The following is a 57,671-nucleotide window of genomic DNA, read 5'->3' on the forward strand; positions in this document are numbered from 1 at the left end:
CTCAAACAACGCATCCACACCCGCACCGGCCCACCCACCCCCGACGACCTCGACGAACTTCTCTGCCGGCGGAGGAAGTCCCATTTCTTCCTCGCCCATCCGGAGACCATCGCCGCGTTCGGCCGCGAATGTAACCGCCGCGGCGTCTACCCGGAGAACGCCGAGCTCGACGGCCGGCCCGTCGCCTCCTGGCGGGGAGTGCCCCTGCTGCCTTGCAACAAGATCCCGATCACCGAGACGCGCACCAGCTCGATCCTGGTCATGCGCACCGGAGAGGACGACGAGGGCGTCATCGGCCTGCACCAGACCGGCATCCCCGACGAGCACGAACCCGGGCTGTCGGTCCGCTTCATGGGCATCAACGACCAGGCCGTCATCAGCTACCTCGTCAGCGCCTACTACTCCGCGGCCATCCTGGTCCCCGACGCCCTCGGCGTCCTCGAACACGTCGAGATCGGCCACTGAACGGAGTCATGGAACATCATGGAGACACGGTGGAGCCCTTCGTCCGGTTCCGCAGTGATGAGACCAGCTTTCTCGCGGCATGACAGCGATTGACGGTGGCAAGTGTGGTGAAGTCGATGCAGAACTTCCCCGGCGTTCTCCGGGCTTTCGCGTACGTCGAGATCAGGCACGGAGGGAAGGGTCCGCGCGTATGGCCAAGGTGATGACCACGGGCCGGCCGGCACACGAGGTGCTGGCCTGGAGCCGCGACCTGGTGGGCCCCGCCCTTCGTTCCGCGGTGGAGACGTTACCGCTCTCGATGCGCCACATCGCGGGATACCACTTCGGCTGGCTCGACGAGCACGGCCGGCCTGACACGGGCGGAGGGGGCAAGGCCATCCGCCCTGCCCTGGTCCTGCTGGCGGCCGAGGCCGTCGGGGGTTCCGCCCGCGCGGCGATGCCGGCGGCGGTCGCGGTCGAGTTGGTGCACAACTTCTCCCTCCTGCACGACGACGTGATGGACGGTGACGCCACCCGCCGCCATCGCCCCACGGCATGGAGCGTCTTCGGCGTCAGCGGAGCCATCCTGGCCGGGGACGCTCTGCTGACCCTCGCGTTCGAGGTGCTGCGGGCCGACGGCGGCCCGGTCGCCGGCGAGGCGACGCGGGTGCTCGGCGCGGCGGTGCTCGACCTGGTCGAGGGCCAGAGCGCCGACACCTCGTTCGAAACCCGCGACGAGGTGAGCGTCCCCGAGTGCGTCAGCATGGCCGAGGGCAAGACGGGGGCCCTGCTCGCCGCCGCGTGCGCCCTCGGAGGCCTATCCGGGGGCGGCGGTCCCGAGGTCATCGAGTCCCTGCGCGCGTTCGGCTCCCGTCTCGGCCTGGCCTTCCAGATGGTCGACGACCTGCTCGGCATCTGGGGAGACCCATCGGTAACAGGCAAACCGGTCTTCTCCGACCTGCGCAACCGCAAGAAGTCTCTTCCCGTGGTCGCCGCCCTCACCTCGGGCACCGCGTCCGGCGCCGAACTGTCCACCTTCTACCACCACGGACGACCGCGCACGTCGACCGGTCAGCCACCCGCCTCATCCGCCCTCACCCCATCGGTTCCACCACCCGCCTCATCCGCCCTCACCCCGGCCGAGCAGGTGCCTACAGCGGCCGAGCTGACGCGCATGGCCTCGCTCATCGAGGCCGCGGGCGGCCGCGCATGGACCCAGTCCCGGGCTGACGAGCTACTGGCCGAGGCGCTCGCCCACCTCGCCTCCGCCGACCCCACCCCCCGCCCCGCCGCCGAACTCCACGCCCTGGCCCACCTCCTCGCCCACCGCGACCACTGACCCGTCCGGGAACGACTGAGGCCGCCGAAAGGACTCAAGAGCGAGGGCCATGTGCCCCCGCTCAGCCGCGAGCCGGGCAGCCAGGATGCCAATATCGTACGAATGTGTTGATCTCAGACGAGGAATTGGCTGTAACGGCGGCGCGAGCGGGAGCGGCCGTCGTGCGCGCCATGTACGGCGCGTCGATGGCGCGCTTCGGAAAGTCCGCGGGTGACTTCGCCACGGCCGCGGACATCGAAGCGGAGAAGGCCGTCATCGACGTCATTCGCACCGCTCGACCGGACGACGCCGTGACAGGCGAGGAGAGCGGACGTACGGGTTCGGACGGCGCGGACCGCATGTGGCTGGTCGATCCCCTGTGCGGCACGCTGAACTATGCCGCGCGGAACATGCTGGTGGCGGTGAACGTCGCCCTGCGCGTGGGCTCCGGCATCACCGCGGCGGCCTCGGCCGACCCGTTCTCCGGCGAGGTCTTCTGGACGGACGGCGTCCACGCGTACGCGCGCCGCGACGGCGACGACAGCGACGACGAGCGACTCGTGCCCTCGCCCGATTCACGACTGGTGGACGTCAACCTGGATCCGCCGTTCCCCAACGCGCCGGGCTTCCTGGCCGCCCGGCTGCTCGCCGACCCCGGATTCGTCGAACGCTTCCGCCCGCGCGTCGTCTCCACCACCCTGGCCGTGGCGTGGGTCGCCGCCGGTCGACGGGCCGCGTACGTCACCGACGGCCATCTCCAAGACAGCGTGCACTTCGCCAGCGGGATCGCGTTGTGCCAGGCCGCCGGGTGCGTGGTGACCGGCATCCGAGGGCAACCACTGCACACCGGCGCGGGCGGGCTCGTGGTGGCGGCCGACCACGAGACGCACGCCGCGTTGCTGGCCCTCATCGGCAATATGGCGCGGCTACATTGAGCGCGGCTGGACCGAGGGCCGTCTGTCAGCGGGTGAGGGTGGCGATTATGCGGTCGAGGGTGGCGAGGTCGGTGGCGTCGAGGTCGAGGAGGGGCGGGGGTGGCTCGCCGAGGATGGCCTCCGCGAGGGCGGCGGCGTTCGCCCCCTCGGCGGTGACGGTCACGATCTTCTGGCGCCGGTCCTCGGGGTGAACGTCGCGCACCACCATGCCCCGCCGTACGAGGTCGTCCACGACGATCGTGGTGTAGGGGGCGTCGGTGGACAGCTCGGCGGCAAGCTGCCGCATCGTCATCGGCGCCGAGGCCAGGCGGCGCAGCGCCTTGGCCCTGATGAAGCTCATGTCGAGCGCCTCGCACACCTCCTTGCGCCGGTCGTACCGGTCGAGGACGAGGGTGCGCATACCGCGCCAGACGCGGGTGGATATGTCGGGGTCGTGGCCGCCGTCCGCGTCTCGACCGGTGTCCGGAGCGTGGTGGTCGTTGGGGCGGGGGTCCGCTAGGTCGTTGCTCATGATGTGACGGGGATCCTCGTGTCGTCGACGGTGAGTCGCGTCGCGGTCCGTTCCGCGGTGCCCCTCGCCCATCTGCCCGTGGTGATGGTACCGAGCACGAGCACGACCGCGCCGCATCCGACGATGATCCACCACCCCGCCCGGCTCGCCTCGGTGAAGCCCCCGCGCAGGGATCCGGCGATGCCGGACGCGAGCACCGACCCGGCGACGGCCACGCCGAGGGACTGCCCGACCTGGCGGCTGGTCGAGGCGACCGCCGCCGCCACCCCTGCCTGGGCCAGAGGCATGCCGGAGACGGCGGTGTTGGTGACGGGTGCGTTGACCACGGCGAATCCGAGCCCGAAGACGGCGTAGCTCGCGAGCAACCAGACAAGGGACGTGGTCGTGGTCAGCCGCGTCAGCATGAGCCCGCTCGCGATGATCGCGATCCCCGACAGCATCAGCGACGGACGCGGGCCGCGCTCGCCCACCAGCCGACCCGACAGCGGCGCGAACACCAGGGTCATCGCCGCGATCGGCAGCGTGCACAGGCCCGCCTCGAACGGGGACAGTCCACGCACGTCCTGGAGGTACAGCGTGTTGAGGAACAGGAATCCGCCGAACGCCGCGAAGGCACTCACCGCGATGACCGACGCCCCCGAGAACGGCGCGCTGCGGAAGAACCGCACGTCGATCAGAGGGTCCCGCCGGCGAAGCTCGTACACGATCAGGGCGGCCAGCGCGGCCACCGTGGTGACCGCGAGGGCGATGATCAACGGCGACCGCCAGCCCATGCTCGGCACCTCGATGATCCCGTAGGTGAGCGAGGCCAGCGTCACGATGACCAGCACCTGTCCCACAGGGTCGATCCGGCGAGGACGCGGGGCCCGGGACTCGGGGACGAACAGGGCGGTGAGCACCAGGGCGGCCACGGCGACCGGCACGTTGATCCAGAAGATGGCCCGCCATCCCACCGAGTGCACCAGCGTGCCGCCGACGACAGGGCCGAGGGCCATGCTGATCCCGACCACCCCACCCCACACCCCGATCGCGCGGGCGCGTTCCCGCGGGCCGGTGAAGGTGTTCGTGATGATCGACATGGCGACCGGGTTGAGCATCGAGCCGCCGATGGCCTGGACGACGCGAAAGGCCACCAGCCAGCCCAGGCTCGGTGCCAGCCCGCACAGCAGCGACCCGGCCGCGAACACCACCAGGCCGATCTGGAAGGTGCGGCGGCGGCCGACGCGGTCGGCCGTCGAGCCGGACAGGAGCAACAGGCTCGCGAGGACAAGGGTGTACGCGGCGATGGTCCACTGCATCCCCGAGACCGGCGCGTGGAGGTCGCGTTCGATCGACGGAAGGGCGACGTTCACGATCGTGTTGTCGAGCCCGACGATGAGCAGGCTCATGCAGCAGATGAACAGGATGAGCATTCGCCTCCGGCGGCTGAGCCCGGTCACGTCCCTCCCCATAGGTTGTAGAAACACAACGATTATGACTGTACAACCAATGCCTCCTATAGCCCGATTTATGCCGATGAAGAGCGGATACATGGTCGATGTCCAGGGAAGAACGACTGTCGTGGGGGCGTGCGATGGCCGGTTACCCGCGACGGGACCCGATTCCGGGCCGTTCGAGGGTGCCGCGCAGCGCGTTCGGGCCGGGCTCCGCCGTCGCCGCACTCAGGGGGACAGCGGCCGGTCACGCCTCGCCGCGGCCGTGCTCGTCCGGCTGCCGTCACGCGTGGCCCCTGCGGCTGTCCCCCACTGCGTCCCCGCAGTTCTCCCCCGCTAAGGAGAAAGATCATGCCCGGTAACAAGGCAGTCGCCTATCAGGGCCCCGGCAAGGTCACCGTCGAGGACACCGACTACCCCGAGTTCGAGCTCAAGGAAGGGCCGGGGGTGAACCCCGCGAACGTCGGCCGTAAGGTTCCCCACGGCGCCATCGTCAAGGCCATCGCGACCAACATCTGCGGCAGCGACCAGCACATGGTGCGTGGCCGCACCACCGCTCCCCAAGGCCTCATCCTGGGCCACGAGATCACCGGCGAGGTGGTGGAACTCGGCCGCGACGTCGAGTTCATCAAGGTCGGCGACATGGTGTCCGTCCCGTTCAACATCTCCTGCGGCCGGTGCCGCAACTGCAAGGAGGGCAAGACCGGCATCTGCGAGAACGTCAACCCCGACCGGCCGGGATCGGCGTACGGCTACGTCGACATGGGCGGCTGGCCCGGCGGCCAGGCGGAGTACGTACTGGTGCCGTACGCGGACTGGAACCTGCTGAAGTTCCCCGACAGGGAGCAGGCGATGGAGAAGATCCTCGACCTCGCCATGCTGTCCGACATCTTCCCCACCGGATACCACGGCTGTGTCACCGCCGGCGTGGGAACGGGATCGACGGTCTACATCGCGGGTGCGGGACCGGTCGGGCTGGCCGCGGGCGTGTCGGCGTTCCTGCTCGGCGCCGCCGTGGTGATCATCGGCGACCTGAACAAGGAGCGCCTGGCGCAGGCGCGCAGCTTCGGCTGCGAGACCGTCGACGTGTCGAAGGGCGATCCGAAGGACCAGATCGAGCAGATCCTGGGCGTGCCCGAGGTGGACTGCTCCGTCGACGCGGTGGGCTTCGAGGCACGCGGTCACGGACGGGACGCGGCGACCGAGCAGCCGGCGACCGTGCTCAACACCCTCATGGAGGTCACGCGGGCCGGTGGCGCGATCGGCATCCCTGGCCTGTACGTCACCGGTGACCCGGGCGCCTCGACCGAGGCCGCCAAGGTGGGGTCGCTGTCGCTCAGGTTGGGCCTCGGATGGGCCAAGTCGCACGCCTTCTTCACGGGCCAGTGCCCGGTGATGCGCTACAACCGGCAGCTCATGATGGCGATCCTCCACGACCGGGTGCAGATCGCCAAGGCGGTCAACGCCAGCCCCATCCCGCTCGACCAGGCGCCGCAGGGCTACGCGGACTTCGACAAGGGCGCGGCACGCAAGTACGTCCTGGACCCGCACGGGCTGCTCGGGTCACGTGCCTGAAACGCCGATCGTGGTCCTGTTCCGGAGGACCCCGATCCGGAACAGGACCACGAAGGTGAGCTGGTGACGGGCCCCGCCACGGCCGTGCTCAGCCGTGCCGGGGCCCGCTGTTCAGAGGGTTAGGAGATGGGCGGGTAGGCGTTCTGGAGCAGCTGACGGAACTGCGCCGAGAACCAGGCACCGGAGATCGGAGCGTTGGCCAGGGCACCGGAGGGGTTGTTACCGTTACGCGCGTTTCCGCCGTAGGTCGGGTCGCACATCCGGTCGAAGCCCTTGCCCTGGTCGTTCGGGATCTCCTCGCTGGAACCGTCGGACTCACCCGGCGGCTTGATCCAGACGTAGGCGTCGAGACCGGTGGCGGGGTTCGCCCTCGGCCGCTCACCGAGACCGGCACCGCTCTGGTTGCACCAGTTGCCGGCGTGGATCCGCCGGTCGACGCGGGACTGGTCCACGAAGGTGTTGAGGTCGGTCGACGTGCTCGGTCCCGCCGGCCTGGCCGAACCGCCCCAGCCGTTGCGGGAGGTGTCGATCAGCATGCCGATGTTGGAGGCGAAGCCTTCCGAGATGAGCCGCTGACGGAACGCCTGGGCGAAGGTCAGCTCGTCGATGTAGAAGTTCCAGTCGATCCAGCGGGACTGGCGCACCTGCTGGCCGTTGACCGTGGTGTTGACGGTGAAGTGCGGCTCGGTCAGCGCGGAGTAGTTGGCGGTGTTGGTGATGAAGCCGTCGACGCTGGCCATGCCCGCGGTGGTGCCGCGGACGGTGCTGGCGAAGAGCTGCGCGGCGGGGCCGAAGTTGGAGTCCCAGCCAAGCCAGCCGTGGTGCGCGGCGTCGACGTAGGTGTACACGTTGGTGATCGCGTGCAGCTTGTTCAGGGCGTACTGCACGCCCTGCACGTAGGCGCCGGACGACTGCGCCTCGGCGCACGCCGCGATGGCGGTGTTGGTGACCAGGTTCGGCAGCGAGTCGATCTCGACGATCGTGACGATGCGGAGCGCGGAGTACTTGGACTCGCCCATGATCGCGGCGATCGGGTCGATGTACTCGGTCTTGTAGCGGTTGAGGCCGTTCTCAGAGATCTTGAGCTCGCCGTTCGATGCAAGCGCCGAGCAGTCACGGTTCGGCAGGTTGTAGATGACGAACTGGATGGTCAGCGGGCTGCTGCCGTTGGCGGCGTCCTGCTGCAGCGCCGCGTCCAGGTGCGCCCGCACGCCCTTGGCACTCGAGGTGCCCGCGATGGCGGCGATGCGGTCGATCCACACGGCGGTCGAGATGTTCGCCACGGCGGAGCCACCCGGCTCGGCGGCGGCCCTTGTGGACCAGTCGGAGTTCACGTAGCCGGTGGCGCCGGCGTACGGGTTGTCGACATGCGGGCCCGGTGTGCCGCCGCCGTCGTCGTCCGACTCGGTGGCGGTCACGACCACGGAGGTCAGGCCCGAGGACGCCACGTTGATCGCCCTGGTGCCGTTGGTGTTGTCGGTGTCCTGCGCGGCCGACAGGGTCACGTTCTGGGCGGTGTTCCAGTTGGACGTGGTGAAGGTCAGGCTGGCCCCGCCGGTGACGGTGATGTTGGAGTCACCGGTGCCGGCCGTCGAGGTCACCGTCACGCTGGCCGTGGGCTGCCTCGACAGGCGCACGGAGTAGGTGGCCGTCGAGCCTTCGGGCACGCTGACGCTGGCCGGTGAGACGACGAGCGACTGGGTTCCGGTGCCGGAGTCGTCATCCGCCTCGGTCGCGGTCACGGCCACGGAGGTAAGGCCGGAGGACGCCACGTTGATCGCCCGGGTGCCGTTGGTGGTGTCGCTGTCCTGAGCGCCCGACACGGTCACGTTCTGCGCGGTGTTCCAGTTGGCGCTGGTGAAGGTCAGGCTGCCGCCGCCCGTCACGGTGAGGTCGGCGTCACCGGTGCCGGCGGTCGAGGTCACGGTCACGTTGCCGGTCGGCTGCGCCGCCAGGCGTACGCCGTAGGTCGCGGTCCCGCCCTCGGGAACGCTCACCGAGGTGGGGCTGACGACCAGGGACTGGGTCTGGCCGCCACCCTGGCCGGTGCAGGTCGTCCCGTTGATCGCGAAGCTCGTCGGGTTGCTGTTGGTGCCGCTGAAGGTGCCGTTGAACCCGATGGTCCACGAGGCACCGGTACCCTGGCTCCCGTTGTACGAGAGGTTCCTCGCGGTCACGTTGGCGCCTGACTGCGACCATTCAGCGGTCCAGCCCTGGGTCACCCGCTGGGTGCCGGGGAAGGTGAAGGTCAAGCTCCAGCTGGTCAGGGGGTCGCCGAGGTTCTTGATGGTGATGTTTCCGCCGAACCCGGTGCCGCCTTCCCAGGCCTTCGCGTACGTGACCTCGCAGGCCACGGCGGCGTTGGCCGAAGTCGGGCCGGCGATGAGCCCGATGGCGGCGAGCACTAGTGCTGTCACCGCCGTCAGGACTCTGCGCCAGGAACTCTTGTGGGGTCCCATTGTCTGTTTGTCTCCCTCATGAAACTGACGGGTGCGCCGTCTTCTTGAGACGGCCAAGCAGCGCCCAGCTCGACATGCGGCGGTGGGAGCGCTCCCATCGTGTGGTTGTTTCGGGAGGATGTACAGCACGTTGCGAACGACCACGGCCGCACGGCGGCCCACCGTCCGCCGCACGAACCACAACCCCTCGTTGGCCTGTGTAAACACCGCCGGCGGCTCAATGGATCTCCGGGGAGCCCGATGAAACATTCATATGGAGATCAGAACCGGCCGCCGCACACGGTGGCCGGTGATCTCTGTCGCGCCGGACCACAGCTGACCGGACGCCGGGGACCACACCTGACCGGACACCGGACTGACCGGACACCGGACACCGGAGACCTGGGCCCGACCGGACGCCGGGGACCGCTCAGATGCGGCCTCCGGCGAGGTCCATGAGGCGGGCGAGGACGCGGTCGCCCGAGGCGCGGACGCCGTCGTGTTCCCACTCGTTGGTGATCCAGTAACGCAGGTTGCCCACCGCCCGGGCCGTCCGCAGCGACAGGTCGGCGTCGACGTACATGTCGTCGTGGTAGACGATCGCGGCCACCGGGACCTCGTTACCCGCGAGGCGCGCCGGGTCGTACAGCCGCGGCCAGTCGTCGACCTTCGCCAGCGCCTCCGCGGCCCGTTGGAACGGGCGCAGTGCCGCGATCTCCTCGAACATCCAGGGGTAGAACATCTCGCCGGTGAACAGCAGAGGCTCTGCGCCGGGCGCGAACTCCGGGAAGTCCTGGCGGGCACGCTCGGCCGCCCAGGCCGTCGCGGTGCCCCCCTGGGCGTAGATCACCTCCTGGAGCACGCCGTAGAGCGGGTTTCCCGCGTAGGACGTCATTCCCATCACCTGGCTCAGGAAGGTGTCGGAGAGCGCGGCCTCATCCCACGCCTCGTCGAACACCCAGTGCAGCCGCTCGGCCCCGTCCCCCATGCCGAGGAGCATGCCGAGGGTCTGCAGCCGGCGCACGGTCAGCCGGTCGCCGTCGGGGAGGCGCACGTCGTTCTCGGCGAGGTGCTCGGCGACGGCGCTCACCGTCGCGACGTCCTCGGGGTACCGGGCGTAGTAGCGCGTGACCTTGTCCCTGACCCGCGGGTAGGTGCGCGCGTACACGTCGTCGGCGGTCGCGGTGAGTCCGGCCAGACCGCCCGTCACGTAGCAGGCCTTCAGCCCTTCGGGCGCCTGCGAGAGATAGGTGAGGGTGAGGAACCCTCCGTAGCTCTGGCCGAGCGTCTCCCACTGCCGGCCACCGCACAGCTCGCGGCGGATCAGCTCGGCGTCGGCGACGATCGAGTCGGCGCGGAAGTGCCGCAGGTACGGAGCCAGCCCCTCGCCCAGGCGTCCGGCCGTCGCGGCCGTCACCGGTGTGCTGCGGCCGGTGCCTCGCTGGTCGAGCAGCAGCACGCGGTGCGTGCGCAGCGCGTGTCCCAGCCAGCCGTCGGCCCGCATCGGCCGGGGGGACTTACCGCCAGGACCGCCCTGGAGGTACAGCAGCCAGGGCAGATCATCTCCGGCCCGGGCCGGAGCGACGATCTCGCGGGCGAACACCGTGATCTGCTCCCCACCGGGGGCGCCGTGATCGAGCGGGACGCTGAAGTTGTGATCGGTGACCGCCATCCCCGGCAGATGGATCATGTGTTTCCTTCCGTCCGCTGGCCGGAACGCCGTCGGCGAGCCTACCCGTGGTGGTACGTCCACGACATGCCGGCCGCGATCGCCGTTCTCCGGTGAAGTGCCGTCCTTTGAGCTGGCATTGAGGTACCTCGGGTACACCTTGGAACCATGGATCGGCCCCCCAAGGTGCTCGTCGTCGACGACGAGCCGAACATCCTCGCGCTCCTCTCGCAGACACTGCGCCTGGTGTCCTTCGAGGTGAGAACGGCCGAGAGCGGATCGCAGGCGCTGACCGCGGCCAGGGAGTTCGAGCCCGACATCGTGGTGCTCGACGTGATGCTGCCCGACCTCGACGGGTTCGAGGTGGCCCGGCGACTGGGCGAGGTCCCCGTGCTGTTCCTGACCGCGCGGGACACGGTCGAGGACCGGGTCCAGGGGCTCAGCCTCGGCGCCGACGACTACGTGGCCAAGCCGTTCAGCCTGGAGGAGGTCGTGCTGCGGATCCGGGCCATCCTGCGCCGCAGCCGGGCGGTGGAGCCGTACAAGGACTGCCTGCTCAGGTACGCCGACGTGGAACTGGACCCCGACGCCCACGAGGTACGGCGCGGCGGGACCCGGGTCGACCTGTCGCCCACCGAGTTCAACCTGCTGGCGTACCTGCTGACCAACGCCGGCCGGGTGGTGAGCAAGGCGCAGATCCTCGACAGCGTCTGGCGGTACGACTTCGACGGCGACTCCAGCATCGTCGAGTCCTACGTGTACTACCTCCGCAAGAAGATCGACAAGTGGGATCCCCCCCTGATCCACACCATACGAGGGGTCGGCTACACGCTCAGGCTACCGCGGGACGGAGAGGCGTGAGGGGGCCGGACCGCTGGACCCTGCGCACCCGGCTGGTGGTGGCGGCGGTCGCGCTGACCGGCGTCGCGCTCGCTCTGGCCAACGCGGTGGGCCTTACCCTGTTCAACGACTACCTCACCGACCGGGTGGACGAGCAGCTCACCGGCGTCCCCAAGATAGCCCAGACCAGAGTCATGGACATGGCCATCCGCACGGCCCCGCCGGCCGACGACCAGACCCGGTGGCTGGTGCGGTTCGAGAAGCCGATCGTCGAGCGGATCAGCAGGGAGACCAGGCTCTACCTGTTCAGCCACGAAGGAAAGCTGACCAACCAGTTCCCTGCCGCCGATCCCGGCACCGGACCGGAGCTCGGGGCGATCGAGGATCTCCCGCGCGGGACGGCGTACACCGTCCCGGGCAGGGACGGCTCCTCCTGGCGGGTGATGGCGGCCGACACCATGGACGGCAACACCGTCGTGATGACGGCCTCACTGGCCGGCATCACGGAGACCAGGAACAGGTTGCTGATGATCGACATCGGCGTCATGGCCGTGGTCCTTCTCCTGCTCGGCCTGCTCGGCGCCGCCGTCGTACGGCTCGGGATGCGGCCCCTGACCAGGATGGAGGAGACGGCCACGCTGATCGCCGGTGGTGACTTCAGCCGCCGGGTGCCCGGCCCCGACCCGCACACCGAGCCGGGCCGCCTCGCCACCGCGATGAACGTCATGCTCGACCGGCTGGAGGCGGAGATCGCCGCGCGGGCCGACTCGGAGACGCGGATGCGCCGCTTCCTGGCCGATGCATCCCATGAGCTGCGCACCCCGCTGACCTCCGTACGGGGCTTCGCCGAGCTCTACCGCAGGGGCGGAACCCCGCCGGGCCGGCCCATGGACGAGGCCATGCGCAGGATCGAGGACGAGGCCACCCGCATGGGGCTGCTGGTCAACGACCTGCTCGCGCTGGCCCACCTGGACGAGGAGCGTCCCCTCGACAACCGTCCCGTGGACCTGCTGGAGATCGCCGCCGACACCATCCGCGACGCCCTGGCCCGAATGCCGGACCGTCAGGTGCGCCTGACAGGACTCGACGGCTCGCTCAGCCCGGTCATCGTTCTGGGCGACGAGGCGCGGCTGCGGCAGGTGGCGGCCAACCTCGTGACCAACGCACTCGTCCACACGCCGCCCGATGTGAAGGTCACGGTCCGGGTCGGCGCCGGCGCCGCCGCGAAGGCACCGGCGGCAGCGGTCGGCGCCATGATCCCGGGCTCGCGGGTCATGGGGGTGCTGGAGGTGACCGACACCGGTCCCGGCATCCCCCGCGACCACGTCCCGCGTGTCTTCGAACGGCTCTACCGGGTCAGCGAGAGCCGCTCACGCGCCGACGGCGGGGCGGGGCTCGGGCTCGCGATCGTCGCCGCGATCGTCAGGGCGCACCGAGGCCGGGTGGAGCTCTCCACGGCTCGTGGTACGGGCGCGGCGTTCCGCGTGCTGCTTCCGTTGCGGGATTCCGAGGCTGCTCCGAGGTAGCTCCGGGGTCGCTTGGATCCGCGCTCCGCAGCATGAGATCCATGAGAAGAACCTATGTGGCGGTGGCGCTCCTGGCGCTCGCCGCCGGATGCGGACAGTCCGCGGCCTCCTCGGACGGGGTCGCCTCGGTGAAGCGCACCCAGAGCACGCCACAGGCGAGCGCCACTCCGACGGCCTCGGTGGACCCCGAGGAGCAGGGCAGGAAGTTCGCGCAGTGCATGCGCGACAACGGCGTCGACATGCCCGACCCCGAGCCCGACGGAAACGGCCGCGTCAGAATGCGCATCGGTGAGAAGAACGCCGATGACACCAAGCTGGACAAGGCCATGAAGGCCTGCCGCGCCCTCTCCCCCTTCGGCCAGAAGGGACGCGAGATCACTCCCGAGCAGCAGGAGAAGGCGCGTGCCTTCTCGCAATGCATGCGCGACAACGGCATCGACATGCCCGACCCCGATTTCAGCGGCGGCGGTGTCGGCATCAAGATCGGTGGCCCCGACGGCAAGATCAAGCCGGACGACCCCAAGTTCAAGAAGGCCATGGAGGCCTGCAGGGACAAGCTCGGCGGACCCGTCGGAGCGCCCAAGTGACCGACCTGCGAACGGAGGAGGCCGTGAGCGCGTCAGACGAACCGCGAGTGCCCCCACGGCGCAGGCGCGGGCGCGGCAGGGCCGCCGTGGTCGCGGGCGGCGCGGCGCTGCTCGCCGCCGCGGTGGCCGCCGCCGCGATCGGCGTCGGAGGCGAGACGGGCACCCCGGCGGCCCAGCGGACCCCCCCGGCGACCGCCAAGGTCGCCCGCACCACGCTGACCGAGACCAAGACCGTCGACGGCACCCTCGGTTACGGCGAGACCACCACGGTGACCGGCCGGAGCCAGGGGACGATCACATGGCTGCCCTCCCCCGGCTCCACGATCAAGCGGGGCAGGGCCGTCTACAGCGTGGACGCCGACCGGGTGCCGCTCCTCTACGGCACCACCCCGCTCTACCGCACCCTCCAGGACGGGATGGAGGGGCAGGACGTCAAGCTGCTGGAGCGCAACCTGTCCAAGCTTGGCTATGACGGCTTCACCGTGGACGACGAGTTCACCTGGGCCACGCGCGAGGCCGTGGAGGACTGGCAGGACGACCTCGGCCTGGAGGTGACCGGCCGCGTCGCACCAGGAGACGTGGTCGTCCACGACGGCGCGCTGCGGGTGGGCGAGCTCAAGACCGCGCTCGGCAACCCGGCGAACGGCCAGGTGCTCACCTACACCGGCACCACGCGCGAGGTCACGGTCGATCTGGACGTCGCCGACCGGCACCTGGTGAAGAAGGGGCTCAAGGCGACGGTCGAGCTGCCGGACGGCGCCACCGTGCGCGGGACCGTCACCAGCGTCGGCAAGGTGGCGACCCAGAACACCGGGCAGGAGGAGACCACCACCACGATCGAGGTGGTCGTCGCGGTCCGCGCCGACAAGAAGATCAGGACCTACGACACCGCGCCGGTGGAGGTCACCATCATCGCGGAGCAGCGGAAGAACGCGCTGGTCGTACCGGTCAACGCGCTCGTCGCGCTGGCCGAGGGCGGGTACGGCGTCCAGGTCGTGGAGGGCCCGGCCACCCGCTACGCAGCGGTCGAGGCCGGCATGTTCGCCGACGGCAAGGTCGAGATCACCGGAGTCGCCGAAGGCACGACCGTGGTGGTACCGAAATGACGCCCGGCTTCGAGACCATCCCTCGCACGGCCGCCGCCGCCGACGAGGCCGGCCACGGCGTAACCGCCCGGCACGGCGACGACGGCGGGGCACTCGTCGAGCTGACCGATGTCAGCAAGGTCTACGGAGAGGTCGCCGCGTTGCGTGGGGCCACGGTGACCATCCAGAGCGGGGAGCTTGTCGGCATCGTCGGGCCCTCCGGCTCCGGCAAGTCCACGATGCTGAACATGATCGGCACCCTCGACCGGCCCTCCGGTGGCACGGTGCGGATCGCCGGGCACGATGTCGCCACGCTCTCCGACCGGGAGCTGTCGGCCCTTCGCGCCGGCGCGATCGGCTTCGTCTTCCAGCAGTTCCACCTGGCCACCGGGGTACCCGTGCTGGACAACGTGGCGGACGGGCTGCTGTATTCGGGGGTCCCGCTCAAGGAGCGCCGCAGACGGGCCATGGAGGCGTTGCGGCGGGTCGGCCTCGGGCACCGGCTCGACCATCGCCCGCACGAGCTGTCCGGCGGCGAGCAGCAGCGCGTCGCGATCGCCAGGGCGGTGGCCGGTGAGCCGGAACTGCTGCTCGCCGACGAGCCCACGGGCAACCTCGACTCCAGATCCGGGACGGGGGTGATGGCCCTGCTCCGCGAGCTCCACGAGGCCGGCACCACCATCCTGATCATCACCCACGACCGGGACATCGCGGCGAGCCTGCCCCGGCAGGTGGAGATGCTGGACGGCCGGGTCGTGGGCGACTCACGAGCGACCCGGGAGCCGGCATGCTGACCACGCCCGAGGATCGGCGCGGCACCCGGCGCGGCGCCCCGGGTGCCGCGCCGGGCAGGCGGCGCGGGACCCGGCTGTCCCCTGTTCGGCTCAGCCCGCGTGACGTGATCCGGGTCGGCGGGGCGGGGCTGCGCTCGCGGCCGCTGCGGGTGTTCCTGTCCGCCCTCGGCATCGCGATCGGCATCGCCGCGATGCTCGGCGTGGTCGGCATCTCGGCCTCCAGCCAGGAGGTCCTCAATCGGACCCTGTCCGCCCTCGGCACCAACCTTCTCAAGGTCTCGCCCGGGCAGACGATGTTCGGCGAGGGATCGCACCTTCCCGCGGAGGCGGAGGGGATGATCGGCCAGATCAATCCGGTCACGTCGGTGAGCGCCACCGGGGCGGTGGATGCGAAGGTCTACCGCAACGACCACATCCCGGAGGGCCAGACCGGCAGCATCTCGGTCCTGGCCGCACGGCTCGACCTGATCAAGGATGTCGGCGTGTCCCTCGCCGGCGGCGCCTGGCTCAACGAGGCCACGCACCGCTACCCGGCCGTGGTGCTCGGGTCCAAGGCGGCCGACCGGCTCGGCGTCGTCGAAGCCGGAGCCGAGCAGCGCGTCTGGCTGGGCGGCCAGTGGTTCACCGTCGTGGGCGTGCTCGCCCCCGCACCGCTCGCGCCGGAGCTCGACACCGCCGCCCTGGTCGGCTGGCCGGTCGCCGAGGAGAGGCTCGGCTTCGACGGCTATCCCACCACCGTCTACACCAGGGCCAAGGAGGAGCACGTCGTCGCGGTGAGGGACACGCTGGCGGCCACGGCCAATCCGGAGAACCCCAACGAGGTCGAGGTGTCGCGCCCCTCCGAGGTGCTCGCCGCGAAGCAGGCCACCGATGCCACGCTCAACGCGTTGCTGCTGGGCCTCGGAGGCGTGGCCCTGCTGGTCGGTGGGGTCGGCGTGGCCAACACCATGGTGATCTCCGTGCTCGAACGGCGTGCGGAGATCGGGCTGCGCCGCTCCCTCGGCGCCACCCGCGGGCAGATCCGGCTGCAGTTCCTCGCCGAGTCCCTGCTGCTGTCGGCGATCGGCGGGGTCGGCGGGGTGATGCTCGGCATCGGCGTGACCGCGGCCTACGCCACCTCGCAGGGATGGCCGGCGATCGTCCCGATCTGGGCGATGGCGGGCGGCGTGGTCGCGACGCTGGTCATCGGCGGGATCGCCGGGTTCTACCCCGCCGTCCGCGCGGCCCGCATGTCGCCGACGGAGGCCCTGGCCACCTCCTAGACACCACCGCCCCGTGACCCCCGGCCCGTCGAGAGCCGGGGTCACGGGGCGCCGGCACCCACATGGGCCTGGAAATGACTGTGGGCACTCCCCGCCAAGCGGAGAATGCCCAGGTCATCGGGGTCAACCGTGGTGCGCCGCCAGGGACTCGAACCCCGGACCCGCTGATTAAGAGTCAGCTGCTCTAACCAACTGAGCTAGCGGCGCAGTGAAGCAGAACAAGATTAGCGCACCCTGTGGGCGACTTCGTACCGATCGGGCACGCTAGGCTAGAACAACGTTCGGTCACTGACGGGAGCGCCGATGACGTCGTGGTTCACCTCGCCCGCCCACGCCGGGGAACGGCTCGCCGCCGTCGACTACCTGGCCGATGACGGCATCGCGACGTCGGTCTTCCTGGCCGCCGCGCTGGGCAAGCCATTGCTGGCGGAAGGACCGGCGGGCGTGGGGAAGACCCAGCTCGCCAAGGCCGTCGCCGAGGCGACCGGCGCCGAGCTGATCAGGCTCCAGTGTTACGAAGGGCTCGACGAGGCCCGCGCTCTCTACGAGTGGAACTACAAGAAGCAGCTCCTGCGGATCCAGGCGTCGGGCGACCAGGGGTGGGAGGAGACGCACGACGACATCTTCAGCGAGGAGTTCCTGCTGGAACGTCCGCTGCTGAAGGCGATCCGGCGGACGGCGCCGACGGTGCTGCTCATCGACGAGATCGACAAGGCCGACGTCGAGGTCGAGGGCCTGCTACTGGAGATCCTTTCGGACTACCAGGTGACGATCCCCGAGCTGGGCACCATCGCGGCGACGCGCAAGCCGTACGTCGTGCTCACCTCCAACGCGACCCGCGAGCTGTCGGAGGCGCTGAAGAGGCGCTGCCTGTACCTCCACCTGGACTACCCCACACCCGAGCGCGAGCGCGACATCGTCCTCGCGCAGGTGCCGGGCATCGAGGCGTCCCTGGCCGAGCAGCTCGCCCGTACGGTGGCCACGCTGCGCGCGCTGGAGCTGAAGAAGTCCCCCTCGATCGCCGAGACCATCGACTGGGCGCACACGCTCCTCGCGCTCGGGCGGAGCGACCTGGACGAGCCCACGACCGCGGGCACGCTGGGCGTGGTGCTCAAGCACGCGTCCGACCAGGCGAGGGCCGTCAAGGAGCTCGGCCTGCCGGCCAGGTGAGTGACGAGGCTGGAGGAGGGGCCGTGGCACTGCTCGACAGGCATGTGGCGTTCGTGGACGCGCTGCGCCGTGCCGGGTTGCCGGTGTCGCTGGCCGAAGGGCTGGACGCCGCCCGCGCGCTGGAGGTGATCGAGCTCACCGACCGTGAGACGCTCCGCGAGGCGTACGCCGCGACGCTGGTCAAGCGGCCCATGCACCGCCCGGGCTTCGACGCGCTCTTCGATCTGTGGTTCCCGCCCGTGACCAGCGGCCTGCGCGCGGCGACCTCGGATGGGCGGGACCTGGACCTCGAACACGCGGAGGTCCCCCGGTTGCGGGAGCGGCTGGCCGAGCTGCTGCTGGGCGACGCGGGCGCGGTGGGCGACCCCGCGTTCGGCGAGTTCGTCCGGGCGATGGTCGAGCGGTTCGGCCGCCAGCCCGCCGGTCCGGGACGCCAGAACTGGTTCTCCTACTCCGTGCTGCGCGCCCTGTCCGCCGGCACGCTGATGGCCAGGATGCTCAACGAGGCGCTGCTCGGCCAGGAGCGGGGTGGGCTGGCGGAGAAGGTGGCCCGGCGCCGGCTCACCGACAACATCGCCGGCTTCGAGAGCGCCGTGGCCTCGGACGTCCGCCGGAGGATCGCCGAGGACTCCGGCGTGGAGAAGATCGCCAGGTCGGCGGTGAAGCCACCCGTCGACCAGATCGACTTCCTGCGGGTCACCAAGGCCGACCTGGCGGCGCTGCGCCGCGAGGTCTACCCGCTGGCGCGGCGCCTGGCCACCCGGCTGACGATCAAGCAGCGGCTGGGCCGGCGCGGCCGGCTGGACTTCCGGCGTACGGTCAGGGCCTCGCTGAGCACCGGAGGCGTGCCGATGGTCACCCACATGAGGCCGCGCCGCCCGCACAAGCCCGAGCTGGTCGTGCTGTGCGACGCCAGCGATTCGGTGTCCACGTTCTCGCACTTCACGCTGCTGCTCACCTACGCGTTGCGCGAGCAGTTCACCAAGGTCCGCGCGTTCGCCTTCGTGGACACGGTGGACGAGATCAGCCGGTTCTTCGCGCCGGGCATCGACGTCGTGGACGCGATCACCCGGATGACCAAGGAAGCCGACATCACCCGCTTCGGGCGCAGCGACTACGGGCACTCGTTCGAGAAGTTCGCCGAGAAGTACGGGGACGCCATCGGCCCGAAGACGTCGCTGCTGATCCTCGGCGACGCCCGCTCGAACTACCAGCGTCCCGAGCTGGCCACGCTGAAGCGGCTCGCCGGCGAGGCCAGGCACGCGTACTGGCTCAACCCGGAGCCGAGGGCCCAGTGGGACACCGGAGACTCGGTCGCGACCGCGTACGGCGGCGTGGTCGCGATGCACGAATGCCGGAACGTCGCCCAGCTCGCCGCCTTCATCGAGGAGCTGGCCTAGCCGGTGCCCCCACGGGGGAAGGCGAGGCCGCGCCGCTACGTCATCCGGCGCAGGATCCGCGCGGCCGTACGGGCCAGGACCTCGACCTGCTCCTCGCTCAGCGCGGCGTACGCGTCGCCGAGGATCCACCGCGCCGCCTTGCGGGGCAGGAACAGCGTCAGCCCCTCGGCGTGCACGACCGTGGTCTTGACGTGACCGCCGTGGACGACGAGCAGCGGTGAGATGTCGACGGGGATGCCGGACTCTCGCGACAGCAGCTCGCCCATCGACGCGGCCGCGTCCACGAGCGGCTTGGCCACGGATGTGCCGGACCTCTCGCCGAAGAACAGCTTGCCTCCGTAGGCCGCGATGTAGGTGTCGGGGTGCCATGCCTCGTTGTCGACGATCCACACCCCGCCCGGGCCGATGACCAGGTGGTCGATGGACGCCTTGCCTGGTACGGCACGGCCGTCGAGCACGCGGTAGCCGTGCTTGCCGAGCGCCCGGCGCAACAGGCGTCCGGTCCGGGCCGCTCCGCTCCGCTTCCCGCGCCAGACGGCCGTGGCCGCGAACATGCGCCAGGAGATGAACGCGTCGACGACCCAGACCGCGCCGCCTCCGAGCAGGCCGATGAGGAAGGGCATCGGCAGTGAGCGGTAGAGGGCGAGCGCGGTGATGAGGACGAACCCGGCTCCCGCCATCACATGACGCCGGCGACGGCGCTCCGACCTGGTCTCGCGCCAGCGGAGCTCGTACATCACCGACGGTGAGCCCCACTTGTACTTGTCGTCCTGCGGCACATAGATGGACCCATTGGGCACCGGAAACCCCCACGATTTCGGGCTCAGTCGATTACCTTGTGGAATACCCAACCCGGGGCTCCAGCTTCATCAAGGTTACGTAACTAACCCATCCACGACACAGGGTCGGCGTGGCGAAACCACGCTGGGAGGCGTAACTGAGCATTCGGGAAGACGGATGTCACAATGCGTTAACCGACCAGTCGGTATGCTGAGGGGCATCAACGTAGGGGAGGCGTGCGTGATGGCGCGCAACGAGGTCCGGCAACCGGCCACCACAGGCGACGACAGCTCCGGCGTGAAGTCGCCCTCGGCCAAGGACGAGCCGGTACGCCGCAGGTTGCTGGCCGAGGCCACCCGCCTGTTCGCCGAGAAGGGCTTCGAGAGCACTTCGGTCCAGGAGATCGTGTCCGCCGCAGGGGTGACCAAGGGCGCGATGTACCACTATTTCGACTCAAAGGACGACCTGCTGCGCGAGATCTACGCCCGCGTGCTCCGCCTGCAGATCGAGCGGCTCGAAAGGTTCGCGGACGCGCCGGGCCCGGTGACCGACCGCGTGCACGCGGCCGCCGTCGACGTGATCGCCACCACGGTCGAGAACCTCGACGACTCCAAGATCTTCTTTCGGTCGATGCACCAGCTCGCGCCGGAGACCCAGAAGGCCGTGCGAGCGGAGCGCCGCCGCTACCACGAGCGCTTCCGCGACCTGCTGGTCGAGGGCCAGCGCGCCCAGGTCTTCCGCGACGACGTGCCGGCCGACCTCGTGGTCGACTTCTTCTTCGGCTCGGTCCACCACCTGGGCACCTGGTACCACACCGACGGCCGCCTCTCGGGAACGGCCGTCGGGCGGCACTTCGCCGACCTGCTCCTCGCCTCGCTACGCCGCTGACGGACGCGACGCGACGCGTCAGGAGGCGAGCGGGCCGGGCAGATCGGCGAGCCGCGCGAGCGCCTGGCGGTGGTCGCCCGGCGTGCCGAGCGCGATCTCGTCGGCCTTGGCCCGCTTCAGATAGAGATGGAGGGGGTGCTCCCAGGTCATCCCGATGCCTCCGTGCAGCTGCAGGCATTCCTCCGCCGCGTGGACGGCGACCGACCCGCACCACGCCTGCGCGACCGCGACCGCCGTGGCGGTGTCCGTACCGGACGCGAGCGCGTCCGCGGCGTTGCGCGCGGCGGCCCTGGCCTGGACGATCTCCATCCACAGGTCGGCGAGCCGGTGCTTCAGCGCCTGGAAGGAGCCGACGGGCCGGGCGAACTGGTGCCGCTCCTTGACGTAGGAGACCGTCGTGGTGAGGCACCACTCCGCCACCCCGAGCTGTTCGGACGCGAGCAGCCCCGCGCCGAGCTCCAGCGCCGCGCGCAACGGCGCGAGGCCGGCGGAGACCTGCCGGGCCGGTGCGCCGGTGAAGGTGACGGTGGAGATCGGCCGGGTGAGGTCGAGGGAGACGATCGGCTCGACGGTCACATGGGCGGCGTCGACGGCGTGCAGCGCCCCCGAGGCCGGGACGATGAACACGTCGGCGACCTCCGCGCCGGCGACCGCGGTGACCCGCCCGCTCAGCGTCCCGCCTTCCGCCGTGACCGCGGCGGATCCAGAGGTCTCGGGCACGTGCGGCGAGGCGGCGAACGACACCGCGAGCGCGGCCGTGGTCTCCCCGGCGGCCAAGGCCGTGAGAAGCTCCCGTGCGGCGTCGGTGTCCGCGCTCACCAGCGCCTGCGTCGCGAGGACGGCGCTGGTGAGGAACGGCACGGGAGTGACCGCCCGGCCGAGCTCCTCCAGCACGACCGCCGCCTCCCGCGCCGACGCGCCCGCGCCGCCCAGCTCCTCGGGGATCAGCAACCCGGCCGCCCCGATGTCCCGGGCCAGCGCCTTCCACAGGTCGGCGTCGTACGGCGAGGTGCTCTCGATCCTCGCGAGCACCGTGGCCGGGGGGTAGCGGTCGGCCAGCAGGTCACGGACCGCCGCCCGCAGTTCCTCCTCGATCTCGGAGTACAGGAGTGTCATCGCGGGAGGTCCTTCCAGGGGACGTTCTTGTCGACGCGGGGTTCGGAGGGCAGGCCGAGCACCCGCTCGGCGATGATGTTGCGCAGGATCTCGGAGGTCCCGCCCTCGATCGAGTTGCCCTTGGCCCGCAGGTAGCGGTAGCCGGTCCCGCGTCCGAAGAAGTCGACGGAGTCCGACCGCCGGAAGGTCCACTCGTCGTACGCGAGCCCCTCCTCGCGGCGCATCTCCACGTCGAGGCCGGACAGCACCTGGTTCAGGCGGGCGAAGGCCAGCTTCATCCCCGACCCCTCAGGCCCGGGGACCCCGGCGGCGAGCTGCTGGCGCAGCCGTACCCCGGCGAGCCGGGTGACCTCGGCCTCCACCCAGTACTGCAGGAGGCGCTGGTGCAGGTCGTGGGTGCGGATCTCGGGCCGCTGCCGCCAGGTGTCGGCGACCGCGCCCATCACGCCTCCCCCGCGCCGCACCGGCGCACCGCCGATGGCGACCCGCTCGTTCATCAGGGTGGTCTGGGCGACCCGCCAGCCGTCGCCCACCTCGCCGAGCCGGAGCGAGTCGGGCAGCCGCACGCCGGTGAGGAAGACCTCGTTGAACTCCGCCTCGCCGGTGATCTGCCGCAACGGGCGGACCTCGACGCCCGGAGCGTGCATGTCGCAGACGAAGTACGTCAGGCCGGCGTGCTTGGGCACGTCGGGATCGGTGCGGGCCACGAGGATGGCCCAGCGTGCGTGGTGGGCGCCGGAGGTCCACACCTTCTGCCCGTCCACGACCCACTCGTCGCCGTCGCGTACGGCACGGGTGGCGAGGGTCGCCAGATCCGATCCGGCGCCGGGCTCGCTGAAGAGCTGGCACCAGACCTCTTCCCCGGTCCACAACGGCCGCAGGAAGCGCTTCTTCTGCTCCTCGGTGCCGAAGATGAGGATCGTCGGCGCCGCCATGCCGAGGCCGATGGCCATCTTGCCCACGTCCACCTGGGGCGTGCCCGCGAGCTCCTGCTCCACGACGTTCTGCAGCTCGCGGGGCGCGCCGAGACCGCCGAGGCCCTCGGGGAAGTGCACCCAGGCCAGCCCGGCGTCGAACCGTGCCCGCAGGAAGCCGAGCGGTTCCGTCGCCGCCGGATCGTGCTCCGCGAGGAACGCGCGGGCCCGTTCCTTGAGCGCCGCCTCATCCACTGTCACGAAAATCCCCTTCGAGTCGCTCTGGCCCGGCCGGGCGTGTCAGCCGGTGGGCATGTGCTTCTTGAGCTCGCGGTACGCGAGCGACCGCTTGTGCACCTCGTCCGGCCCGTCGGCGAGCCGCAGCGTACGAGCTCCCGCCCACAGGCCCGCGAGCGGGAAGTCCTGGCTGACGCCGCCCGCCCCGTGGACCTGGATGGCCTTGTCGAGGATCCACTCCACCGCCTGCGGGGTGGCGATCTTGATGGCCTGGATCTCGGTGTGCGCCCCGCGGTTGCCGACGGTGTCCATCAGCCAGGCGGTCTTGAGCACCAGCAGGCGGAGCTGCTCCACCTTGACGCGCGACTCCGCGATCCAGTCCTGGACCACGCCCTGCTGTGCGACCGGCTTGCCGAACGTCGTACGGGACAGGGCACGCGTGCACATCAGCTCGATCGCGCGCTCGGCCATGCCGATCAGCCGCATGCAGTGGTGGATGCGGCCGGGCCCGAGGCGCGCCTGGGCGATGCCGAACCCGCCGCCCTCCTCGCCGATCAGGTTGTCCACCGGGACGCGGACGTCCTGGAAGATCAACTCGGCGTGGCCGCCATGGTCGGCGTCGCTGTATCCGAAGACGTGCATGCCGCGCTTGACGGTCAGCCCCGGGGTGTCACGCGGCACGAGCACCATGCTCTGCTGCCGGTGTGCGGAACCGTCCTGGGAGGTCTTGCCCATCACGATGAAGATCGCGCACTTCGGGTTCATCGCGCCGGAGGCGAACCACTTGCGCCCGTTGATGACGTACTCGCCACCGTCACGCACGATCGAGGTGGAGATGTTGGTCGCGTCGGAGGAGGCGACGTCCGGCTCCGTCATCGCGAAGGCCGACCTGATCTCGCCCTTGAGCAGCGGCTCCAGCCAGGTCCTGCGCTGCCACTCGTCGCCGAACATGGAGAGGACCTCCATGTTGCCGGTGTCCGGGGCGGCGCAGTTCGTGGCGGTCGGCGCGATGCGCGGGCTACGTCCCATGATCTCGGCCAGCGGGGCGTACTGCAGGTTCGTCAGGCCGGCGCCGTGCTCGCCCGGCAGGAAGAGGTTCCACAGGCCGCGCCTGCGTGCCTCGTCCTTGAGATCCTCCATCAGCGGCGGGATGCTCCAGCCGCTCTCGGCCGCCTGCTCCTCGAAGGCCTCCTCCGCGGGGTACACACACTCGTCCATGAATTCGACCAGCCGCTTGCGCAGTTCCTCGGTCGTGGTGTCGAACGCGAAATCCATCAGCCCTCCAGTGACTCCAGTGCGTGCAGCCCGTGGGTCACGAGCGGCGCGACGTGCTCGCCGATGTCGTCGAAACCGGCTCCGACCGTCAGACCCTGCGTATAGCGGAAGTGGATGCCCTCGGAGATGACCGCGAGCTTGAAGCAGGCCAGGCCGATGTACCAGCCCAGGCGGGAGACGTCGAGGCCGGTGCCCTGGGCGTAGCGCGCGGCCAGCTCGGTGATCGGCGTATGCCCATCGGTCTCGGACACCCGGCCGGTGTCCAGCGTGGTGGCGAAGTTGGCGTAGAGCAGGAACAGGGCGAGGTCGGTCAGGGGATCCCCGAGGGTGGACATCTCCCAGTCGAGCACGGCCCGCACCTCGCCGTCGGCGATCAGCGTGTTGCCCAGCTTGAAGTCGCCGTGCACGATCGTGTGCCGCTGCGTCACCGGTACGGCCGCGGCCAGGCGGGCGAACAGGTCGTCGATGTCGGGCAGGTCCCGGCTGCGGGAGGCGTCGAGCTGCCGCTTCCAGCGCTTGACCTGGCGCTCCAGGAAGCCTTCCGGGCGGCCGAAGTCGGCCAGGCCGACGGCGACCGGGTCCAGGTCGTGGAGCCTGGCGAGGATGTCGGTGAGGTCCGCCTCGATCTCGGGAGTCGCCGGTGGCTGGCCGCCCTCGACGTACTCCATGACGTAGAAGGGCGCCCCGACCACGTCGGGATCGTCGCAGAGGTGGTAGGTGCGGGGCACGGGCACGCCGGTGTCCCGCAGCGCCGTCATCACGCGGTACTCCCGGCCCATGTCGTGCGCCGTCGCCAGCACGTGCCCGAGCGGCGGGCGGCGTACGACGAACCTGTGCTCGCCGTCTCGCACGAGATAGGTCAGGTTCGACTTGCCTCCATGGATCACCTCGGCCGCCAGCGGGCCTTCGGCGAGCCCGTGCTTGCCGAGATGATCCTTCAGGCGTTCGAGGTCAAGACCCGGCGGGCTGGTCTCGATATGTGCGGGCATCGCGCTCCCCAGTCGTCCCAGTCCTTGGAGCGTACCGACCGGACGGTATGCCTGTCGACCGGCCCGCCGCCGCCTGACGATCGGCTCGGGCGGCCGGCTGCCGTTCTCCGGAAACATCGCTCCGTCCCGGAGCTTACCGAGCGTGGCCCCGGCGCTGGAGTGGTCGCCGTGAACGAGAGCGCAGTGGCCCTGCCGGCCAGGCCACGTCACCGGCGACACTTCTGCGCATGACCGCGAAGATCCCAGGTGGTGTTTTCGTGGGGGCCATTCGTTGTCGAGGATGCTGAAGTAGGCGGTGTCGCGCCAGGTGCCGTCATCCAGCGCCAGGTCGCCGATCCATCCACCGCCCGTGGTGTTCTCCATCCGGCGCCGGGTCGGCGAGGTGCGGTACGGCGATGCCGGCGCCGCCGTTACGGCGGGCGGCCCGGTAGTCCGTCGAGCATGCCGTGGAGGAGTTCGCGCATTCCGCTCCTGAGCTCTTCCGTACTGGGGACGGTGCCGGCGCCCGCCACGGCGTCGAAGATCACCCCTTCTCCGAAGGCCACGAGCTGCCTGCCGTGGCGTACCGGATCGGGAGAGCCCGCTGCGGCCAGCACCCCGATGGCCACCTCCCGGAAGCGGCGGCCGGCCTCGTCGTAGACCTTCCGCAGCTCGGGGCGGCGAGTGGCTTCCAGGGCCAGCTCGTACCGGGCGAGGGTGGTGCGGCGCCCCTCGGTGAGCTGGACATGCAGCAGCCCGGTCATCAGGTCGGCGAGCTCGTCCGGCGTGTTCACTCCGCCACCGGCGGGCACGGCGGCGAAGGACCGCTCTTCGAGGGCGGTGAGGCGCGCGAGCGTCAGCGCCAGGAGGGCCGCCCGGGTGCGCGCGATGTTGGACGTCGAGCCCAGTGGCAGCCCGGCGGCCTCGTCCACCGCGCGGTGGGTGAGGCCGCGCATCCCCCTCTCGACCAGCAACATTATCGCCGCCTCCGCGATTAGCTCCTCCCTGCGCATGGGCCCAGACTACACGTGTAGTACGCTAACTACAGGTGTAGTGAAGGAGAGGCTCATGTCCCATGCGGTAGTGATCGGTGGGGGGATCGGCGGCCTGACCGCCGCGGCCGCCCTGTCTCTCAAGGGCTGGTCGGTGACGGTGTGCGAGCGGGCCGGGTCCCTGGAACCGGTGGGGTCGGGCCTCGCCATCGCCCCCAACGCCCTCAAAGCGCTCGACACGATCGGCGTGGGCGACGACGTGCGCAAGCTCGCGGCGATGCAGGGCGAGGCGGGGCTGCGCAGGGCGGACGGCCGGTGGCTCGTCCGCACGAGTGCCGAGGCGGCGCTCGCGCGGTTCGGCGACCCCACGGTCCTGCTGCTCCGCGCGACCTTGGTGAGCCTGCTGGCCGTCCGGCTCACGCCGGGGACCCTGCGGCTCGGCACCACCGTCCACGCGGTGGACCCGCACACCGGGCGGGTCTCCACCAGCGAGGGCGACCTGCACGGCGACCTGATAGTGGCGGCCGACGGCATCCAGTCCGCCGTCCGCCGGTCGCTGTTCCCCGCCCACCCCGGGCCGGTGCACTCAGGGGTGACGAGCTGGCGGGCGATCGCACCACGGCCCGAGGGAGACCTACGCGCCGGAGAGACATGGGGTCCCGGCCAGGTCTTCGGCATCATGCCGCTGGCCGACGGGCTGGTGTACTGCTACGCCACCGCACCGGCCCGCGGCGAGGTGGGCGCCGGCGGACCGAAGGCCGAGTTGATCCGGTTGTTCGGCGACTGGCACGATCCGATCCTCCGGCTGCTCGCCACGGCGGAGGAGCAGACCATCCTGAGGCACGACGTCTTCTGCCTGGCCGCCCCGCTGCCCGCCTTCCACGTGGGCAGGGTCGCCCTGCTCGGCGACGCCGCCCACGCGATGACCCCTAACATGGGACAGGGCGCCTGCCAGGCCATCGAGGACGCGGTCGTGCTGGCCCATGTCACCGCGCACGCCTCCGGCACCGGTGCGACCGGCGGCTCCGGTGCGACCGGCGACTCCGGCACTGCGGCCGGCGGCGGCTCTCCCACCAGTGTGACCGGCGACCCGTCCGCTCTCGGCCTCTCCGGTTACACCGCGGCGCGGCTGGACCGTACGGCGAAGATCATGCGAAGATCGCGGGCCATCTGCCGCCTGACCCTGTGGTCGAACCCGCTCGCCGTCCGCGCGAGGGAGACCCTCATGTCGCTCGCCGGGCGCCTTGGGGACGATGTCACCCTGCGCCAGTTCGAGGACGTGTTCACCTGGCGGCCGCCCGTGACCTGACGGGCACGGGGATCTCGGGGTGCGGAACCGTCACCGCGTGGGAGTTGTCCGGAGTGAGCCGGCCCAGCGTGATCGTCCCGGCGATCAGCACCGCCGCCGCGATGATCGCGGGGATCACGTTACCGATGCCGGTGGGCAGCGGCTCGCCGAGCAGGATCACACCCGCGAGCACCGAGGTGATGGGGTCCACCACCTGGACCCCCGCGTAGGCGATGCCGAAGTACCCCACGGCGTACGACTTCTGCAGGAGCACGATGGCGAAGACCAGCAGCACCGGGATCGCGAGCGTGAACCAGTGGAGCAGCCGCGACAGGTCACCGCCGAGCCCTCCCCCGACCACCCGTACGAACGTGGACACCGACGCGGTCACCGAACCGGCTCCGATGGACAGCAGCAACGCCTTCCCCGAACCGCGAGCCCGCCGCGCGAGCAGGTGGCAGACCGCGACCACCGAGCCCACGCACGCCAGGAAGCCCAGCGCGCCCGGGGTGGAGAGCACGGGCTTGGTGTCGCTCTGCGGGATCAGCAGCATCAGCCCCAGCAAGCCGGCGGCCACCGCGATCGAGCCGAGCACCTCGGCCTTGTGCGGGCGCCGGCCGTGCAGCATCGCCGCCAGTGGGACGGCGAAGACCAGCGTGGCCACGCTGACCGGCTGGATCAGCACCAGCGGCGCGAAGCTCAGCGCGACCGCGTGCAGGGAAGCCCCGAGCAGCCCGATGACGCCGCCGATCAGCCATCGCGGCCGCCTGACGAGCTTGAGGTTCGCACCCCCGTGGACGGCCTCGTACTGCTGCAGCGCCGCGCCTCCCGCGTACCCGAAGGCGCCGACCAGCGCGATCGAGACGCCGAGCCAGATCATGGCCGACCGCCCCGCGTCAGCACGAGGGCAAGGAAAAGCACAGGTGAGGTCATGAGTGGGAGCACCCCGTCAGCTTAGGGACAAAATCGAGTGGCTCGTTCGCCAATCCCCACCATTTCGAAGAGACCCGGGGCTGACGCTCTGACAGCACCATACGCGGACAAACAGCATGAAGACGGCTGTTCGGACGTACTAGCGGCTGACGGGGAGGCATGACGTCCTCCCCTTCCCAGGGAATGACGACACAATCGACGGGCACACCGTGGCTGTGGGCGGCCCCGCGCTCCTTCGCGAGCCGGGCCTGCGCGAGCTCGACGTGGCGGAGTGGAAGAAGCGCGGCGCCGCCGTACTCCACGTGGTCGTGGACGACCGGATCATGGGGGCCATCGCGCTGGAGGACGCCATCCGTCCGGAGTCCCGCGAGGCCGTACGGGAGCTGCACCGGCTCGGCAAATCCGCGGTCGGCGGTCGGCGTGATCCGGCTGTCCCAGGCGACGTACCGCAAGATGCTGCAGCACCTCGCCTGGGCCACCGGCTACAACGTCGTCGCGATCCCGCTGGCGGCCGGGGTGCTCGCCTCGGTGGGGATCACGCTCTCCCCCGCTCTGGGCGCGATCCTCATGAGCCTGTCCACGATCGTCGTAGCCCTCAACGCCCAGCTCCTCCGCCGCACGAACCTCCGCCCCGAACCGGGCGCGACCTAAGCCTGTGGGCCCGGCCGGTCAGGATCGTTCGGGGCATACGCAGAAGAGGTGGCCCTCGGGGTCGGCGAGGACGGTATAGCCGTCGCCGGGCTGGAATTCCGGCTTCGTGGCGCCGAGCTCCAGGTACTCCTGGACGGCCTTGTCCACGTCCGGCACCCGGAAGTCGAGGTGGAACTGCTTGTCCGGCCCCGGCCACACCGCGGGCTTACGGTCGGGCACCCGGCCGAAGTAGATGCTGGTCGTCCCGTCACCGATCCCGGCGTACTCCTCCTCGGCGTACTGGACCTCGAACCCGGTGATCTGCGAATAGAACTCGGCGAGCTTCTTCGGCTCGGCACAGTCGATGGTCACCGCTATCAGCTTCGCTTGCGTTGTCATGAGTCCCATCGTGGCCCCCGTACCTGTCATCCACTGTCAGGTACGGGTAACCGATTTCCACGGATCATTCACGGCGAGCGCCCTCCGGCCAGATGACGTGGACCTTGATGCCCCGCCGGCGCGCCTCCGCCACGACGTCGGCCGTGCCACCGTAGCCACGGGCGGGCTTCCCGTCCCAGACGGCGTACAGCTCCTCGACCAGGTCGAGCATCAGCAGGCTGCCCTCCATGTGCGCCTGGCTGGTCGACTCGACGTACCGGAGCCGATGGACCTTCTCGGCCGCCCTCACGAGCACGTCGTACTCATCGTGGGTGTCGGCGGGAAGCTCCTCCCGGTACCGCTCGGAGCAGACGACCGCCTCCAGCGTTCCCCCGAGATCGACCACCGCCCGCGCGAAGATCTGGTCGGCCCCGTCGGCCAGGCAGGAGACTCCCCTCACCCCAGGGGCATGCGAGGCCAAGGTGCTCCGTATGGCGTTCTGGACCAGCGTGGCCGTCTGGGACGGCAACCCACGATGGCCGGAAACGGCGACGCGCAGCGGCTGGACCACCTCGTGCGACGGGGCCTCACGAGAGGAGGAGGGTCGAGCGGCCGAACAGCCCTCAGCTACGAGAACCTCGCCACAGCATGGTTTCACGCGAGATGGCCTCCTCCGACTCGTCGACGAAATGTGCCCACTCGAGCTCGGTGCGCGGCCATTCCGCGCGAGACACGATATCTCCGAGCTCCAGGGCCGCTATGGAATACGAGGTCGCGAGTTGCTGATGTTGCCGCGTCTGCAACCAGGCGATCCCGGCCGCGGCCACGGCACCCACGATGCCCGGCACATCGAGGTCCACCAACTGGGTGGCGTTCAACACGGCGGCGATCAGCCCCAGCGCCTCCATGGCCGCGAACGCGACCGACCACTGGGCGCCTCGGCGCTCGTGGTACCTGGCCTTGGTGACGTACCAGACGCGCTGGTCGTTGATCCGGCCACTCATGTAGTGCTGCTTGCGCTCGTCCAGCGAGAGCGCCCGAATGCTCCGCATCGTGGCCGTGACCTGGCACTCCTCTTCCAGCGTGGGAATGGGGGCGAACGAGTGGATGCCGGTGGTGATCTCGGAGAACCTGCGCAGCAGGAGAAGGTCCACGCCCTCGTCGTCCTTCACGTCACATCCGAACGGCTCTCCCCCGACGAGGTACCGCCACGCCAGGGTCTTCGCGGACTCGGCCGCCGCCCTGGCTTCGTACCACTGGCGATCGGGGCGAACGGTGAGGAGGTACACCTCGGTGACCAGTGCCATGGCCAGGCCGCCCGCCGCCACGATCGCGGACGCGTCCACGCTGCCGGCCACGATGGTGAACGAGCCGAATATCGCGGCCATCACCAAAGAGGTGAGGCGAACACAGGTCGCGGTGAGCAATCTGCGCTGCCCCACGATCGCCCCTTGATCGGCGGCACGATAGAGCGCCGGAAATCCCGCCTCCGGATTGCCCTCCATGCGTCAACTGGAACCGCTAATCCAATTGCTGTCAAGGGCTCCGGCGTGTGGGTCATGGTCATCGGAGAGGTTCATGAAACCATGGATTTCCGGACCCCTCCAGAACTCAATTAATTACACATCTCACGCATCACGGTCCCCTAGCGACACACAGCACAGGAATGTGACAAGTCCGAAATCGAGGGAGAGGTTATCTTTGATACAGGCTGAGCGGCCTACCGGGAGGCAGCGCTTCCCCCCGGACACCACTCCATGACTCGAAAGCTCTCCCTAACTTACATTTCGGACATAACGCTCATATGTGTTATGTCCCCCTCAGGTAGATAGATCGGACGTGCGCCGCGTGCGGAGGACGCCCGCCCTGGACGATGGCGATCGGAGCTTCGCCTCGGCGGCCCGCAAATGTCAGGTGGTCAGACATCCGCCAAGAGCTCGCCCGGCAGAGCCGACGTGAAGCCGCACCCCTCCGCACACCATGACATATACCGCAAAGCACAACATGAGACCAAAATGTGTCACTAACGGGCGAGCAGCAATGAACGGGATAATTTTAAACATCTAGCCACAAGACGGTCTCTGGGCCTCCCCTATCTACCCCAAAATGTGATTCAATACGCCGACGATTTCGGCGTTTGGGCCGCACCATCGGGCCGGCCTGCCGTATCGTTGTTTTCCTCTTTCCTGGGCGAGTCCGTCTACGATCTAGCACTCTGAGTGACCAGACGATTGCCGAGAGCTAAGTACCCTGTAGTAATCAGCACTCCGGACTAAATAGGCGGCACCATGACGAACGAGATCACCAAGGACACAAAGTCCGGAGCCGCGAGCGGTGTTGCGGATGTGCGGAAAGTCCCGCTTGCGAGTCTCAGTTCATTCGCTGAAGCAGGACTGCTTGATCAGAACAACCTCCAGATGTCCAGCCCGGGCGTCAAGGTCGCCGCTTTCAACTCGTCTATCTAAGCGCCTTCCGTGAACGACCCCATCCTCCCGTTTCGGCAATTCGTACTGAAGGTCGCAAGCCGATGTGATCTCGCTTGTGACCACTGTTACGTTTACGAGCACGCCGATCAGAGCTGGAGGGGCCGGCCCACGGTCATGTCCGATCAGACGATCGCATGGTCGGCGGCCCGCATCGCCGACCATGCGAAGCAACATGAGCTGTCAGGCGTCGATGTGGTCCTGCACGGCGGTGAGCCGCTGCTGGCCGGTCGCGAACGCCTCGGTCGCATCGCCGACGAGCTCGCCCGGGCGCTCGACGGCATCTGCGAGCTCGACCTCAAGATCCACACCAACGGCGTCCTGCTCGACAGCCATTTCTGCGATCTTTTCGCCGAGCGCGGCATCAAGGTCGGCATTTCCCTCGACGGCGACCGCGTCGCCAATGACCGCCACCGGGTGTACGCCAATGGGCGGAGCAGCTACGACAAGGTGATCCGCGCCATCACTTTGCTGCGAGAGCGGTATCCCGAGCTTTATGCCGGGCTGTTGTGCACGATCGACATCGCCAACGACCCCATAGCGGTCTACGAAGCGCTGGCGGAGCTCGAGCCCCCCCGTGTCGATTTCCTGCTTCCCCATGCCACCTGGGACCAGCCTCCACCCGGCCGGACCGGCGCTTACGGCGAATGGCTCGTCCAGATCTTCGACCGGTGGATCACCGACGGCCGGCCGATGACGGTGCGCCTCTTCGACTCGGCGCTGCGCACCCTGGGCACCAAGGGCAGTCTCACCGAGTCGCTCGGCATCGACCCCAGCGATCTTGTAGTGATCGAGACCGACGGATCATACGAGCAGGCCGACTCTCTCAAGACGGCTTACGATGGTGCCCCCGCCACCGGTTTCACCGTCGAGCGCCACTCCCTGGACATCGTGGCCCGCCACCCTGGCATCACCGGACGCCAGACGGGTCTGGCCGGGCTCGGTGACGAGTGCCGGTCGTGCCCCGTGGTCTCCTCGTGTGGCGGCGGCCTCTACGCGCATCGCTACCGCACGGGGGCCGGCTTCACGAACCCCAGCGTCTACTGCGCCGACCTGCTGCGGCTGATCACTCACATCCAGCATGCGGTGAGCGCCGTGGGCGGCTCCACGCACACCCTGCCTGAGCCGCACTTCGCCGCGCTGGCCTCGGGCTACGGCGGAGTCGAAGCCGTCAAGTGCCTCGACGAGGGACAGCAGAGCCTGCGCCGCGGCCTTGTCGCGAGCGTGGGCGGCGCGTCGGCGTCAGCAGAGGCGTGGCGCCTGCTCACCTTGGTCGACCGCGACGCGCGTTCCGTGCTCGACACGGTGCTCGCGCATCCCTACGTCCGCGTGTGGGCGGTCCAGTGCCTTACCGGCGCCACCGACGACGGCCATCTGCCGTCGGTCGCCGCGGCCGCCGCCATCCGCGCGGGCATCTCGGCATCTCTTCAGGTACCGGTGCGTGATGGCGCGCTCTACCTGCCGTCTCTGGGACGTCTCGATGTCGGCAAGGTCTCCGAGGCCACCGTCGAATCCCGGGAGAGACGGTTCCTCGTCCACGCTGAAGGACGCACCCTACTCGTGGATCTCGATGAGCCTGGCCTTACACCTGAGTGGTTCCCGGTGCGCCGTCTCGTCGCGTCAGGCATGACCGTGGCGCTGGACGACGTCGACCTTTACCGCGACTGCCACCAGTGGCCCGCTGCGGCACGGCTGAGCGACGGGGAGGTGCGACGCTGGGCGACCATGTTCTCGCAGGCATGGGACCTCATCGTCCGCGATCATCCGAAGTACGCCCCCGGCCTGGCCGAAGGGCTCGACGTCGTCATGCCCCTCGTCCCCGCCTCCGACGGCTCCGACGTCAGCTCCACCGCCCGTGACGCCTTCGGCGCCGTCGCCGCCGCCCTTCCGGCCGACGCGGCAGCCTTCGCGTTGCTGCTGATCCACGAGTTCCAGCACGTCAAGCTCGGCGCGGTTCTGGATCTCCACAGTCTGTACGACCCGAAGCACACCGGCCTCTACTACGCTCCCTGGCGTCCGGACCCTCGCCCTCTCGAAGGGTTGCTCCAGGGCACCTATGCCCATCTCGCGGTCACGGACTTCTGGCGGGTTCGCCGTTCGATCGACAAGCAGGAGGCCGGCCACCGTGCCGCCGTCCAGTTCGCTCGCTGGCGGGGGCAGACCGCCGAAGCGATCGATACGTTGGCGAATTCCACGGCTCTGACCGATACCGGACAACGGTTCGTCCGAATCATGCGGGCGACCGTCCAGCCCTGGCTCGCCGAGCATGTCCCCACCGCGGCGGAGAACGAAGCCGCGCAGGCCGCCGACGCCCACAGGGCGGCATGGTCCGCACACAGCGCCGAAGCCACCGGCGGTTCATAGCTCTGCGTGGTGCGCGACCGACGAGTCCTTTCGCCAGGTCACTTGAAGGATCCACTGCCGTGATGGGGTGTGTTAGAGGCCCCTCCTTCATGACGGGCCGTTTCACCCGTTTGCGTACCGAACAAAAATCGGCGCGGCGATTTTCGTGTTCTGATTGCCTCTCATCATTGCCCGGCCTACTGTGCAAACCTATAGTCAAGAATCTCGCAGGATTGTGGGGGAGGTGACATCTGCGAGTGTCAGATGACACAGAGGGCGGGCCCTACTTCTTTCTCAGCTACGCTCACACCCCGAAGCATGATCCGAACGACCCCTACGATCCTGATCAATGGGTCGAGAAGCTGTTCAACGATCTGTGCGAGCACGTGATGGGCATGAGCGGGCTGGGGCACGGCGCGAAGCCCGGATTCATGGACCGGGAGTTACACTCGGGCAGCCATTGGCCGACACGACTCGCCGAAAGCATCGCCACCTGCCGGGTGTTCGTCCCGCTATACTCCAGACGCTACTTCGACAGCGATCAGTGCGGCAAGGAATGGACCGCGTTCTCGCAGCGCATACTGCATCATCGAGCGCGCGGCTGGGGAAATACCGAGATGATCGTCCCCGCCATTTGGGTGCCGGTCCCGACCGAATCCCTTCCAGAGGCGGCCCAGGACATTCACTTCAGCCTACCGGGCATCGGGCCTCAGTACGTCGAGCACGGCTTTTACGGAATCATGAAGCTACGGCAGTTCAGGAAAGCCTATGAAACAGCGGTCTACAACCTTGCGCGTCGAATCGTGGAGGTCGGGCACGCGGGTAATCTCCCTTCGGTCGATCCGGCCGACTACAAATCGCTGGAAAGCGCCTTCGGTCCGCACGACCCCCGACGGCCTAATGGCCATCGACTGAAAGTCACCGTCGTCGCCCCGGATATCGATACCCTCCCTAACGGCCGCGACCCCTACCACTACGGGCACAGTGCGCACGAGTGGAATCCATACCGGCCCGCCCTGAACAGACCTCTGGCCGATCACACCGCCGACCTCGTCCGCAATCTCGGCTTCCGGCCGGAGATCGGATCTCTCGACGACCACTACGACCACGTGCTCAGCGAGGGCCCGCCGACGAGCGCGGGACTACTTCTGCTGGACGCCTGGGCCACCACCTCCGGCCACTTCTCCGAACCCTTGCGCCGCCTCGACCAGTCCGGCAAGCCGTGGATCAGCGTGATGGTGCCCTGGAACAGGGAGGACTCGCAGACCGCCGAGGCGGAGCCTCGACTTCGGGGGTGCCTGGAAGCCGCCCTTCCTCACAAACTCACCGAAGGGCATCCCACGCAACGGTCTCCTATTGATGGCATTCCCACATTCGAGCAGTTCTGTAAAGCGGTTCCTGAGATGGCCCGGTCCGCTATGAACCAATACCTCAGGAATGCTCCGGCGCATCCACCGAAAGGACATGCGTCGATCGAACGTCCAAGGTTGCAAGGTCCCCTGTCCGGCGGCAACGAGACGGAGGCTCCGCCATGAGCGACGCTCCCGATGGCCAGATCATTACGTTCTACTCCTACAAGGGAGGCACCGGGCGCACGATGGCCCTCGCCAACACGGCGTGGATCCTCGCGAGCAACGGTAAGAAAGTACTGGTCCTGGACTGGGACCTGGAGTCGCCCGGCCTCCACAAATTCTTCCATCCCTTCCTCGACGCCAACACCGTGGGCGGAACCGCCGGCGTCATCGAGATGATCAATGAGTACTCGCTTGCGACGCTGAGCCCGGACGTTCGAGAAGACGACTGGCATCTGGACTACGCGAAAGTCCAGCGGCACGCCGTCTCGCTCAACTGGGAAGAGTTCCCCGGAAAGGGCACGCTCGATTTCGTCTCCGCCGGCCGGCAGGACCGCTCATACGCTTCCCTGGTGTCCGCCTTCGACTGGGACAACTTCTACACACGACTCGGCGGGGGCCAGTTCTTCGACGCTCTCAAAGCCGACATGAAACGGCACTACGACTACATCCTCATCGACAGCCGCACCGGTCTGAGCGACATCGCCGACATCTGCACGGTGCACTTTCCCGACACCGTCGTCATCTGCTTCACGATGAGCGACCAGAGCATCGAGGGGGCGGCCGCGGTCGCCCACGACATCAACGACCGCTACAGCGGCCAGAACATCAGAATTCTTCCCGTGCCCATGCGCATCGACGATGGCGAGAAGCAGAAGCTCGACGCCGGACGCGATCTGGCGAAACGGCGGTTCGACGGATTTCCCCTCGGCCTGAACCCGGATGAGGCACGAGATTACTGGGGTGCGGTGGAGATCCCGTACGTATGCTTCTACGCGTACGAGGAGACGCTCGCCGCGTTCGGTGACGCTCCCGGGTCACCGACCTCCCTGCTCTCGGCCTTCGAACGTCTGGTCGGCGTGATCACTCGTGGGGAAATCGCCTCCATTCCGCCGATGGAGAAGGACCTTCGCCTTAGGTGGCGGGAGAAGTTCGTGCGCAAGGCGGCGGCGGTCAAGGAGGATCTGCTTCTCAGCTACGTGCCAGAGGATCGGATGTGGGCCGATTGGACCGCCTTCGTGCTGCGACGGGCCGGATTCCGCGTGACGCAGCGCAACGAGAGCGCACCGGAGCCGGCCGAAGACGAGATCCCGCATAGGAGTCCGCCCTACAATCGGATCGTCGCCGTCATGTCGGCCGCTTACATGCGCTCGCCACGGGGCCAGTCCATCTGGACCTCGGAGGCGACGGCCGAGGGACAGGGCGGCCACGCTCCGCCTGTGCCCGTGCGGGTCGCCGACGTGCGGCTGACACAGCTGATGACCGAGCGTCCGGCCATCGACCTGACCCGCCTCGACGAGGCTCACGCGACCGAGGCGCTACTCCGGGGACTGGACCGGCTTGAGCAGCTCTCCGAGTTCCCCGTCAGCACCGGCGCCACCGGTCCTCGCTTCCCCGGTACCCGGCCTCCCGCGTGGAACGCCCCCAACCGCAACGCCGGCTTCACCGGACGCAACAGTGTCCTGGACGCGCTGCGCGACCAAATCGTCAACGGACCGCAGGCCCTGCATGGGATGGGTGGTGTCGGCAAGACCCAGGTCGCCCTGGAATACGCCCACCGGTTCATGGCCGACTACGACGTGGTCTGGTGGATCGCCGCCGAACACATGGAGCTGGTCAATCGGAAGATGGCCGAGCTCGCGGAAGCGCTTGGAGTGCGGACCGCCGACACCGTCGCTGAGACCGCCAAGGCGGCGAAAGAGGCACTGCGCGTCGGCAAACCGTATTCACGGTGGTTACTGATCTTCGACAACGCGGACGACCCCAACGAGCTCGAGGCCTTCCTGCCCAGCGGGGAAGGGCACATCCTGATCACTTCGCGCAACCCCGCCTGGACGCGAATCGCCACTCCTCTCGAGGTCGGGGTCTTCACTCGTCCGGAAAGCGTGGAGCACCTGCTCCGCCGCGCCTCCGGCCTCACCCCCAAGGACGCGGACAACGTCGCCCACGCCCTCGGCGACCTTCCCCTCGCGATCGAGCAGGCGAGCGCCTGGCTCCAAGAGACGGCGATGCCACCGGAGCAATATGTCGGGCTGCTCGATGAGCAGGTGACCCAGGTGCTCTCTCTCGGAGAGCAACCGCCGGACTACCCCACACCGGTCGCGGCGACCTGGAACCTCTCCTTCGAGCGGCTCAGGAGACGGTCGCCGGCATCGGCGCGACTGCTGGAACTGCTCGCCTTCTTCGGGCCCGAACCCATCTCCATGGACATGCTCTACGTCGACGCGATGGTCGACTGCCTGGTGCCCTACGACGAGGCGATGCGCGAGAAGCTGATGCTGGGGCCGGCGATCCGGGAACTGGGCAGGTACGCCCTGGCCCGGGTCGATCAGGCCGACAAGTCCATCCAGGTGCACCGGCTGATCCAGGCCGTCGTCCAGGACCGCATGAACGCCGACCAGAAGGAGGCGACCGTACACGAGGTGCATCGCATCCTGGTCGCCGCCCGCCCGCGTGTCGGTGACACCGACGATCCTGAGAACTGGCCTCGCTACGAGGAGATCTGGCCCCATCTGGTGCCCTCCTCCGCCGCCGACTGCGATGAGGAGGCCACCCGCAGGCTGCTCATCGACCGGGTGCGCTACCTGTGGAAGCGCGGCGACTTCGAGGCGAGCCTCGAACTGGGGAACATGCTGGAGAAGGCCTGGAACGTCAAACTGGGCAAGGGCGACCGGCAGACCGTCCACCTTCGGTTCCACGTGGCCAACACTCTGCGCTCGATGGGAAGGTACGCGGAGGCGTACGACGTGGACACCCAGGTGCTGACCCACCAGAACCGCGAGCTCGGCGAGTTCCATCCGTACACCCTCATGACCTCGGGCGGGCTGGCCGCCGATCTCAGAGCGCTTGGCAACTTCCCAGAAGCCTTAGAGGTGGACAACAAGACCTACGAGCGGGTCAAGGAACTCTTCGGCGAGGACGCACCACGCACGCTCGTGGCCGCGCACAACCTGGGCGTCAGCCTGCGGCTCGCGGGAAACTTCTGGCAGGCCAGAGAGCTCGACATGGAGACCGTGGAGCGCCGCCGCCGGGTCATCGGTGACATGCATCCGTACACCCTCCACACAACGGCCAACCTCGCCCACGACCTCCGAGAACTCGGACAACTCGGTCAGTCAGTCGACATGCTGCGTACGAATCTGGAGCATTATCGCCAGGTGCTCGGGGACGACTTGATCGATACGTTGCGCACCGCGACGAGCCTCGCCACGTCTCTACGCAGGACCGGTGCGGAGCTGGAGGCCCTCGACCTGGCCACGGACACGCATGACCGCTACGTCCAGCGATACGGCGACACCCATCCCGAAACCCTGTCGTGTCGCCTCGAGCTCGCCACCTGCCTCGCCACGATCGGACATACCGAACGCGCCCACGAGCTCGCGACCGACGTGATGCTCCAGTTCTCCGAACGCCTTGGCGAGAGCCATCCCGACACGCTCGCCGCGGCCAACAACATCGCCACGTACGGTCGAAAGCTCGGTGCCGTCATGGAGGCCCGGGAACGCGCGGAGACGACGCTGCGCGCCCTCTCCAATGGGGTCGGAGAATCCCATCCCTTGACGCTCACCTGCGCGATCAACGTGGGGAACTGCCTCGCCGAGCTGGGCGACCTGGAGGCCGCCGAGGAGCTGGATCGCAACACCGAGGCCTCTCTGGCGCGCATTCTCGGCCCCGAGCATCCCGACACGCTCGTCTGCGAGGCCAACTTCGCCATGACGCTGAACCTTCTCGGGAAGACGATGGAGGCTCGCCGGCTCCGGGAGCAGGTGATCAGGGCGATGAGCCGTGCCCTGGGTGACGACCATCCGCGTATCGCGGACCTGGCGGCATGGCGCAGGATCGACCGCGACCTGGAGCCGCAACAGTGGTGACACGCCGCGCGCTGTGCCCTCGTCCGCCATGGCAGGCCGGTGACCAGCCAGGGCAGCACATCGGGCAGAACGGCGAGCGCACCGAAGTGGGCCGCGTCCGGCTCGACCCTTATGGTGGCCGACGGGATGCGCTCGGCCAGCCAGCGCGAGTGGTCGATGGGAGAGAACTTGTCCTTCTCCCCATGCCACAGAAGGGTCGGCGTGGTGATGTCGCGGGGGTCGAAGCCCCATGGAGAGCAGAAGGCGATGGCGTCGTCGATCCACCCGTCCTCCGACAGACGCAGCGCCTCCGCGTAGTTCTGCATCAGCATGGCGCGCACGCCGGGGTTGGCCACCATCCGGCGGTCGGCCTCCGGTAGCTCGGCGTACAACTTGGCGATCAGGCTTCCCGGACGGCTTCGGATCTCCTGGGCGGCCGGGGCCAGCCAGGCCGCGAAGCTCTGACGTCCGGCGAGAGCGTTGGTGTACTCCGTGACGTTCGACTCGGTCATGCCGCCGAACCAGTCGAGCCCCTCCGCCGCGTGCGGTGCCAGACCCACCAGGACCGCCACGCTGATGACACGCTGCGGGAGCAAGGCCGCGCAGGCCAGCGCATGGGGGCCGCCACCAGAACGCCCTACCACCGAGAACCGGTGCAGCCCCAACTCGTCCGCGATCGTGGCGACGTCGTTGGCGATGGCGGCCACGGAACGCCCGACGAGGCGGTCGGATCCGCCGTATCCAGGCCGGTCGAAGCTGATCAGTCGTATGCCCAGGCGGTACAGCACCGATCCTCGGGGACACGGGCCGACCCTGCTCCCTGGTGTGCCGTGCAGGAGGAACACTGGGTGGCCCAGCGGATGCCCCCTTTGCTCGAATGCGAGTCGTCTTCCATCAGCCGTGTGTACGACCTCTGTCAAGCCCGCCTCCCGTGGCCGAGATGCCCCACCAAACATCCTCTTATTCCGAGCACCGGGAAAGAGGATTCGCCCAACATTCGCCCTGTGTCGATTTTCGCCGACGGGTCACATCGTGGACGGGTGATTCGCCTTGGTCACGGGAGACTGGTCGGTGAGGATGGCCATGGCGGTGTTCTTGCCGTTGAGGGCTATTACGCTGCCGCCGGGGTGGGTGGCGGCGCCGCAGAGGTAGAGGCCGGGGATGGGGGTGCGGGGGGTGAGGCGGTTGTCCCACATCTGGTCCGGGCGGACCTCTCCCTGGAAGATGTGGCCTCCGGTCAGGCCGACGCGCCGCTCGATGTCGGGGGCGCCCAGCACCTCGTAGCTCTCGATGCAGTCGGCGAAGCCGGGGGCGAACCGTCCGATGAGGTCGATGAACTGCCGGGCGACCTCCTCCCTGCGGCTCTCCCAGCCTCCGTTCAGGCCGTACGGGGCGTACTGCCCGAACACGCTCATCAGGTGCCGCCCTTCGGGGGCGGGGGAGGGGTCGTGGCCGGTCTGCACGTAGATCTCGCCGAAGCCGACCGCGGGCTCGCCGGCGTCGCAGCGTTCGAAGGCCTTCTGGGCGTCGTCCAGGCCCGTGGTGGTGTTGACCACTCCCCTGGCCATGAAGGTCTCCCCCGGAGCCGCCGTCCAGTCGGGCAGCCGCCGGAGCGCCGCGTTGAACTTCACCACGGGGCTGCGGATGTCCCAGTCGTCGATGCGCCGCCGGTAGCCGTCCGGTACGGCGTCGGCCGCCAGCAGGGTCATGAGCCGTTTGGGGTCGGCGTTGCTCACGATCGTGGTGGCCGCGACGAACGTGCCGTCCTCCAGCCGGACGCCCTCCCCCGGCAGCACCTCCCCGACCGGCACACCGGTGGCAAGCACGGCTCCCGCCTCGCGTGCGGCCTCGGCGATGGCGAAGCTGACGACGCCCATGCCGCCGCGCACGTATCCCCAGACGGCGCCTTCCCCGTGGACCTCCCCGGCGAAGTGCATGAACTTGACGGCGGCGGTGCCGGGGTCCCTGGGTCCCGCGTAGGTGCCGATGACTCCCTGGCCGAAGAGGGCGTCCTTGAGCCGCTGGTCCGTCACGAACTCGTCGAGCACGTCGGAGATGGAGGCGTGGAAGAGCACGTCCGTCATGAGCCCCTCTCCGCCGAGGAGTTCCTCCAGCTCGGCCCTGGACGGGGAGTCGCCGGCCCAGGTGTCCCTTGCGCCCTTGCGAAGCCGGATCCGGATCTGGTCGAACAGATCCTCGTAAGCGAAATATCCGTCAATGTCTTTCTGGGACAGGCCGAGGTCGCGCAACCCCGCCAGAGTCCGGTCCGGGTCCATCCACTGGGCGAAGGCCGTACCGTCCTCGAACGGCACCCACAGCTGGGGGTCGGCGAGGTACACCTCCAGGCCGCGCTCGTGCAGCCGCAGGTCGCGGATCACGGTCTCGTCCAGCAGGCCGACGACGTACGCGCACGGGCTGATGACGTACCGCCGGTCGGGGAAGGGACGATCGAGCGTGCACGCCCCGCCGAGGCGGTCACGCGCCTCCAGGACCAGCACCGATCTGCCCGCTCTGGCCAGATAGGCCGCGCATGTGAGCCCGTTGTGCCCGCCGCCGACCACGATCACATCCCACCGCCGCGACGCGAGGGACGACACCGGCTCGGGAAGCCCGACCACACCCAGCCGCTCAGCGATCTCGTTCATGTCCACCATCCCTTCCGGCTCTAGACTGACTGGATAATCAGTCAGGATGCAAGGGGGAGCCGATATCCGGTGGCCTCCGGCAGGGTGAGTGGGTACCCTGACGGCCATGCGTCCGATTTTGACTACCTCTCCGCCCACCGCCCGCTAGCGGGCGGTTTCTCTCCATAAATCCGGATCTGAACGGTCCGGTGGGTGGCGGCTGCCCGCGTTACGGGCCCTTCTTCCGACCGCTCCCATGGAGAGAGTTCATGACGCACGTCTCCGTACGGCGAGGCATGCTGTACGTCACCATCGCCGCCACCATCTGGGGCACGGGCGGCCCCGTGGCGGCCGTTCTGTACCAGGTAAGCGGGCTCGGCCCCGTGGCCGTCTCCTTCTGGCGCTTCGTCTTCGGCGCCGGAGTGCTGTTCGCCGCCGCCCAAGTCACAGGGATCGGCCGTCCCCGCCCCGTCGGGTCTGGCGGATCCCGGCCCGCATGGGCCGGGTTGCTGGTCGTCGGCTCCGGGCTCGCCGTCTCGCAGGCCGCCTATTTCGGGGCGGTCGCCGAATCCGGGGTCGCCATGGCGACCGTGGTCACGCTCGGAGCGAGCCCGGCCCTGGTCGCGCTCGGAGCCCGGCTCCTGCTGCGCGAAGCACTCGGCCGCGCCGGGGCGCTGAGCATGGGACTCGCCATGCTGGGCCTGCTCCTGCTGGTGGGCGGCCCTTCGGCCACCTCGGCGGCCGGGGTCGGCCTCGCCCTGCTGTCCGCGATCGCCTACGCCGGGGTCACCCTCCACTCCCGCGCGTCGACACGGCACCACGGTGCCACCCGCCCCGGATCCTCTCCGGCGCGGGACGCGCACGGCACCGCGATGTGGGGGTTCGCCGTGGGCGGGGTCCTGCTCCTCCCGGTGGCCGCCGCCGAAGGGCTGTTCCCCGGCGGCGGGCAGGTGACGACGATCGCGCTCCTCGGCTACCTCGGGGCGATGCCCACCGCCGTCGCCTACAGCCTCTTCTTCACCGGGCTCTCATCCGTACGGGCGACGACCGCCTCCATGGTGGCGCTGCTCGAACCGGCGGGGGCGACGGCCATCGGCGTCCTGGTGCTGGGCGAGCGCCTGACCCCCTCCTCGGCGGCGGGCGCGGCCGTACTGCTGGCCTCCGTGGCCCTCCTGGCCCTCGGCGAGTCACGCGAGGATTCGCGGTCGGGCAAGTACGAATGACGATGGGCGAGGCCGTGCTAGACGTGGGGTGAGGCCAGGGCGACCGACGGCCAGATGGGGGAGGCAGGTTTTCCAGTGAATACGCTGGATATGACCATCCAGCCCCATAAGAGAGGTGGCGTGGATGAATGTCGAAGGACCACAGCTGAGCGGCCGTCAGGTCAACCTGGTGTTCGTCGGGCTGATGGTGGCCCTCCTGCTGGCGGCCCTCGATCAGACGATCGTGTCCACAGCCCTGCCGACGATCGTCGGCGACCTGAAAGGGCTGGAGCACATCGGCTGGACCGTCACCGCGTACATCCTGGCCTCGACCATCGGGCTGCCGATCTACGGCAAGCTGGGCGACCTGTTCGGCAGGAAGGTCGTCTTCCAGGCGGCCATCGTGATCTTCCTGATCGGTTCCGTGCTCTGCGGCATGGCCCGGAACATGCCGGAGCTCATCGGCTTCCGCGCCCTCCAGGGGCTGGGCGGGGGCGGCCTGATGATCGGCGTGCAGGCGATCGTGGCCGACCTCGTCTCCCCCAGGGAGCGCGGAAGGTACACCGGGATCATCGGCGCCGTCTGGGGCCTGTCGTCGGTCATCGGGCCGCTCATCGGCGGCTTCTTCACCGATCACGCCACCTGGCGGTGGTGCTTCTACGTCAACCTGCCGCTCGGCCTGCTCGCGCTGGGCATCACCATCGTCGGGCTGAAGCTTCCCAAGCCACGGGTCCGGCCGAAGCTCGACATCCTGGGCACGGCGCTGCTGGCCGGCACCTCCACGTGCATCGTGCTGGTCACCAGCTGGGGCGGCACGGAGTACGCGTGGGGCTCCCCGGTGATCATCGGCCTGGCGGCCGGGGCCGTCGCGCTCGCGGCCGGTTTCGTGCTGGCCGAGCGGGCGGCGGCGGAGCCGATCATCCCGCTCCACCTGTTCCGCGACAACCTGTTCGTCCTCCCGGTGGTGATCTCGGTGTTCGTCGGCATCGGGATGTTCGCCGCGATCGCGTACCTGCCCACCTTCCTGCAGATGGTCAACGGGGCGAGCGCCACGGAGTCGGGGCTGCTGATGCTCCCCATGGTCGCCGGTATGACGATCACCTCGATCGGCTCCGGCCGGGTCATCTCGGCGACCGGCCGGTACCGGAGCTTCCCGATCACCGGCATGGGGCTGCTGGCCGTCGGCCTGGTGCTGCTGTCCCGCATGACCGCCGACACCTCGATGGTGCTCAACGGGTTCTTCATGTTCGTGACCGGCTTCGGCCTCGGCATGGTCCTGCAGACGCTCGTGCTGATCGTGCAGAACTCCGTCGAGCACCGCGACGTGGGCGCTGCCACCTCCGCCGTGAACTACGCCCGGCAGACGGGCGCCTCGCTCGGCACGTCGCTGTTCGGCGCCATCTTCATCCACCGCCTGACCGACGCCCTGGCGGCGAGCGGGGCCAGGCTGCCGGCGCAGGGGATCAACGCGATCACCCCGCAGCTGATCCACCAGCTCCCGCAGCCGGCGCGGGAGGGGATCGCGACGGCCTACGCGCAGGCGCTTCCGCCCATCTTCTTGTACGTGGCGCCCGTCGTCGCGGTGGGCTTCCTGCTCGCCTTCTTCGTCAAGGAGATTCCGCTGTCCAACCGGCCGGCCTCCGCCCGGCAGGACGTCCCTGCGCACAGCACCTGAGACGATCTGGGGTGGAACGCCGTTACAGTAGGAGGCGTTGGAGGGTACGTGGCCTCGATACCGCAGTTCATAAGAAATCTCCTTGATCGCCCGGGAAGTGCCGGCCTTGGCCCCTTTCGACGCGTGGCCACGCAGGCGGCCGCCCGTGAAGACCGCGTCCGGGCGCTGACCGACCTTTCCCGGCCGCCGATCGACGATCTGGCGGAGTTCTGCGCGATCGCTCGCGAGGCCGCGCACCGCACGCTCGACATGCGTCCCTTCGACGTCCAGCTCGTCGGCGCCCTCGCCCTGCTCTCCGGGCATGTGGCCGAGATGGCCACCGGAGAGGGCAAGACCCTGGCCGGAGCGATCGCCGCCGCCGGGCACGCCCTGCGGGGCAAGAAGGTGCACGTCATATCGGTCAACGACTACCTCGCCCGGCGCGACGCCGAATGGATGGGGCCCTTCTACGAGGCCCTCGGCGTGTCCGTGGCCTGGATCGGCCAGTCCTCGACCCCCGAGGAGCGGCGGCGGGCGTACGCCAAGGACGTCACCTACGCCTCGGTCAGCGAGATCGGCTTCGACGTGCTGCGCGACCGCATCGCCACGTCCACCGCCGATGTCATCGTCCCCCAGCCGTCCGTCGCACTGATCGACGAGGCCGACTCGGTGCTGGTGGACGAGGCCCGCGTGCCCCTCGTGCTCGCGGGCGCCGCCGACCCCGGCACCGACGCGCCCGAGACGGCCGAGCTCGTACGGCGGCTGTCCCGCGGGTACCACTACGAGTTGGACGAGCAGGGGCGCAACGTCTTCCTCACCGCCAAGGGCACCGACGCGGTGGAGAAGGCCCTGGGCGGCATCAACCTGTACGAGACCCCGGACATGCTCACCCGGGTGAACCTCGCCCTGCACGCCCACGCGCTGCTGACCCGCGACGTCGACTACCTCGTCCGTGACGGCCGGATCCACCTGGTCAGCCAGTCGCGCGGCCGGGTGGCGACCCTGCAGCGCTGGCCGGACGGCCTGCAGGCCGCGGTCGAGGCCAAAGAGGCGCTTCCGGCGAGCGAGACCGGCGAGATCCTCGATTCGATCACGATCCAGGGCCTCATCCGCCGATACCCCGAGATCTGCGGCATGACGGGTACAGCGGTGGCGGTCGAGGAGCAGCTCAGGGAGTTCTACGGCCTGAAGGTCGCGGTGGTCCCTCCGAACAAACCCTGCGTCCGTGTCGACGAGCCCGACCGAGTGTTCGGCACGGTCGCCGACAAGGAGCGGGCGCTGGTCGCGGAGATCGCGAGCGTCCACGCGACGGGCCGCCCGATCCTGATCGGCACCCTCGACGTCTCCGAGTCCGAGCGCCTGGCGGACGACCTCAGGGCGGAGGGCCTCGACTGCGTCGTGCTCAACGCCAAGAACGACGCGGAGGAGGCGGCGATCATCGCCCAGGCGGGCGCGCGTTCGGCGATCACCGTGTCCACCCAGATGGCCGGTCGCGGCACCGACATCCGCCTCGGCGAGGGGGTCGGCGAGCTCGGCGGCCTGTACGTCATCGGCTCGGGCAGGCACGCAAGCAGCCGCCTGGACGACCAGCTCAGGGGACGCGCCGGCCGCCAGGGAGACCCGGGCGGCTCGGTGTTCCTGGTGAGCCTCGAAGACGACCTGATCACCCACTACGCCCCCGACGAGGGACTTCCGACGGCCGACGACGACGGCGTGGTCCGTCACAAGCGGGCCGAATACGTCGTCGGCCATGCCCAGCGGGTGGCCGAGGGCGCCCACCTGGAGATCCACCGCAACACCTGGCGCTACACCAGGCTCCTGGAGCGGCAGCGCGATCTGGTGCTCGAACAGCGCGACAAGGTCCTGCGCGGGGACAGCGCCGCGGAGGCCCTCGCCACCGCCGCCCCGGAACGCTGGGAGGAGCTGAGCGCGCTCGTGGGCGAGCCCGTGCTCCGCGAGGTGGCGCGGGAGATCGTCCTGTTCCACCTCGACCGCTGCTGGACCGAACATCTGGGGTTCATGTCCGACGTGCGCGAGGGCATCCACCTGCGGGCTCTCGGGCACAAGCTCAAGCCTCTCGACGAGTTCCACCGCGAGGGCGTCGTGGCGTACCGGCGGCTGCTCGACGAGGTGGAGCGCCGGTCGGTCGAGACCTTCGCGACGGCGTCGATCACCTCCGACGGGCTCGACCCGCTGGAGAGCGGCCTCAAGCGGCCCACGGCCACCTGGACCTACCTCGTGCAGGACAACCCCTTCGGCAACGCCTTCGACCGGGTGCTGAAGCGGCTCACCCCGCGGGCCAGACGCCGCCAGGGACTCGAAGAGGCCTGACAAGCTGGGCGTTCGCGAGAAGACCCGGGGACGTTGCGGCGCGGTGCGGGGTCTGTGATTGGGTGCTGGATAACAGGAGCGGCGTCAAAGAGCATCTCCGCGACCGTCTTAGGTGACTGCGCATGAACCCTCATGACTTCCTCGACGTAGATCACGACCTGTCCGACGAGGAGCGGGCGATCCGCGACGCCGTGCGGGACTACGGGAACGCCGAGCTCCTGCCCTACGTGGCCGACTGGTTCGACGCCGGCACGATCCCCGACCCGCGCGGGCTGGCCAAGGGCCTCGGGGAGCTCGGCGTCTTCGGCATGCACCTCTCCGGGTACGGCTGCGCGGACACCAACGCCGTGAGCTACGGCCTGGCCTGCCGCGAGCTGGAGGCCGTGGACAGCGGGCTGCGCAGCTTCGTCTCGGTCCAGGGCTCGCTCGCGATGACGGCGATCCACAGGTTCGGGTCGGAGGAGCAGAAGGACGAGTGGCTGCCGCGCATGGTGACGGGCGAGGCGCTCGGCTGCTTCGGCCTGACCGAGCCCGACTCCGGCAGCGATCCCGGCTCGATGCGCACCCGCGCCCGGCGCGACGGCGACGACTGGGTGCTCGACGGCACCAAGATGTGGATCACCAACGGGTCGGTGGCCGACGTCGCGATCGTCTGGGCCAAGACCGACGACGGCATTCGCGGGTTCCTCGTCCCCACCTCGGCCTCCGGCTTCTCCGCCAACGTGATCCACAAGAAGCTGTCGCTCCGCGCCTCGATCACCTCCGAGCTCGTGCTGGACGGCGTGCGGCTCCCGCACGACGCGATCCTGCCGGGCGCGGAGGGCCTCAAGGCGCCGCTGTCCTGCCTGTCGGAGGCGCGGTACGGCATCGTGTGGGGCGTGGCGGGGGCGGCCAGGGCCTGCCTGCTGGCCTCGATCGACTACTCCAAGAGCCGCGTCCAGTTCGACCGGCCGATCGGCGCGTTCCAGCTGACCCAGCGGAAGCTCGCCGACATGCTCGTCGACGTCAACCACGCCATGATGACCGCCCTGCGGATCGGACGGCTCAAGGACGCCGGGCTCGCCCACCACTCGCATGTCAGCTTCGGCAAGCTGGCCAACGTCCGCGCGGCACAACGGGTCGCGGCCACCGCGCGGAGCATCCACGGAGCCAACGGCATCACCCTCGAATATCCGGTGATGCGGCACATGGTCAACCTGGAGACGGTGGCCACCTACGAAGGCACCGAGGAGGTGCACGCCCTCACCCTGGGCCGCGCCCTCACCGGCCTCGACGCCTTCCGCTGACCGGCGACGGGCTCACGTGGCGGGACACCGGTGGGCTCGACCGGCCCGTGGCTCGATCGTCCTTGGTGCCGATACGGCCCGCGCCTCCTGCCTGCCCTGCGGGCGGCGGGACCCGGCTTCGGGCGCGAGCCGTACCGGAGTCGCCGGGGCACGCACCGCCCGGTGATCACCGTGCCCCGGCGAGACCTCACAGACCCCCGAACCGCGAGGTCAGCTCATGGGTTGGCCGCCGAGTCCCGCGACGAACCAGACCGTCTTGCCCCCGCCCTCCGCCTCCACGACGCCCCAGTCGTCGGCGAGGGTGCCCACGATGAGCAGCCCACGGCCGTCGGTGGCGTCGAGGTCGCCGGGCGCCTCGCACGGCAGCCCGTCGCCGGCGTCGAAGACCTCGCCGTAGACCCACTTCCCGTCGCTGCCGAGCCGCAGCGAGAACGCGGTCCCACCGTGCCTGATCGCGTTGGTCACCAGCTCGCTGACGATCACCGAACAGTCGTCCACGAGCTCTCCGGTGCCCCAGCGCCGAAGCTCCCGGCCGACGAGCACCCGCGCCGCGTGCACGCTCTCGGCATCGGCGGACAGGATCCACTCGGCTGTTCGCAGTGGAAGACATCCGAGAAGGTCCGAGGCGGACGTATGGTTCGCGCGGAAGGTGACCGACACCTGCTCCTCCTTAGTGGGAGCGCTCCCACTAAGATTACGACAATAAGTCGGTGATGTGAATCACTGCCCCATGATTATTTCCCGGCACACATTACACAGGGCGATAAAGCACGCCTATTTCCGATATAACGGCAGTTCATGACCTCCCCCCGACGCGGACGGCCACCCGAGAGGCGTCAAAACCTGAATGTTTCCTGGGAGCGCTCCCACCTTGGGCAGCCGGACAGGGTTAGGAGGTCTCTTATGGGAACAAACTCCGCGGCCGGAAAGTCGCCCCGTCGTCGTGCGGCGAAGCCCGGCAGGGTGAGCACCGTGCTACCGATAGCCGGTAGCACGGTGCTCACCCTGCCGGTTCGCGCTTCAGGCCTGCCACTTCGCGCTCCGGCCTACCGGTCCGCGTTCCGGCACGCCGGTCGCGTTCAAGCCTGCCACTTCGCGCTCCGGCCTGCTGATTACCGTTCAGGCCTGCCGGTTCGCGTTCCGGCACGCCGACCGCGTTCAAGCCTGCCGGTTCGCGTTCAAGCCTGCTGATTACCGTTCAGGCTTACCGCTCCGCGTTCCGGCCCGCCGTCACGGGTGGGCGCTGCGTAGGGGCGGTCAGCCGCCGCTCTTGCGGCGGAAGGAACGCTTGCTCGCGGCCGGACCGTGGGCGCCATGAATCTTGGAGGCGTCCTTGCTCCGGCCGGCGGCGTTCCCCTCGGCCTGGCTCTGGCGTTTGCGGTCGAGAGCCTCACGGAACTTGCGCTTCAACTCGTCTTCCGGCTCCGGGGTTCCGGCTTCCGGCTCCGGTACGTCGGCAGTCATGCGGACCTCCTGCTCTAGGACGGGCACTCACTCAGCCTCGCACGTGCGCGTGCGTGACGCCCGCCTGGCGACGGTGTCGCACCCCGCCTCCGGACCCGTCACGCCCGGGGTCCAGCGAAGCACGGGAGACATCATCTCATGGCTCGGCCTGCGGGTTCATCCCCGTATCCTGACATCACCTGACAACGTGCTGTAAGCAGGCCACCACCATACGTGTCCGGAAAGCGAATTACGGTCGGCCGCAGAGCCTCGCGGGCACGGCTCTCACCGCGTACGAAGGCCGGGCGTTCCTGGAAGCGCCGGAGCCCGGGTCAGTCCCACCAGAAGGACCAGGTGTACTTGCCGCGGAGTTGCTCGGCGTAGTCGAGCAGCGAGCCCGCGCCCTGCACGATGGCGTCGGGGCAGAACGTCCAGTGCTCGGCGGCGACGTGCAGGGCGTGCTGAGAGGTGACCGGCGGCGCGGCGACGCTCAGGTCGAGCGTGTTGAAGCCCAGGCCGACCAGCCGGGCGCCGAACCGGTCCTCCCAGCTCCGCACGACGGCGGCGAGGGGGACGTTCCACTCGTTGTGGTGCAGCGCGCCCTGCCAGCCCATGACCGCCAGGGCGTCGGCGCCGCGCTCGACCGCCGCAAGGCCGAGCGGTGTGCCCTGCTGGGCGAGCACGGAAGCGTATCGGTCGGCCACCGCGTCGGGGTCGGCGCGGAGCTCGCCGGGCCCGGCCGGGCCCGGGCAGTGCGGGCCGAAGGGGTCGAGGATCTCGATCTGCTCCTCGGCCGCCCGCTCGATCCAGTCGGACCACACCTCGGCCATGAACGCGTCCACGCTGTAGTTGTCGATCTCCGCCGCCACGTCCGGGGCGATCTGCCCCACCGACCACGGTTGGACGGACTCCTCGAGGAGCACCGGCCACAGGCCCGAGCTGGCGTGCTCCTCCCGTAGCCGGGCCCATAAGGAGCCGGTCACCGGCGCCTGGCTCAGCCAGAACGCGGGACGCCGGTGCGGCTGGATCTGGGCATAGGTGGGGTCGGGCCAGACCACCGCCCCGGCAGGCAGCTCCACCGCGAGGGTCCGCCCACGGCCGCCATCGGCGAACAACCGGCATACGGCCGGCGGTAGCTGCCGTCGCTCACAATCGTCCATCTCAACCGTTCCGGTGCCGATCACACCAATAGGATCCCGGTCAGCCGAGATGGTAGTGCGAGGAGGATCCACCACGTCTTCCGTCGTACCGCATAATCGCCCGTTCATGTCGCGTGCCCCGCCACGATCTCTACCGTACGGAGACTCTGGCTGAACAGCATCCTTCGCTACCTTGGTTCTATGACGGATATAGAGGGAAATCTGCGGGCTTCTGATGGTGATCGTGAGGCGGTTTCCGAGAGGCTGCGGGTCGCCGCGGGCGATGGCCGGATCTCCCTGGAAGAGCTGGACGAAAGGCTCGACAAGGCCTACAAAGCCAAGACCTACGCGGACCTGGATGAGCTGATCGCCGACCTGCCCACCGGAGCCGTCATGGCGTCCACGGAGGAACCGCTGCTACTGAAGACGCACTCGGGCTCGGTGCAGCATGTGGGCCAGTGGATCGTCCCCCGGCAGGTCATAGCCGACTGCACTTGGGGCAGCATAAAGATCGACTTCACCCAGGCCACCTGCCGGCACCAGGAAGTCCTGCTCAACGCCAAATGCGGGGCCGGGAGCATCGTCGTCATCGTGCCGAAGGGCTGGGGCGTCCTGATCGACAAGGTGACGACCGGCATGGGCAGCATCAGCAACAAGGCGACCTCCCCCACCACGCCGGGCATGCCGGTCCTGCGCGTCACCGGCTCTGTCGGCATGGGCACCATCAAGCTGAAGCACCCCCGCCGCTGAAACCGCGCCCGTAGAGGGTCACCGGCCGGGCACACCCGTGAGGGCCGGCGTGACCGGCACACCCGTGAGGGTCAGCGTGACGGGCACACCCGTGAGGGTCAGCGGATGGGGACGTCCGTGGAGAGGCCGGCCGGGAGGCCCGACAGGGTGACCGTGCCGTCGTCGCCGACGGCGGCGCCGACGTCGGCCCCCGCGATCCTGAGCCCAAGGATGGCCACCGCGCCCAGAGGCGCCCCCGCCATCGGGCGGAGCGACACGTGACCGGAGGGGACGTCGGGATAGACGCCGAGCGCCGCGTGGACGATGGTGACGGCCGCAGCGGCCGACCAGGCCTGCGGGCGGCAGGCGGCGGGATAGGGCAGCGGCCTGACCACCGCCTCGCGCGCGTCACCCGCGTACAGTTCCGGCAGCCGGTAGCCGAACGTCTCCCCCGCCGCCAGCAGTCCCTCGGCCAGCCGCGCCGCCTCGGCCCCGAACCCGGCCCGGGCGAGGCCCGCCACCACGATCGCGGTGTCGTGCGCCCAGATCGAGCCGCAGTGGTACGACAGCGGGCTGAACCCGCCGTCCTCGGATGACATCGTGCGCAGCCCGAAGCCTCCGGCCATGGCGGGTGAGGCCAGCAGCCCCGCGACGGTCGCCGACTCCTCGGCCGACAGCAGGCCGGTGCCGAGCAGGTGCCCGATGTTGCTGGTGAGGGAGTCGACGGGACGCTTCTCCCGATCAAGAGCCAGGGCGGGGTGCCTGCCGTGCGGACCGTCGACCCAGAAGTGCGCGCGGAACCGCTCGGCCATCGCCTCCGCGTACTCGTGCCAGCGGTCCGCGCCGGGCCGCCCGAAGGCCGAGAGCAGCGCCGCCGCGTGCCTGGCCGCTTCGTACGCGTATCCCTGCACCTCGGCAAGGGCGATCGGGGCCACCGCCTGGCGCCCGTCGCGGAACCGCACGGAGTCGCCGGAGTCCTTCCATCCCTGGTTGGCCAGGCCGCGCCCACTGGTGTCGATGTATTCGAGGAAACCGTCGCGGTCGGCGTCCGCGTCGCCGCCGAGCCATCCGAGAGCGTCCTCCAGCGCCGGGAGGAGCGCGGCCACCTCCTGCTCGGGCATGCCCCACCGCCAGGCGTCGTGGAGCAGGCTCACCCAGAGCGGGGTGGCGTCGATGGTGCCGTAGTACGCGGCGGGGAGGTGCAGGCCGTTGCCGGTGAGGGTGAACTCGTGCCGCCGCAGCTCATGCATGATCTTGCCAGGCGCCTCGCCGGAGTTCGGGTCGGCCCGGGTGCCCTGACGGCGTGCCAGCACGCGCAGCGTGCCCGCCGCCAGGTCGGTGCCGAGCGGCAGGAGCATCCGGGCGGCCCAGATGCTGTCGCGCCCGAACAGCGTCAGGAACCAGGGCACGCCCGCGCCCAGAAACGTGTCCTGGGGGGCGCCCACCTCGGCCAGCCGTAGCGATCGCAGGTCGTCGAGCGACTGGTCGAACAGGCGGACCAGGCGGTGGTCGGCGGCGGTGACGCGCGGCCGTCCCCATTCGACGGGACGCTCGGGCGCGGTCACGACGGCCTTGGCGTCCTCGACCCTGGCGTTCCAGCGCAGCGTGGCCCGCCCGTAGGGGGCCAGGGTGATCTCCCACCGCAGCCGCGCTTCCCGGCCCGCCGCGCCGGTCTCCGTGTGGGCGTCGACGCCCGTCACCGTGACCTGGATGCCATCGGACTCCCAGGACAGCGTGCCCGGCGCTCCCTGCACGGCGACCGCGGAGCGGGCGGCACCGCCCGACTTGACCACCTCGATCGGGGCGAAGTCGCACTCCAGGTCGAGGGTGACCGTCGCCGTCACGGTCGTCGAGGCGGCGGACATGATGTCGACGGTCTCGGCCATCCCGCCCGCCGAGACCTGGCGGGCGCGGTCGACGCGCACCGTCGGGTCGGGGCCGGGGTCTCCGAGCCAGCGGGGCAGGGAGACGAACCGCGCGCCGCCCGGCGCGGTGAGCGCGTGGCCGATGGGCTCGGGCTCACGCCCGTCGATCAGCAGCCTGACCTGGGACAGGGCTCGCGAGTCCGCGTGGAAGAAGCCCTGCGCGCCCACCGGGTGGATCTGGCCGTCGGCGCCGCTCAGCGCGCTGGAGGGCGCAAGGACCGCGCTGACGAGGTCGTGCAGCAGGGGCTGGAACCGCGGTGAGGCGGCCGGAGCCGCCTGAAGAGACCTTTCGAGATCTGCCACGCTGGATGTGGCGTCTTCGGCGTCGGGTGGTACGCCTTGGTCGAACACCGATGGGCCCCCTGGGTCACGTCGTGCCGGCGCCGCGAGGCGGGATGACCTCCGCTAGCAGCTTACGAAACACTCTCTTTACTTGAACGATCTAATCGTGCCATAGTCCGTTTTGAACGATCAAATGCTGAAGGGTGCTCATGGCCGACAAGGTGACGATCGCCGACGTCGCGCGGCACGCGGGCGTGTCGCGGCAGACGGTGTCGAACGTGCTGAACGCTCCGGAACTGGTCCGCGAGCACACCCAACGGCGCGTGCTGGAGGCCGTGCAGGCGCTCGGCTACCGGGCCAGCCAGGCGGCACGGCAGATGCGTACCGGCAGGTCACAGCTGATCGCCGCGCGCATCGAGCCGGCACAGGACGACGGCATCAACGGCTTCGTCTTCGACCGCTTCCTGCACGGGCTCACCGAGTCGGCGGCGCTGGCGGGCTACCGCGTCCTGCTGTACACGGCGGCGGACCACGAGGCCGAGCTCGCCACGTTCGACGACCTGCTCGGCGTGTACGTGCCGGACGCGTTCGTGCTCACCAGCCTCGACTACGGCGATCCCCGTCCGGCCTGGCTGCTCGAACAGCGGATCCCGTTCGTCACCTTCGGACGGCCGTGGGGCGTCCCGCCGGCCCAGCGGTATCCCTGGGTCGACGTGGACGGTGCCGCGGGCACCGCCGCAGCGACCCGCTACCTGCTCGACGCGGGTCACCGGCGTATCGGCTTCCTCGGATGGCCGGCGGGATCCGGCGTCGGGGACGACCGCAGGGAAGGCTGGGCGCGCACCCTGACCGCCGCGGGCGCCGAACCCGCGGAGCTCGCCGAGCTCGACTACCGGACGGACGACGGCGCCCCTCACGGGGAGGCCGCCGCCCGTGCCCTGCTCGACCGCGACCGCCCGGTGACCGCGCTGGTCTGCGTGAGCGACTCGCTCGCCCTCGGCGCGCTCCAGGCGGGACGCGGCATTGCCGTCATCGGCTTCGACGACACACCCGTGGCCAGGGCGGTGGGACTGACCAGCGTCAGCCAGCCGCTGTCGGAGGTCGCCACGAGGTGCGTGTCGCTGCTCACCCGGGCGCTGGACGGAAACGGCGCGGGCGCCCGGGCCCGCGAGACGCAGGCGTACGACACCGGCACGGAGGTGCTGCTCCGGCCTTCACTGGTCCGCCGGCGGTCGGCGTGAGCACCGCGGGACCCTCACCACCCATCACGAAGATCAGGACAGCGCGATGAAACGCAGACCTCTCCGGACGGCGGCGATGGCAACGACCGCCTGTGGCACGCTCGTTGTCTCGGCGGCCTGTGGCAGCGGCTTCGACGACAACGCCGGCCAGAGCACCACCACGCAGAGCAGCGGACCGGCCTCCATCCAGATCCTCATCGGCTCCTCGGGCGACGCCGAGACCGCCGCCGTCAAGAAGGCGGCCGCGGCGTGGGCCAAGGCCGGCGGGAACACCGCGACCGTGACCCCCGCCCAGGACCTCACGCAGCAGCTGGGCCAGGCCTTCGCCGGGGACAGCCCGCCGGACGTCTTCTACGTCGACGCCGCCCGCTTCGCCGACTACCAGAGCGTCGGCGCGCTGGAGCCGTACGGGGACAAGATCTCCGACTCCGGCGACTTCTACGAGGGTCTGCGCACCACGTTCACCCGTGACGGCAGGTTCTACTGCGTGCCCAAGGACTTCTCGACGCTCGCGCTGATCGTCAACGATGACCTGTGGAAGAAGGCCGGGCTCGGCGAGTCGGACGTCCCTGCCACCTGGGAGCAGCTCACCTCGGTCGCCCAGAAGATCAAGACGAAGGGCGTCGTCCCGCTGGCGCTGGGCGACACGCGCGACCGCATCGGCGCCTTCATGGTGCAGGCGGGCGGCTGGCTCACCAGCCCTGACGCCAAGCGGGCCACCGCGGACAGCCCCGAGAACCTCCAGGCGCTGGAGTACGTCCGGACGCTGCTCAGGGGCGGCCTGGCCAAGTATCCGAAGCAGCTCGACTCCGGTTGGGGCGGCGAGGCGTTCGGCAAGGCCAAGGCCGCGATGACCATCGAGGGCAACTGGATCAAGGGCGCCATGAAGGCGGACTACCCCGACGTGAAGTACACCGCCTACGAGCTGCCCGCCGGCCCGAAGGGCAAGGGCACCCTCTCCTTCACCAACTGCTGGGGCATCGCGGCCAAGAGCCGCCACAAGGAACAGGCGATCAGCTTCGTCGAGGCGATGACGAAGGTGGACCAGCAGATGGCGTTCGCCCGAGCGTTCGGCGTGATGCCCTCCCGCCAGTCGGCCAAGGACCGGTTCGCCAAGGAGTTCCCGGGCGACGCCGCGTTCGTGAACAGCGCCGGCTACGCGCAGGGCCCGGTCAACGCCCCCAAGATGGACAGTGTGCTCGCGGACTTCGACGCGGGACTCCAGCAGCTCGGCACCACCTCACCGAAGACCATCCTGGCGCGCATGCAGAAGAACACCGAAGGCGCTCTCACCGACTGAGTCACTCCGCCACGGGCACGGCGCGGCTTCGCGTCCCGCCTCCGCTCCACTCCATGCGGGCGCGGCGGCGGAACCCGGGCCGCCCGTACGCCCTAACGCCCGTCCACCGCGGGCACGCCCTACCGGAAAGGAGGGAGAGAAGGTGGACAGCACATCGGCAGGCGCCCGTCGCCGGATCGGCCGTAGGTCCGCCACCAGGGAGAACCTGGCGGGCTGGCTGTTCCTGGCGCCCGTCGTGGCCATCCTCGGCCTGTTCATGCTGCTGCCGATCCTGATGGCGCTGTGGGTGAGCCTGACCTCCTGGAACGGGCAGGGCAGCCCCTTCACCGGCAACGCGCCGTTCGTGGGGCTCGACAACTACACCCGGCTGTTCACCCATGACGACCTGTCCCGCCAGGACTTCATGACGAGCATCCGCAACAACGTGTACTACGTGCTGGTCGTCGTGCCGGTGCAGACCGTGCTGGCGCTCGGCCTCGCGCTGGTGGTGAACAGCCGCATGCTCAAGGGCAAGACGTTCTTCCGCAGCGCGTTCTTCTTCCCCTCGGTCACCAGCTCGGTGGCCGTCAGCGTCGTGTTCCTGTTCATCTTCGCCAACTCCGGTGCGGTCAGCGGCCTGCTCGGCGTGTTCGGGATCAACAGCCCGGAATGGTTCTCCGACTCGAGAGGGCTGCTGCACCTGCTGCTCAGCGGCGTCGGGCTCGCCGACATCGACGCTCCCCCGGCCGCGCTGACCGGCGGCGGGCCGTTCGGGCTGTCGTGGTGGGACTGGATCTCCGGGCCGAGCGTCGCCATGTGCACGATCATGATCCTCGTCATCTGGACGACCTCCGGCACGTTCATGCTGATCTTCCTGGCCGCTCTCCAGGACATCCCGGTCA

The 57,671-nt window shown here is 69.4% G+C and carries 43 protein-coding genes, 1 tRNA gene and 3 pseudogenes (1 of these 47 running past the window's edge); 26 read left to right on the forward strand and 21 right to left on the reverse strand.

Features of this window, described 5'->3' with window-relative positions:
• The 3 genes and pseudogenes from ABD810_RS31500 to ABD810_RS31510 all read left to right on the forward strand — a co-directional run.
• Nucleotides 1–465, forward strand: a pseudogene (locus ABD810_RS31500) (Crp/Fnr family transcriptional regulator); the annotation flags it as partial.
• Nucleotides 466–655: 190 nt separating this feature from the next.
• Nucleotides 656–1,783 carry a family 2 encapsulin nanocompartment cargo protein polyprenyl transferase gene (locus ABD810_RS31505; protein WP_344948991.1) on the forward strand — a complete coding sequence of 376 codons (1,128 nt, stop codon included), beginning with the start codon at nt 656–658 and terminating at the stop codon, nt 1,781–1,783.
• A 104-nt stretch (nt 1,784–1,887) separates the two neighbouring features.
• On the forward strand, nt 1,888–2,697 hold the full coding sequence (locus tag ABD810_RS31510; RefSeq protein WP_344948996.1) for an inositol monophosphatase family protein: 810 nt from the start codon (nt 1,888–1,890) through the stop codon (nt 2,695–2,697).
• Nucleotides 2,698–2,722: 25 nt separating this feature from the next.
• On the opposite strand, the gene ABD810_RS31515 is transcribed toward ABD810_RS31510, so the two are convergent.
• Together ABD810_RS31515 and ABD810_RS31520 are read right to left on the reverse strand one after the other, a co-directional pair.
• Complete coding sequence (locus ABD810_RS31515) at nt 2,723–3,208, reverse strand: MarR family winged helix-turn-helix transcriptional regulator (protein ID WP_344949001.1); 486 nt, start codon at nt 3,206–3,208, stop codon at nt 2,723–2,725.
• Nucleotides 3,205–4,620: an MFS transporter gene (locus ABD810_RS31520; protein WP_344949005.1), complete on the reverse strand. Its 1,416-nt coding sequence runs from the start codon at nt 4,618–4,620 to the stop codon at nt 3,205–3,207. The genes ABD810_RS31515 and ABD810_RS31520 overlap by 4 nt, the downstream gene beginning before the upstream one ends.
• A gap of 372 nt (nt 4,621–4,992) precedes the next feature.
• Here ABD810_RS31520 and fdhA point away from each other — a divergent pair, with 372 nt between their 5' ends.
• A complete protein-coding gene (fdhA, locus tag ABD810_RS31525) occupies nt 4,993–6,216 on the forward strand; it encodes a formaldehyde dehydrogenase, glutathione-independent (RefSeq protein WP_344949009.1) in 1,224 nt (407 codons plus the stop codon).
• Nucleotides 6,217–6,335: 119 nt separating this feature from the next.
• Here the strand turns inward: fdhA and ABD810_RS31530 are convergent, their stop codons facing one another.
• Both ABD810_RS31530 and ABD810_RS31535 read right to left on the reverse strand, forming a co-directional pair.
• Complete coding sequence (locus tag ABD810_RS31530; protein WP_425566988.1) at nt 6,336–8,675, reverse strand: glycoside hydrolase family 6 protein; 2,340 nt, start codon at nt 8,673–8,675, stop codon at nt 6,336–6,338.
• Nucleotides 8,676–9,084: 409 nt separating this feature from the next.
• On the reverse strand, nt 9,085–10,344 hold the full coding sequence (locus tag ABD810_RS31535; RefSeq protein ID WP_344949014.1) for an alpha/beta fold hydrolase: 1,260 nt from the start codon (nt 10,342–10,344) through the stop codon (nt 9,085–9,087).
• Nucleotides 10,345–10,491: 147 nt separating this feature from the next.
• On the opposite strand from ABD810_RS31535, the gene ABD810_RS31540 reads away from it, so the two are divergent.
• The 6 genes from ABD810_RS31540 to ABD810_RS31565 are packed head-to-tail and all read left to right on the forward strand — an operon-like array spanning nt 10,492 to nt 16,417.
• Complete coding sequence (locus ABD810_RS31540; protein WP_344949020.1) at nt 10,492–11,184, forward strand: response regulator transcription factor; 693 nt, start codon at nt 10,492–10,494, stop codon at nt 11,182–11,184.
• Nucleotides 11,181–12,689: a sensor histidine kinase gene (locus ABD810_RS31545; RefSeq protein WP_344949025.1), complete on the forward strand. Its 1,509-nt coding sequence runs from the start codon at nt 11,181–11,183 to the stop codon at nt 12,687–12,689. The genes ABD810_RS31540 and ABD810_RS31545 overlap by 4 nt, the downstream gene beginning before the upstream one ends.
• Nucleotides 12,690–12,730: 41 nt before the next feature.
• Nucleotides 12,731–13,276 (forward strand): hypothetical protein, encoded by a 546-nt coding sequence (locus tag ABD810_RS31550; protein ID WP_344949028.1) that lies wholly within the window; start codon nt 12,731–12,733, stop codon nt 13,274–13,276.
• Between the two features lie 23 nt (nt 13,277–13,299).
• Nucleotides 13,300–14,382 (forward strand): peptidoglycan-binding protein, encoded by a 1,083-nt coding sequence (locus tag ABD810_RS31555; RefSeq protein WP_344949031.1) that lies wholly within the window; start codon nt 13,300–13,302, stop codon nt 14,380–14,382.
• On the forward strand, nt 14,379–15,155 hold the full coding sequence (locus ABD810_RS31560; protein WP_344949036.1) for an ABC transporter ATP-binding protein: 777 nt from the start codon (nt 14,379–14,381) through the stop codon (nt 15,153–15,155). The genes ABD810_RS31555 and ABD810_RS31560 overlap by 4 nt, the downstream gene beginning before the upstream one ends.
• Nucleotides 15,149–16,417 (forward strand): ABC transporter permease, encoded by a 1,269-nt coding sequence (locus ABD810_RS31565; protein ID WP_344949039.1) that lies wholly within the window; start codon nt 15,149–15,151, stop codon nt 16,415–16,417. The genes ABD810_RS31560 and ABD810_RS31565 overlap by 7 nt, the downstream gene beginning before the upstream one ends.
• A gap of 130 nt (nt 16,418–16,547) precedes the next feature.
• Here the strand turns inward: ABD810_RS31565 and ABD810_RS31570 are convergent.
• Nucleotides 16,548–16,624 (reverse strand) — tRNA-Lys (locus ABD810_RS31570).
• A gap of 96 nt (nt 16,625–16,720) precedes the next feature.
• On the opposite strand from ABD810_RS31570, the gene ABD810_RS31575 reads away from it, so the two are divergent.
• On the forward strand, nt 16,721–17,587 hold the full coding sequence (locus ABD810_RS31575) for an AAA family ATPase (RefSeq protein ID WP_344949042.1): 867 nt from the start codon (nt 16,721–16,723) through the stop codon (nt 17,585–17,587).
• A gap of 23 nt (nt 17,588–17,610) precedes the next feature.
• Nucleotides 17,611–18,987, forward strand: a complete 1,377-nt coding sequence (locus tag ABD810_RS31580; RefSeq protein ID WP_344949048.1) for a vWA domain-containing protein — start codon at nt 17,611–17,613, stop codon at nt 18,985–18,987.
• A 35-nt stretch (nt 18,988–19,022) separates the two neighbouring features.
• Here ABD810_RS31580 and ABD810_RS31585 read toward each other — a convergent pair whose 3' ends face one another.
• Nucleotides 19,023–19,787, reverse strand: a complete 765-nt coding sequence (locus tag ABD810_RS31585; protein WP_344949053.1) for a nuclease-related domain-containing protein — start codon at nt 19,785–19,787, stop codon at nt 19,023–19,025.
• A 223-nt stretch (nt 19,788–20,010) separates the two neighbouring features.
• Between ABD810_RS31585 and ABD810_RS31590 the strand changes: the two genes are divergently transcribed.
• Nucleotides 20,011–20,655 (forward strand): TetR/AcrR family transcriptional regulator, encoded by a 645-nt coding sequence (locus ABD810_RS31590; RefSeq protein WP_344949308.1) that lies wholly within the window; start codon nt 20,011–20,013, stop codon nt 20,653–20,655.
• Between the two features lie 18 nt (nt 20,656–20,673).
• Here ABD810_RS31590 and ABD810_RS31595 read toward each other — a convergent pair whose 3' ends face one another.
• The 5 genes from ABD810_RS31595 to ABD810_RS31615 all read right to left on the reverse strand — a co-directional run bounded on the left by ABD810_RS31595 (nt 20,674) and on the right by ABD810_RS31615 (nt 26,142).
• Nucleotides 20,674–21,771 carry an acyl-CoA dehydrogenase family protein gene (locus ABD810_RS31595; RefSeq protein ID WP_344949057.1) on the reverse strand — a complete coding sequence of 366 codons (1,098 nt, stop codon included), beginning with the start codon at nt 21,769–21,771 and terminating at the stop codon, nt 20,674–20,676.
• Nucleotides 21,768–22,940, reverse strand: coding sequence for an acyl-CoA dehydrogenase family protein (locus ABD810_RS31600; protein WP_425566991.1), 1,173 nt, complete (start codon nt 22,938–22,940; stop codon nt 21,768–21,770). Before ABD810_RS31600 ends, ABD810_RS31595 begins: the two co-directional genes overlap by 4 nt.
• A gap of 45 nt (nt 22,941–22,985) precedes the next feature.
• Entirely contained in the window at nt 22,986–24,197 is a 1,212-nt protein-coding gene (locus ABD810_RS31605; protein ID WP_344949064.1) for an acyl-CoA dehydrogenase family protein, read from the reverse strand.
• The gene (locus ABD810_RS31610) at nt 24,197–25,186 is read right to left on the reverse strand and encodes a phosphotransferase family protein (RefSeq protein ID WP_344949067.1); all 990 of its coding nucleotides are present in this window, start codon (nt 25,184–25,186) and stop codon (nt 24,197–24,199) included. The genes ABD810_RS31605 and ABD810_RS31610 overlap by 1 nt, the downstream gene beginning before the upstream one ends.
• Before the next feature lie 410 nt (nt 25,187–25,596).
• Nucleotides 25,597–26,142 carry a TetR/AcrR family transcriptional regulator gene (locus tag ABD810_RS31615; RefSeq protein WP_344949070.1) on the reverse strand — a complete coding sequence of 182 codons (546 nt, stop codon included), beginning with the start codon at nt 26,140–26,142 and terminating at the stop codon, nt 25,597–25,599.
• Nucleotides 26,143–26,233: 91 nt separating this feature from the next.
• On the opposite strand from ABD810_RS31615, the gene ABD810_RS31620 reads away from it, so the two are divergent.
• Nucleotides 26,234–27,466 (forward strand): FAD-dependent monooxygenase, encoded by a 1,233-nt coding sequence (locus ABD810_RS31620; protein ID WP_344949073.1) that lies wholly within the window; start codon nt 26,234–26,236, stop codon nt 27,464–27,466.
• Here ABD810_RS31620 and ABD810_RS31625 read toward each other — a convergent pair.
• Nucleotides 27,441–28,325 (reverse strand): DMT family transporter, encoded by an 885-nt coding sequence (locus ABD810_RS31625; RefSeq protein WP_344949076.1) that lies wholly within the window; start codon nt 28,323–28,325, stop codon nt 27,441–27,443. The two genes, ABD810_RS31620 and ABD810_RS31625, sit on opposite strands and share 26 nt — an antisense overlap.
• A 247-nt stretch (nt 28,326–28,572) precedes the next feature.
• Here ABD810_RS31625 and ABD810_RS31630 point away from each other — a divergent pair.
• A pseudogene (locus ABD810_RS31630) lies at nt 28,573–29,029 on the forward strand (hypothetical protein); the annotation flags it as partial.
• Between the two features lie 18 nt (nt 29,030–29,047).
• Here ABD810_RS31630 and ABD810_RS31635 read toward each other — a convergent pair.
• The 3 genes from ABD810_RS31635 to ABD810_RS31645 form a co-directional block, all read right to left on the reverse strand.
• Nucleotides 29,048–29,407, reverse strand: coding sequence for a VOC family protein (locus tag ABD810_RS31635; RefSeq protein ID WP_344949079.1), 360 nt, complete (start codon nt 29,405–29,407; stop codon nt 29,048–29,050).
• Between the two features lie 64 nt (nt 29,408–29,471).
• On the reverse strand, nt 29,472–29,867 hold the full coding sequence (locus ABD810_RS31640; protein WP_344949082.1) for a hypothetical protein: 396 nt from the start codon (nt 29,865–29,867) through the stop codon (nt 29,472–29,474).
• A 142-nt stretch (nt 29,868–30,009) separates the two neighbouring features.
• Entirely contained in the window at nt 30,010–30,891 is an 882-nt protein-coding gene (locus tag ABD810_RS31645) for a DUF4231 domain-containing protein (RefSeq protein WP_344949085.1), read from the reverse strand.
• Nucleotides 30,892–31,860: 969 nt separating this feature from the next.
• Here ABD810_RS31645 and ABD810_RS31650 point away from each other — a divergent pair.
• From ABD810_RS31650 to fxsT, 3 genes are all read left to right on the forward strand, one after another.
• Nucleotides 31,861–34,233, forward strand: coding sequence for an FxsB family cyclophane-forming radical SAM/SPASM peptide maturase (locus ABD810_RS31650; protein ID WP_344949088.1), 2,373 nt, complete (start codon nt 31,861–31,863; stop codon nt 34,231–34,233).
• Between the two features lie 236 nt (nt 34,234–34,469).
• The gene (locus tag ABD810_RS31655) at nt 34,470–35,747 is read left to right on the forward strand and encodes a TIR-like protein FxsC (RefSeq protein WP_344949091.1); all 1,278 of its coding nucleotides are present in this window, start codon (nt 34,470–34,472) and stop codon (nt 35,745–35,747) included.
• Nucleotides 35,744–39,655 (forward strand): FxSxx-COOH system tetratricopeptide repeat protein, encoded by a 3,912-nt coding sequence (gene fxsT / locus ABD810_RS31660; protein WP_344949094.1) that lies wholly within the window; start codon nt 35,744–35,746, stop codon nt 39,653–39,655. Before ABD810_RS31655 ends, fxsT begins: the two co-directional genes overlap by 4 nt.
• A gap of 92 nt (nt 39,656–39,747) precedes the next feature.
• Here the strand turns inward: fxsT and ABD810_RS41170 are convergent.
• Both ABD810_RS41170 and ABD810_RS31665 read right to left on the reverse strand, forming a co-directional pair.
• Nucleotides 39,748–40,590 (reverse strand): annotated as a pseudogene (locus tag ABD810_RS41170) (alpha/beta hydrolase); the annotation flags it as partial.
• A gap of 69 nt (nt 40,591–40,659) precedes the next feature.
• A complete protein-coding gene (locus tag ABD810_RS31665) occupies nt 40,660–42,279 on the reverse strand; it encodes a phytoene desaturase family protein (RefSeq protein WP_344949097.1) in 1,620 nt (539 codons plus the stop codon).
• 248 nt (nt 42,280–42,527) lie between these two features.
• Between ABD810_RS31665 and ABD810_RS31670 the strand changes: the two genes are divergently transcribed.
• The 4 genes from ABD810_RS31670 to ABD810_RS31685 all read left to right on the forward strand — a co-directional run bounded on the left by ABD810_RS31670 (nt 42,528) and on the right by ABD810_RS31685 (nt 48,731).
• Nucleotides 42,528–43,481, forward strand: coding sequence for a DMT family transporter (locus ABD810_RS31670; protein ID WP_344949100.1), 954 nt, complete (start codon nt 42,528–42,530; stop codon nt 43,479–43,481).
• 124 nt (nt 43,482–43,605) lie between these two features.
• Nucleotides 43,606–45,135: an MDR family MFS transporter gene (locus ABD810_RS31675; RefSeq protein WP_344949104.1), complete on the forward strand. Its 1,530-nt coding sequence runs from the start codon at nt 43,606–43,608 to the stop codon at nt 45,133–45,135.
• A gap of 57 nt (nt 45,136–45,192) precedes the next feature.
• Nucleotides 45,193–47,445 carry an accessory Sec system translocase SecA2 gene (secA2, locus tag ABD810_RS31680; RefSeq protein ID WP_344949310.1) on the forward strand — a complete coding sequence of 751 codons (2,253 nt, stop codon included), beginning with the start codon at nt 45,193–45,195 and terminating at the stop codon, nt 47,443–47,445.
• 122 nt (nt 47,446–47,567) lie between these two features.
• A complete protein-coding gene (locus ABD810_RS31685) occupies nt 47,568–48,731 on the forward strand; it encodes an acyl-CoA dehydrogenase family protein (RefSeq protein WP_344949106.1) in 1,164 nt (387 codons plus the stop codon).
• A 210-nt stretch (nt 48,732–48,941) separates the two neighbouring features.
• Here the strand turns inward: ABD810_RS31685 and ABD810_RS31690 are convergent, their stop codons facing one another.
• The 3 genes from ABD810_RS31690 to ABD810_RS31700 all read right to left on the reverse strand — a co-directional run bounded on the left by ABD810_RS31690 (nt 48,942) and on the right by ABD810_RS31700 (nt 51,334).
• Entirely contained in the window at nt 48,942–49,391 is a 450-nt protein-coding gene (locus tag ABD810_RS31690; RefSeq protein WP_344949109.1) for an ATP-binding protein, read from the reverse strand.
• A 597-nt stretch (nt 49,392–49,988) separates the two neighbouring features.
• A complete protein-coding gene (locus tag ABD810_RS31695) occupies nt 49,989–50,195 on the reverse strand; it encodes a DUF5302 domain-containing protein (protein ID WP_344949112.1) in 207 nt (68 codons plus the stop codon).
• Nucleotides 50,196–50,506: 311 nt separating this feature from the next.
• Entirely contained in the window at nt 50,507–51,334 is an 828-nt protein-coding gene (locus ABD810_RS31700) for a DUF4253 domain-containing protein (protein ID WP_344949115.1), read from the reverse strand.
• 180 nt (nt 51,335–51,514) lie between these two features.
• Between ABD810_RS31700 and ABD810_RS31705 the strand changes: the two genes are divergently transcribed.
• On the forward strand, nt 51,515–52,063 hold the full coding sequence (locus tag ABD810_RS31705) for a DUF1707 SHOCT-like domain-containing protein (protein ID WP_344949118.1): 549 nt from the start codon (nt 51,515–51,517) through the stop codon (nt 52,061–52,063).
• Between the two features lie 98 nt (nt 52,064–52,161).
• Here ABD810_RS31705 and ABD810_RS31710 read toward each other — a convergent pair whose 3' ends face one another.
• Nucleotides 52,162–54,270, reverse strand: coding sequence for a glycogen debranching N-terminal domain-containing protein (locus ABD810_RS31710; RefSeq protein ID WP_344949121.1), 2,109 nt, complete (start codon nt 54,268–54,270; stop codon nt 52,162–52,164).
• A 188-nt stretch (nt 54,271–54,458) separates the two neighbouring features.
• On the opposite strand from ABD810_RS31710, the gene ABD810_RS31715 reads away from it, so the two are divergent.
• The 3 genes from ABD810_RS31715 to ABD810_RS31725 form a co-directional block, all read left to right on the forward strand.
• Entirely contained in the window at nt 54,459–55,490 is a 1,032-nt protein-coding gene (locus ABD810_RS31715) for a LacI family DNA-binding transcriptional regulator (protein ID WP_344949125.1), read from the forward strand.
• Between the two features lie 46 nt (nt 55,491–55,536).
• Nucleotides 55,537–56,790 carry a sugar ABC transporter substrate-binding protein gene (locus tag ABD810_RS31720; RefSeq protein ID WP_344949128.1) on the forward strand — a complete coding sequence of 418 codons (1,254 nt, stop codon included), beginning with the start codon at nt 55,537–55,539 and terminating at the stop codon, nt 56,788–56,790.
• Nucleotides 56,791–56,932: 142 nt separating this feature from the next.
• A protein-coding gene (locus ABD810_RS31725) for a carbohydrate ABC transporter permease (RefSeq protein WP_344949131.1) crosses the window boundary here: on the forward strand, nt 56,933–57,671 show its 5' portion. It continues 356 nt past the right edge of the window; the window shows 739 of its 1,095 coding nt (coding positions 1–739); it begins with the start codon at nt 56,933–56,935; its stop codon lies beyond the right edge, outside the window.

The sequence above is a fragment of the Sphaerisporangium flaviroseum genome (assembly GCF_039537005.1).
Lineage (GTDB): Bacteria > Actinomycetota > Actinomycetes > Streptosporangiales > Streptosporangiaceae > Sphaerisporangium > Sphaerisporangium flaviroseum.

Bases quoted from the DNA above. Each gene is read 5' to 3' on its own strand.
- ABD810_RS31625 (WP_344949076.1), bottom strand. From the start codon at position 28,325: ATGATCTGGCTCGGCGTCTCGATCGCGCTGGTCGGCGCCTTCGGGTAC.
- ABD810_RS31675 (WP_344949104.1), top strand. From the start codon at position 43,606: ATGAATGTCGAAGGACCACAGCTGAGCGGCCGTCAGGTCAACCTGGTG.
- ABD810_RS31535 (WP_344949014.1), bottom strand. From the start codon at position 10,344: ATGATCCATCTGCCGGGGATGGCGGTCACCGATCACAACTTCAGCGTC.
- ABD810_RS31610 (WP_344949067.1), bottom strand. From the start codon at position 25,186: ATGCCCGCACATATCGAGACCAGCCCGCCGGGTCTTGACCTCGAACGC.
- ABD810_RS31705 (WP_344949118.1), top strand. From the start codon at position 51,515: ATGACGGATATAGAGGGAAATCTGCGGGCTTCTGATGGTGATCGTGAG.
- ABD810_RS31670 (WP_344949100.1), top strand. From the start codon at position 42,528: ATGACGCACGTCTCCGTACGGCGAGGCATGCTGTACGTCACCATCGCC.
- ABD810_RS31615 (WP_344949070.1), bottom strand. From the start codon at position 26,142: ATGTTGCTGGTCGAGAGGGGGATGCGCGGCCTCACCCACCGCGCGGTG.
- ABD810_RS31605 (WP_344949064.1), bottom strand. From the start codon at position 24,197: ATGGATTTCGCGTTCGACACCACGACCGAGGAACTGCGCAAGCGGCTG.
- ABD810_RS31620 (WP_344949073.1), top strand. From the start codon at position 26,234: ATGTCCCATGCGGTAGTGATCGGTGGGGGGATCGGCGGCCTGACCGCC.
- ABD810_RS31560 (WP_344949036.1), top strand. From the start codon at position 14,379: ATGACGCCCGGCTTCGAGACCATCCCTCGCACGGCCGCCGCCGCCGAC.
- ABD810_RS31720 (WP_344949128.1), top strand. From the start codon at position 55,537: ATGAAACGCAGACCTCTCCGGACGGCGGCGATGGCAACGACCGCCTGT.
- ABD810_RS31540 (WP_344949020.1), top strand. From the start codon at position 10,492: ATGGATCGGCCCCCCAAGGTGCTCGTCGTCGACGACGAGCCGAACATC.
- ABD810_RS31565 (WP_344949039.1), top strand. From the start codon at position 15,149: ATGCTGACCACGCCCGAGGATCGGCGCGGCACCCGGCGCGGCGCCCCG.
- ABD810_RS31530 (WP_425566988.1), bottom strand. From the start codon at position 8,675: ATGGGACCCCACAAGAGTTCCTGGCGCAGAGTCCTGACGGCGGTGACA.
- fdhA (WP_344949009.1), top strand. From the start codon at position 4,993: ATGCCCGGTAACAAGGCAGTCGCCTATCAGGGCCCCGGCAAGGTCACC.
- ABD810_RS31700 (WP_344949115.1), bottom strand. From the start codon at position 51,334: ATGGACGATTGTGAGCGACGGCAGCTACCGCCGGCCGTATGCCGGTTG.
- ABD810_RS31635 (WP_344949079.1), bottom strand. From the start codon at position 29,407: ATGACAACGCAAGCGAAGCTGATAGCGGTGACCATCGACTGTGCCGAG.
- ABD810_RS31595 (WP_344949057.1), bottom strand. From the start codon at position 21,771: ATGACACTCCTGTACTCCGAGATCGAGGAGGAACTGCGGGCGGCGGTC.
- ABD810_RS31590 (WP_344949308.1), top strand. From the start codon at position 20,011: ATGGCGCGCAACGAGGTCCGGCAACCGGCCACCACAGGCGACGACAGC.
- ABD810_RS31685 (WP_344949106.1), top strand. From the start codon at position 47,568: ATGAACCCTCATGACTTCCTCGACGTAGATCACGACCTGTCCGACGAG.
- ABD810_RS31645 (WP_344949085.1), bottom strand. From the start codon at position 30,891: ATGGAGGGCAATCCGGAGGCGGGATTTCCGGCGCTCTATCGTGCCGCC.
- fxsT (WP_344949094.1), top strand. From the start codon at position 35,744: ATGAGCGACGCTCCCGATGGCCAGATCATTACGTTCTACTCCTACAAG.
- ABD810_RS31715 (WP_344949125.1), top strand. From the start codon at position 54,459: ATGGCCGACAAGGTGACGATCGCCGACGTCGCGCGGCACGCGGGCGTG.
- ABD810_RS31505 (WP_344948991.1), top strand. From the start codon at position 656: ATGGCCAAGGTGATGACCACGGGCCGGCCGGCACACGAGGTGCTGGCC.
- ABD810_RS31550 (WP_344949028.1), top strand. From the start codon at position 12,731: ATGAGAAGAACCTATGTGGCGGTGGCGCTCCTGGCGCTCGCCGCCGGA.
- ABD810_RS31665 (WP_344949097.1), bottom strand. From the start codon at position 42,279: ATGAACGAGATCGCTGAGCGGCTGGGTGTGGTCGGGCTTCCCGAGCCG.
- ABD810_RS31575 (WP_344949042.1), top strand. From the start codon at position 16,721: ATGACGTCGTGGTTCACCTCGCCCGCCCACGCCGGGGAACGGCTCGCC.
- ABD810_RS31695 (WP_344949112.1), bottom strand. From the start codon at position 50,195: ATGACTGCCGACGTACCGGAGCCGGAAGCCGGAACCCCGGAGCCGGAA.
- ABD810_RS31520 (WP_344949005.1), bottom strand. From the start codon at position 4,620: ATGCTCATCCTGTTCATCTGCTGCATGAGCCTGCTCATCGTCGGGCTC.
- ABD810_RS31515 (WP_344949001.1), bottom strand. From the start codon at position 3,208: ATGAGCAACGACCTAGCGGACCCCCGCCCCAACGACCACCACGCTCCG.